54 protein-coding genes, 3 tRNA genes and 1 pseudogene (2 of these 58 cut by a window edge) are annotated in these 56,944 nt (G+C 56.4%); 32 read left to right on the top strand and 26 right to left on the bottom strand.

The window, feature by feature from the left end; all coding sequences use genetic code 11:
• The 3 genes in view from CPJ18_RS14935 to CPJ18_RS14925 are tightly spaced (at most 17 nt apart) and all read left to right on the top strand, a layout consistent with a single transcriptional unit that may run on beyond the window.
• Positions 1–627, top strand: the 3' portion of a protein-coding gene (locus tag CPJ18_RS14935; protein WP_103659211.1) for an adenosylcobinamide-GDP ribazoletransferase. The gene continues 156 nt to the left of window position 1, outside the view; 627 of the gene's 783 nt are visible here — the last part of the coding sequence; the start codon falls outside the window, past its left edge; its stop codon occupies positions 625–627.
• 17 nt (positions 628–644) lie between these two features.
• A complete protein-coding gene (locus tag CPJ18_RS14930; RefSeq protein WP_103659210.1) occupies positions 645–839 on the top strand; it encodes a DUF1289 domain-containing protein in 195 nt (64 codons plus the stop codon).
• Positions 836–1,543, top strand: a complete 708-nt coding sequence (locus CPJ18_RS14925; protein ID WP_103659209.1) for a TIGR02281 family clan AA aspartic protease — start codon at positions 836–838, stop codon at positions 1,541–1,543. The genes CPJ18_RS14930 and CPJ18_RS14925 overlap by 4 nt, the downstream gene beginning before the upstream one ends.
• An 8-nt stretch (positions 1,544–1,551) precedes the next feature.
• Here the strand turns inward: CPJ18_RS14925 and CPJ18_RS14920 are convergent, their stop codons facing one another.
• The 3 genes from CPJ18_RS14920 to CPJ18_RS14910 all read right to left on the bottom strand — a co-directional run bounded on the left by CPJ18_RS14920 (position 1,552) and on the right by CPJ18_RS14910 (position 7,087).
• Entirely contained in the window at positions 1,552–2,133 is a 582-nt protein-coding gene (locus CPJ18_RS14920) for a transglutaminase-like cysteine peptidase (protein ID WP_103659208.1), read from the bottom strand.
• A 456-nt stretch (positions 2,134–2,589) separates the two neighbouring features.
• Complete coding sequence (locus tag CPJ18_RS26840) at positions 2,590–3,552, bottom strand: hypothetical protein (RefSeq protein ID WP_167397907.1); 963 nt, start codon at positions 3,550–3,552, stop codon at positions 2,590–2,592.
• Positions 3,553–3,679: 127 nt separating this feature from the next.
• Positions 3,680–7,087 (bottom strand): YhdP family protein, encoded by a 3,408-nt coding sequence (locus CPJ18_RS14910; RefSeq protein WP_103659206.1) that lies wholly within the window; start codon positions 7,085–7,087, stop codon positions 3,680–3,682.
• 181 nt (positions 7,088–7,268) lie between these two features.
• On the opposite strand from CPJ18_RS14910, the gene bcp reads away from it, so the two are divergent.
• The 9 genes and pseudogenes from bcp to CPJ18_RS14865 all read left to right on the top strand — a co-directional run bounded on the left by bcp (position 7,269) and on the right by CPJ18_RS14865 (position 17,997).
• Positions 7,269–7,736: a thioredoxin-dependent thiol peroxidase gene (bcp, locus tag CPJ18_RS14905; protein ID WP_077106707.1), complete on the top strand. Its 468-nt coding sequence runs from the start codon at positions 7,269–7,271 to the stop codon at positions 7,734–7,736.
• Positions 7,737–7,823: 87 nt separating this feature from the next.
• The gene (locus CPJ18_RS14900) at positions 7,824–9,089 is read left to right on the top strand and encodes a M23 family metallopeptidase (protein ID WP_103659325.1); all 1,266 of its coding nucleotides are present in this window, start codon (positions 7,824–7,826) and stop codon (positions 9,087–9,089) included.
• 161 nt (positions 9,090–9,250) lie between these two features.
• Positions 9,251–10,822, top strand: coding sequence for a DEAD/DEAH box helicase (locus tag CPJ18_RS14895; protein WP_483416161.1), 1,572 nt, complete (start codon positions 9,251–9,253; stop codon positions 10,820–10,822).
• A complete protein-coding gene (locus tag CPJ18_RS14890; RefSeq protein ID WP_103659205.1) occupies positions 10,822–11,241 on the top strand; it encodes an NUDIX domain-containing protein in 420 nt (139 codons plus the stop codon). Before CPJ18_RS14895 ends, CPJ18_RS14890 begins: the two co-directional genes overlap by 1 nt.
• Before the next feature lie 125 nt (positions 11,242–11,366).
• Positions 11,367–12,440 (top strand): branched-chain amino acid ABC transporter substrate-binding protein, encoded by a 1,074-nt coding sequence (locus CPJ18_RS14885; RefSeq protein WP_103659204.1) that lies wholly within the window; start codon positions 11,367–11,369, stop codon positions 12,438–12,440.
• Between the two features lie 83 nt (positions 12,441–12,523).
• Positions 12,524–13,201 (top strand): ribulose-phosphate 3-epimerase, encoded by a 678-nt coding sequence (gene rpe / locus CPJ18_RS14880; protein ID WP_077120816.1) that lies wholly within the window; start codon positions 12,524–12,526, stop codon positions 13,199–13,201.
• Positions 13,202–13,325: 124 nt separating this feature from the next.
• On the top strand, positions 13,326–14,633 hold the full coding sequence (purB, locus tag CPJ18_RS14875; protein WP_103659203.1) for an adenylosuccinate lyase: 1,308 nt from the start codon (positions 13,326–13,328) through the stop codon (positions 14,631–14,633).
• 132 nt (positions 14,634–14,765) lie between these two features.
• Positions 14,766–15,338 (top strand): RBBP9/YdeN family alpha/beta hydrolase, encoded by a 573-nt coding sequence (locus CPJ18_RS14870; RefSeq protein WP_103659202.1) that lies wholly within the window; start codon positions 14,766–14,768, stop codon positions 15,336–15,338.
• A gap of 130 nt (positions 15,339–15,468) precedes the next feature.
• Positions 15,469–17,997 (top strand): annotated as a pseudogene (locus CPJ18_RS14865) (sensor domain-containing protein).
• Between the two features lie 51 nt (positions 17,998–18,048).
• On the opposite strand, the gene CPJ18_RS14855 reads toward CPJ18_RS14865, so the two are convergent.
• On the bottom strand, positions 18,049–18,393 hold the full coding sequence (locus tag CPJ18_RS14855; protein ID WP_077107540.1) for a DUF1476 domain-containing protein: 345 nt from the start codon (positions 18,391–18,393) through the stop codon (positions 18,049–18,051).
• 246 nt (positions 18,394–18,639) lie between these two features.
• Between CPJ18_RS14855 and purC the strand changes: the two genes are divergently transcribed.
• The 4 genes from purC to CPJ18_RS14835 are packed head-to-tail and all read left to right on the top strand — an operon-like array spanning position 18,640 to position 20,822.
• Complete coding sequence (purC, locus tag CPJ18_RS14850; RefSeq protein WP_067643505.1) at positions 18,640–19,404, top strand: phosphoribosylaminoimidazolesuccinocarboxamide synthase; 765 nt, start codon at positions 18,640–18,642, stop codon at positions 19,402–19,404.
• A gap of 17 nt (positions 19,405–19,421) precedes the next feature.
• Positions 19,422–19,664, top strand: coding sequence for a phosphoribosylformylglycinamidine synthase subunit PurS (gene purS / locus CPJ18_RS14845; protein WP_103659323.1), 243 nt, complete (start codon positions 19,422–19,424; stop codon positions 19,662–19,664).
• A 17-nt stretch (positions 19,665–19,681) separates the two neighbouring features.
• Complete coding sequence (gene purQ, locus CPJ18_RS14840) at positions 19,682–20,353, top strand: phosphoribosylformylglycinamidine synthase subunit PurQ (protein ID WP_077107543.1); 672 nt, start codon at positions 19,682–19,684, stop codon at positions 20,351–20,353.
• Positions 20,354–20,411: 58 nt separating this feature from the next.
• Positions 20,412–20,822, top strand: a complete 411-nt coding sequence (locus CPJ18_RS14835) for a hypothetical protein (RefSeq protein ID WP_103659199.1) — start codon at positions 20,412–20,414, stop codon at positions 20,820–20,822.
• Between the two features lie 11 nt (positions 20,823–20,833).
• On the opposite strand, the gene CPJ18_RS14830 is transcribed toward CPJ18_RS14835, so the two are convergent.
• Positions 20,834–21,130 carry a DUF1127 domain-containing protein gene (locus tag CPJ18_RS14830; protein WP_103659198.1) on the bottom strand — a complete coding sequence of 99 codons (297 nt, stop codon included), beginning with the start codon at positions 21,128–21,130 and terminating at the stop codon, positions 20,834–20,836.
• 92 nt (positions 21,131–21,222) lie between these two features.
• Between CPJ18_RS14830 and CPJ18_RS14825 the strand changes: the two genes are divergently transcribed.
• The 3 genes from CPJ18_RS14825 to CPJ18_RS14815 all read left to right on the top strand — a co-directional run bounded on the left by CPJ18_RS14825 (position 21,223) and on the right by CPJ18_RS14815 (position 25,247).
• Positions 21,223–22,641, top strand: a complete 1,419-nt coding sequence (locus CPJ18_RS14825; protein ID WP_103659197.1) for an aminotransferase-like domain-containing protein — start codon at positions 21,223–21,225, stop codon at positions 22,639–22,641.
• Between the two features lie 122 nt (positions 22,642–22,763).
• Positions 22,764–24,998: a phosphoribosylformylglycinamidine synthase subunit PurL gene (gene purL / locus CPJ18_RS14820; protein ID WP_103659196.1), complete on the top strand. Its 2,235-nt coding sequence runs from the start codon at positions 22,764–22,766 to the stop codon at positions 24,996–24,998.
• A 15-nt stretch (positions 24,999–25,013) separates the two neighbouring features.
• Entirely contained in the window at positions 25,014–25,247 is a 234-nt protein-coding gene (locus CPJ18_RS14815) for a BolA family protein (protein ID WP_062449602.1), read from the top strand.
• A 55-nt stretch (positions 25,248–25,302) separates the two neighbouring features.
• Here CPJ18_RS14815 and CPJ18_RS14810 read toward each other — a convergent pair whose 3' ends face one another.
• Complete coding sequence (locus tag CPJ18_RS14810; protein WP_103659195.1) at positions 25,303–26,451, bottom strand: hypothetical protein; 1,149 nt, start codon at positions 26,449–26,451, stop codon at positions 25,303–25,305.
• 103 nt (positions 26,452–26,554) lie between these two features.
• Here CPJ18_RS14810 and CPJ18_RS14805 point away from each other — a divergent pair, with 103 nt between their 5' ends.
• Positions 26,555–26,812, top strand: coding sequence for a hypothetical protein (locus CPJ18_RS14805; protein WP_077120794.1), 258 nt, complete (start codon positions 26,555–26,557; stop codon positions 26,810–26,812).
• 95 nt (positions 26,813–26,907) lie between these two features.
• Here CPJ18_RS14805 and CPJ18_RS14800 read toward each other — a convergent pair.
• Positions 26,908–26,992 (bottom strand) — tRNA-Leu (locus tag CPJ18_RS14800).
• Between the two features lie 189 nt (positions 26,993–27,181).
• Here CPJ18_RS14800 and lipB point away from each other — a divergent pair.
• Together lipB and CPJ18_RS14790 are read left to right on the top strand one after the other, a co-directional pair.
• Positions 27,182–27,910, top strand: a complete 729-nt coding sequence (gene lipB / locus CPJ18_RS14795) for a lipoyl(octanoyl) transferase LipB (RefSeq protein WP_103659194.1) — start codon at positions 27,182–27,184, stop codon at positions 27,908–27,910.
• Between the two features lie 108 nt (positions 27,911–28,018).
• The gene (locus tag CPJ18_RS14790; RefSeq protein ID WP_103659193.1) at positions 28,019–29,083 is read left to right on the top strand and encodes an NAD(P)-dependent alcohol dehydrogenase; all 1,065 of its coding nucleotides are present in this window, start codon (positions 28,019–28,021) and stop codon (positions 29,081–29,083) included.
• 163 nt (positions 29,084–29,246) lie between these two features.
• Here the strand turns inward: CPJ18_RS14790 and CPJ18_RS14785 are convergent, their stop codons facing one another.
• The gene (locus CPJ18_RS14785) at positions 29,247–29,459 is read right to left on the bottom strand and encodes a hypothetical protein (protein WP_077107553.1); all 213 of its coding nucleotides are present in this window, start codon (positions 29,457–29,459) and stop codon (positions 29,247–29,249) included.
• A gap of 131 nt (positions 29,460–29,590) precedes the next feature.
• Between CPJ18_RS14785 and CPJ18_RS26835 the strand changes: the two genes are divergently transcribed.
• Positions 29,591–29,965, top strand: a complete 375-nt coding sequence (locus tag CPJ18_RS26835) for a hypothetical protein (RefSeq protein ID WP_167397910.1) — start codon at positions 29,591–29,593, stop codon at positions 29,963–29,965.
• Between the two features lie 76 nt (positions 29,966–30,041).
• Here the strand turns inward: CPJ18_RS26835 and CPJ18_RS14775 are convergent, their stop codons facing one another.
• The 4 genes from CPJ18_RS14775 to CPJ18_RS14760 form a co-directional block, all read right to left on the bottom strand.
• Positions 30,042–30,701 (bottom strand): DUF2161 domain-containing phosphodiesterase, encoded by a 660-nt coding sequence (locus CPJ18_RS14775; protein WP_103659192.1) that lies wholly within the window; start codon positions 30,699–30,701, stop codon positions 30,042–30,044.
• 103 nt (positions 30,702–30,804) lie between these two features.
• On the bottom strand, positions 30,805–31,560 hold the full coding sequence (locus tag CPJ18_RS14770) for a bestrophin-like domain (RefSeq protein WP_153366974.1): 756 nt from the start codon (positions 31,558–31,560) through the stop codon (positions 30,805–30,807).
• Positions 31,561–31,703: 143 nt separating this feature from the next.
• Positions 31,704–34,109, bottom strand: coding sequence for a hybrid sensor histidine kinase/response regulator (locus CPJ18_RS14765; protein WP_103659190.1), 2,406 nt, complete (start codon positions 34,107–34,109; stop codon positions 31,704–31,706).
• 148 nt (positions 34,110–34,257) lie between these two features.
• Positions 34,258–34,584, bottom strand: coding sequence for a hypothetical protein (locus tag CPJ18_RS14760; RefSeq protein ID WP_103583925.1), 327 nt, complete (start codon positions 34,582–34,584; stop codon positions 34,258–34,260).
• A gap of 227 nt (positions 34,585–34,811) precedes the next feature.
• On the opposite strand from CPJ18_RS14760, the gene CPJ18_RS14755 reads away from it, so the two are divergent.
• A complete protein-coding gene (locus tag CPJ18_RS14755) occupies positions 34,812–35,192 on the top strand; it encodes a response regulator (RefSeq protein WP_103583924.1) in 381 nt (126 codons plus the stop codon).
• On the opposite strand, the gene CPJ18_RS14750 is transcribed toward CPJ18_RS14755, so the two are convergent.
• The 4 genes from CPJ18_RS14750 to CPJ18_RS14735 all read right to left on the bottom strand — a co-directional run bounded on the left by CPJ18_RS14750 (position 35,167) and on the right by CPJ18_RS14735 (position 37,487).
• On the bottom strand, positions 35,167–36,171 hold the full coding sequence (locus tag CPJ18_RS14750; protein WP_103659189.1) for a sensor histidine kinase: 1,005 nt from the start codon (positions 36,169–36,171) through the stop codon (positions 35,167–35,169). The two genes, CPJ18_RS14755 and CPJ18_RS14750, sit on opposite strands and share 26 nt — an antisense overlap.
• Positions 36,172–36,385: 214 nt before the next feature.
• Positions 36,386–36,595: a cold-shock protein gene (locus tag CPJ18_RS14745; protein WP_077107564.1), complete on the bottom strand. Its 210-nt coding sequence runs from the start codon at positions 36,593–36,595 to the stop codon at positions 36,386–36,388.
• Between the two features lie 402 nt (positions 36,596–36,997).
• Positions 36,998–37,073: transfer RNA gene (locus CPJ18_RS14740), tRNA-Lys, on the bottom strand.
• Positions 37,074–37,235: 162 nt separating this feature from the next.
• Positions 37,236–37,487, bottom strand: coding sequence for a GlsB/YeaQ/YmgE family stress response membrane protein (locus CPJ18_RS14735; RefSeq protein ID WP_077120778.1), 252 nt, complete (start codon positions 37,485–37,487; stop codon positions 37,236–37,238).
• A 144-nt stretch (positions 37,488–37,631) separates the two neighbouring features.
• Between CPJ18_RS14735 and CPJ18_RS14730 the strand changes: the two genes are divergently transcribed.
• The 3 genes from CPJ18_RS14730 to trmFO all read left to right on the top strand — a co-directional run bounded on the left by CPJ18_RS14730 (position 37,632) and on the right by trmFO (position 44,620).
• The gene (locus tag CPJ18_RS14730; RefSeq protein WP_167397909.1) at positions 37,632–40,193 is read left to right on the top strand and encodes a mechanosensitive ion channel family protein; all 2,562 of its coding nucleotides are present in this window, start codon (positions 37,632–37,634) and stop codon (positions 40,191–40,193) included.
• 166 nt (positions 40,194–40,359) lie between these two features.
• Positions 40,360–42,873: a GcvT family protein gene (locus CPJ18_RS14725; protein ID WP_103659187.1), complete on the top strand. Its 2,514-nt coding sequence runs from the start codon at positions 40,360–40,362 to the stop codon at positions 42,871–42,873.
• Positions 42,874–43,147: 274 nt separating this feature from the next.
• Positions 43,148–44,620: a methylenetetrahydrofolate--tRNA-(uracil(54)-C(5))-methyltransferase (FADH(2)-oxidizing) TrmFO gene (trmFO, locus tag CPJ18_RS14720; RefSeq protein ID WP_103659186.1), complete on the top strand. Its 1,473-nt coding sequence runs from the start codon at positions 43,148–43,150 to the stop codon at positions 44,618–44,620.
• On the opposite strand, the gene CPJ18_RS14715 is transcribed toward trmFO, so the two are convergent.
• From CPJ18_RS14715 to yajC, 5 genes are all read right to left on the bottom strand, one after another.
• On the bottom strand, positions 44,569–45,066 hold the full coding sequence (locus tag CPJ18_RS14715) for a hypothetical protein (RefSeq protein WP_244554428.1): 498 nt from the start codon (positions 45,064–45,066) through the stop codon (positions 44,569–44,571). The two genes, trmFO and CPJ18_RS14715, sit on opposite strands and share 52 nt — an antisense overlap.
• A 93-nt stretch (positions 45,067–45,159) precedes the next feature.
• Positions 45,160–46,008 (bottom strand): phytoene/squalene synthase family protein, encoded by an 849-nt coding sequence (locus CPJ18_RS14710; protein ID WP_103659185.1) that lies wholly within the window; start codon positions 46,006–46,008, stop codon positions 45,160–45,162.
• Positions 46,009–46,022: 14 nt separating this feature from the next.
• Entirely contained in the window at positions 46,023–46,415 is a 393-nt protein-coding gene (locus CPJ18_RS14705; protein WP_077120770.1) for an Mth938-like domain-containing protein, read from the bottom strand.
• On the bottom strand, positions 46,415–48,979 hold the full coding sequence (secDF, locus tag CPJ18_RS14700) for a protein translocase subunit SecDF (protein WP_077120768.1): 2,565 nt from the start codon (positions 48,977–48,979) through the stop codon (positions 46,415–46,417). The genes CPJ18_RS14705 and secDF overlap by 1 nt, the downstream gene beginning before the upstream one ends.
• Before the next feature lie 77 nt (positions 48,980–49,056).
• On the bottom strand, positions 49,057–49,413 hold the full coding sequence (gene yajC / locus CPJ18_RS14695) for a preprotein translocase subunit YajC (protein ID WP_077106806.1): 357 nt from the start codon (positions 49,411–49,413) through the stop codon (positions 49,057–49,059).
• 221 nt (positions 49,414–49,634) lie between these two features.
• On the opposite strand from yajC, the gene CPJ18_RS14690 reads away from it, so the two are divergent.
• A complete protein-coding gene (locus CPJ18_RS14690) occupies positions 49,635–50,507 on the top strand; it encodes an ATP-binding protein (RefSeq protein WP_103659322.1) in 873 nt (290 codons plus the stop codon).
• 185 nt (positions 50,508–50,692) lie between these two features.
• Positions 50,693–51,592, top strand: coding sequence for a TIGR04086 family membrane protein (locus tag CPJ18_RS14685; RefSeq protein WP_103659184.1), 900 nt, complete (start codon positions 50,693–50,695; stop codon positions 51,590–51,592).
• 71 nt (positions 51,593–51,663) lie between these two features.
• On the opposite strand, the gene CPJ18_RS14680 is transcribed toward CPJ18_RS14685, so the two are convergent.
• The 4 genes from CPJ18_RS14680 to CPJ18_RS14665 all read right to left on the bottom strand — a co-directional run bounded on the left by CPJ18_RS14680 (position 51,664) and on the right by CPJ18_RS14665 (position 53,568).
• Entirely contained in the window at positions 51,664–52,194 is a 531-nt protein-coding gene (locus tag CPJ18_RS14680; RefSeq protein WP_103659183.1) for a lipocalin family protein, read from the bottom strand.
• Positions 52,195–52,285: 91 nt separating this feature from the next.
• A complete protein-coding gene (locus tag CPJ18_RS14675) occupies positions 52,286–52,720 on the bottom strand; it encodes a VOC family protein (protein WP_245445413.1) in 435 nt (144 codons plus the stop codon).
• A gap of 85 nt (positions 52,721–52,805) precedes the next feature.
• The gene (locus CPJ18_RS14670; RefSeq protein WP_146258689.1) at positions 52,806–53,390 is read right to left on the bottom strand and encodes a nucleoside/nucleotide kinase family protein; all 585 of its coding nucleotides are present in this window, start codon (positions 53,388–53,390) and stop codon (positions 52,806–52,808) included.
• A 103-nt stretch (positions 53,391–53,493) separates the two neighbouring features.
• Positions 53,494–53,568 (bottom strand) — tRNA-Glu (locus tag CPJ18_RS14665).
• Between the two features lie 493 nt (positions 53,569–54,061).
• On the opposite strand from CPJ18_RS14665, the gene CPJ18_RS14660 reads away from it, so the two are divergent.
• Positions 54,062–54,919 (top strand): GGDEF domain-containing protein, encoded by an 858-nt coding sequence (locus CPJ18_RS14660; protein ID WP_167397908.1) that lies wholly within the window; start codon positions 54,062–54,064, stop codon positions 54,917–54,919.
• Positions 54,920–55,049: 130 nt separating this feature from the next.
• Entirely contained in the window at positions 55,050–55,547 is a 498-nt protein-coding gene (gene gpt, locus CPJ18_RS14655) for a xanthine phosphoribosyltransferase (RefSeq protein ID WP_077106790.1), read from the top strand.
• A gap of 2 nt (positions 55,548–55,549) precedes the next feature.
• Here the strand turns inward: gpt and CPJ18_RS14650 are convergent, their stop codons facing one another.
• Entirely contained in the window at positions 55,550–56,305 is a 756-nt protein-coding gene (locus CPJ18_RS14650; RefSeq protein ID WP_103659321.1) for an ArsR/SmtB family transcription factor, read from the bottom strand.
• 123 nt (positions 56,306–56,428) lie between these two features.
• Here CPJ18_RS14650 and CPJ18_RS14645 point away from each other — a divergent pair, with 123 nt between their 5' ends.
• A protein-coding gene (locus tag CPJ18_RS14645; RefSeq protein WP_103659179.1) for a DMT family transporter crosses the window boundary here: on the top strand, positions 56,429–56,944 show its 5' portion. Its footprint extends 384 nt past the window's final position; 516 of the gene's 900 nt are visible here — the first part of the coding sequence; its start codon is at positions 56,429–56,431; the stop codon falls past the right edge of the window.

The following is a 56,944-nucleotide window of genomic DNA, read 5'->3' as shown; positions in this document are numbered from 1 at the left end:
GCATGTCTCGCAGCCCTGTTTGCCAACATGCATGCAGACCCGCTGATGTCGGCTGCTATCGTGCTGGGCGTTGCGACCCTGATAACCGGCGCGCTACATGAAGATGGCCTCGCCGACACGGCAGACGGCTTTGGTGGCGGCAGAACCAAGGAACGTACGCTCGACATCATGAAGGACAGCCGGATCGGCACCTATGGTGCCATTGCACTCGTCCTGTCTTTTCTCATCAGGGCAACAGCCATTGCCGTCCTGTTTCGTGAGATATCGCCGTCCGGCGTAGCCGCTGCCCTGATTGCCACGGCGTGTTTCAGTCGCGGGCTGATGGTCTGGCACTGGCAGGCACTGCCACCGGCCAGAGAAGGCGGCGTAGCGGCATCTGCGGGACAGCCGGGTGAACGCGAACGCAAGGGCGCATTGACATACGGCTTCACCATCGCAGTTTTTCTCAGCCTGCCGTTCTTTTCCCCATATCTTCTTGTGGTGGCGCTCGCCGCATCATTTGCAGCGACCTATCTGTTCAACCGCCTATGCGCCCGCAAGATTGATGGCCATACCGGCGACACCATCGGCGCGACACAGCAAATCACAGAGATCGTGATGCTGGTAGGACTTGCTCTCATTGCGTGAAATGTCGATATAAAGTCATGGAAACACCCTGTATCGACGTGTGCTCGCTCGACCCTCAAAATGGCCTGTGTATCGGCTGCTATCGGACCATAGACGAGATCATGGCATGGTCACGCTATACGGATGCAGAGCGTCACAAAATCATGGGCGAACTTGCAGGCCGGTCGGACCGGCAGCATTTAGAAACCACTCAGGAGACGGCGAACGTATGAACCGGCTGATTTTCGTTTTTCTCGTGCTGGGCATCGGCCTTGTGCTGCTCATCATCAATAACGACAGCGGCCAGACATTCGGCATCGGCAATGAGCAATTCGCACGAGCGGTTTATCTCGTACCGATCGCAGCACTTTTATCAGTTGGCATATTGGCCGGCAATCGCGGTGGTCTGGGAACGGCTTTGCGTCAACTCGCCATCTGGCTCGTCATCATTCTCAGCCTCGTCGCCATCTATCTTTATCGTTATGATTTCCAGCGCGTTGGTGAAAGGGTTCTGGCGGGATTGATCCCCGGGCGCGCCGTCGTCGTGACGACCCGCAACGGCGAACAGGAAGTCATTCTCAACAAGTCCATGAGCGGCCATTTCGAGACAAATGCGCAGGTCAATGGCGGTACCGTGCACATGCTGGTCGATACCGGCGCAAGCTCGGTCGTGTTGGCAAGAGCGGATGCCGAAGCGGTCGGCATCAACGCGGACAATCTGTCCTACACGGTCACGGTCATGACCGCCAATGGCCGCACGTCGGCTGCACCTGTCCGTCTGTCGGAGATTGCCATTGGCCCGATCGTGCGTCGCAATGTGCAGGCACTGGTCGCGCAGGATGGTCAACTGGACCAGAGCCTGCTGGGCATGACGTTCCTCTCCACCCTCGGCTCGCTCCAAATGCAGACCGATGAGCTGAGACTACGCGACCAATAAAACCCCGATCAGATTTCGCTGAACTGTTTGGCGCGCGGACCCGAGAGAATGACTTCCCAGGCGGCCTTGTTGCTGAAATTCTGACGCGCCAGGAAGGTGTAGCCGGTGCGATCCCACGATTTGATCGAACTGGTCATATTGTCGAGGATATAATCGCCATCTGAAAGCCGCACCATCAAGACCGCATGGTTGTTGCCGCCACGATCGAGCACGACGGACATGGCCATTTTGCTGGCGGGGAAACCTGCATCCAGCAACGCCTTGGTCTTGGCCATGGCATAGTCTTCGCAGTCACCGCGCCCATCCTTGGGCAGGGTCCAGTAATTGCTGCGCCCATAGACGACGCTGTCTTCCGCTGGACGGATAGCAGCGTTGACCTGACGATTGACCTTGGTCACAAGCGCAAGCGCATCGCTGTCGCTCATTTTAACACCGGCTTTGGCGCTGCATAACCAGCCGTAGCGTTGACAGGCCGAGGAAAAGCCCTCTGGTGCCGCGATGGAGCGGGTTGCCTGGAGCTGGCCTGCGGAAACATTAGAGCAAAGCGTTGCCGCGCCCAGAAGAGCGAAAGCTACAACAGAAATCTTCATGATAATGCCAGTTCCTTCAAGGTAGCCTGGTGATCCAAGGGTACGGCTCTCTGTCGGCCGCCCGATTCACGCAATAACAAGTAGGCATTCACACTGAAGGTGACCCGACGTCACGCCGTACTCTAACTAAAAGCACCTTAAAAACATGCCTAAGCTCACCTCTTTGCATGATTAGCCTAAAATATCAAAAAAAAATTAATGTACCCCGTTGTGATGCGCGCCAAATCGGGGAAAATCCAGAACGCAATAAACATTCCAGACCGAAGTAAGGATCTCAAGCCGAACTACAAAATGATCGAAAATTAGAAAAAAAAACTCAATTTCAGATAATACTTTCGATAAATACCACCGAAAACCTAGCCCATTATAGCTAAAGTCAAGGTATTAGTACGAAATAATCACAGTATATCATCAGGTTGTGGATAATATTTCGTTAATATAGCCTCCAGAGTGCGGTCATAAACTGCCAATCAATGGAGGAATCCCATGAGCAGTAAGATAACAACTGTGTTCTCGTGTATTGCAATCTTGCTGTCCAGCACCACACTGGTAACGGCACAAACGCGTCCACAAAGATGCGACCGGGTTAGGCCCGGAACTCTGGAAGCGGCCCTTTGCAGGCCAACGGCAACCATTCCAACAATCGCTGACAATCAGGGCGACAACGACAGAAACAACGGAAGCCCTGTCAGCGGTAATCCAGGTAGCGGCAGCAACCCCGGCGGTGGAAATCCTGGCGGCGGTGGCAACCCGGGAGGTGGTGGTAACCACGGCGGTGGTGGCAATCATGGTGGCGGCGGTAACCACGGAGGTGGCGGCAATCACGGCGGTGGTGGCAATCACGGCGGTGGTGGCAATCACGGTGGCGGTGGCAACCACGGCGGTGGCGGCAATCACGGTGGCGGCGGCAATCACGGTGGTGGTGGTAATCACGGTGGTGGTGGTAATCACGGTGGTGGTGGTAATCACGGCGGCGGCGGAGACCACGGCGGCTGGGGCGGCGGCGGTAATGGCAACGGCGGCGGAAATGGCAACGGCGGAAGCCATAGCGGCGGCCATAATGGTGGCGGCCAAGGCGGCTGGGGTGGCGGTGGCCATGACGGCGGCAATGGTAACGGCAGCGGAAATGGCAACGGCGGTGGCAATGGTAACGGCGGAAGCCATAGCGGCGGCAATAACGGTGGCGGCCAAGGCGGCTGGGGTGGCGGTGGCCATGATGGCGGCAATGGTAACGGCAGCGGCGGAAGCCACGGCGGTGGCGAACATAGCGGCAACCAAGGTCATGACAGTGGAAACGGCAATGGCAGCGGTAATGGCAATGGTAGCGGCAACGGCAACGGTGGTGGCAATGGGAATGGTGGCGACCACGCCGGCTGGGGCGGCGGCGGCCATGGCAACGGCGGTGGTCATGGTGGCCACGGCGACGTTAATCCAGCCTAAATGCCTCGAAAACGAAAACTGGCAGCCTACGCTGCCAGTTTTCCAAAAGATCGAAAAGGCTGGATGATTTGACTATACTGATTTGGGCCGCCTTGAGCGGTCCATTTTATTGAAACTCGAATATCTGGCGGAACACGCCCGGCGCGATCAGTGACAATGGGTTGATTGCCAGACGCGGTGCATCGGTCTGGCCCGTAAGCTTGAACGTTATGCCCAGCAAGCCTCGATCTCGGCCATTGCCAAGGAAGATGCCGATAAACGGCAACTCACCGAAAAGGCGGTTCAAACCGTAGGCTGGCATGAACGTCCCCGTCATGTCCATATTGCCGTTCTGGTCCTTCACGATACCCTGGAATGTTGCACCGATCTGCTCGCCTCTGACAACACCATTTTCCAACGCCAACGTGCCGTTGACATAGACCACGCGCGCAAAACCACGCTGGAATTTTTCAGAGCTGACATCGATGTTTCTGCGGACGGCAGTATTGAGGCTTCGACCGTCCTGCCCCGTCGGTGTCGCCACGATATCCTGAAGCTTGGCTTCATTGAGTACGGCGAAATTGCGCAAATCGAGAGAACCGCTCCAATCGTTGCCATTGGCAGTCGTCAGCGCCAAATTCATCAGGCCGCCACGAACGCGCGAGTACAGATTGGTAAAGCGGGCGAAGGAGCCTGCGTCGCTGCTGGTGAGATTGATAGTACCGCCATCGCCGCGATTGATGGTTTGCGCCACCAGAGCCTGTCCCCGACTGGTGACGGCTTTCAGATCGATCGTCCGCAGCTTGCCATCGCGCAGATTGATGTCCGCATTGACGTTGCTCATCACCTCGTCATTGAAGCCGTAAATTTTGTCGAGCTGCGTCTTGATGGAGAACGAGCCAAAATCGCTGTTGCCGGATGGTGATGGTGACGACGCTCCACCGTTCTTCGCCGACGAACTGCGCAGCCGTGCAATAAGTGGCCTCAAGTCGGCAGACTTGCCGCTTGCGGTGACCGAATAGTTCTTTCGCGATGACGAGATGGCGACGGCAAAGTCATCCTGCGGTGACAGCTGGAAGCGCGTGAAATTTGCCGATGTCAGGCCAGACTTATCAAACGCAAGATCACCGGCAGCACCAAAACCATCGCCTTTCAGGGAGAAGTTGCTGACCGAGGTGCGTCCATCCACTGTCTCCATCACGAAAGAGGCGTTGGCAGGAATGCCTGCGCCCTTGGTCCAGCCGATACCGGGTAACACTATGGAAGCATCGGATAAATCCAGCTTGACGGTCTGGCGGCGCATGTCGCTGCTGTTGATCTCAAGCACGGTTGTGCCACCCAAAAGCTTGGTCAACTCCGGGGCCAGCTTTGCGATCTGGCCCGGCTCAAGCGTTGCCTTGAGCGCTAGCTGCCGGGCAACCGTGCTGGCCTTGCGGGTCGGCTGCACAAGGTCGAGGTCCATCGGGACATCGTCGACACGCGCCTTGCCTTTCAAGCGCAACGCATCGTTATCGATGGAAAGCGGACCGTTGATCGACTTGATTTCGCGGCCAGCAAACGGCCTCGTCAACGATACATCAGCGAGGTCCAGTCGCGCCGTCCAGACCGGTGGCGGTGGCTGCTGGCTGGCGAGCAGGCCAATCGTCAGTTTGGTATTTGCTTTGACCTGCCCGGTGAAATCGCCCGGTTTGAATTCGGTATCTTTCAGCGCGTTGATCGGCTGGAACGTCGCCAGTTCCGCCACCGCATCCGCTGCTCCTGCAACGTTGAGATCGAGATCCGCCATCAGCGGCTTTTGGTAGACCGACTTGATCGAGAATTTGCTGTTATCCAATGCAAGTGTGCGGCCCGATGGGAAGAACGAAGTCGCCTTGACGATATTGACGTCGATTTTTTCACCGACCAGCTCAAAATGCGCGGAAGCATCCCGCAAAGGCGGTATGTCGCCAGCGACGTTCAAGCGAGTGTTGTCCACATCGAACTTGATCTGCAATTCGCCAGCGGAAAGCTCCAGCGGGCAGCCGGGACCGCACATCCGTCCCTGTGGAATGAAAACCGCAATGGAGCCGTTTTTGACCGTGCCGCCGAACAGATTGGCGACGACCCAGGGACGTGCCTTGCGCGCCATCCAGAACGGCCACAATTGCTTGACCGCCGCCGCCTCCATCTTGGCGATCTGTCCACCAAAACTGATTTCCGGAGAGCCCTGCCCGAAGAAATGCACCTTGAGTGAACCAGCCATGTCGCCAAGGTCACTTTTCACGTAAAGTCCGGGAACATCGAGCTGGCGCGTGGTCTTGTCGAATGATCCGTCAGCTTGGAGATTGAAGGTGACCGGCGGCTCCCCCCCGCCTTCGGCGACTGCCGTTGCCTGCTCCATGCGAATACCGAGATCGAAGCCGGCTGGGCTATCCTTGATCTGTCCTCGGATCGGCAAAATGGTTTGCCCCAGCGTCAGCCGGGAATTTTCGATGGCAATGACGCTGTTATCGAAGTCGTACCGGGCATTGATCTGCCCGTTGGAGACGGGTTGCGCATCGCCACCAATATAGAGTTTGCCATCGCCGATGCCGAGCGACACCGAGAGCGCAGGCTTTGCCTCGCCCCCACCCCTGCTACCGATGATGTTGATGCCGGCTTTGACGTTGAGGCCCTGGTGCATGAGGCCTTCAGGATCGTGCTGTTCCACAAGCGGCCCGATATCGAATCCATCGAGCCTTCCATTGAAACGATCGATACTGCCATCGGCACCCTGCGCGGCAAGCGAAAGGGTCGCGACCTCTCCGTTGAAGGCGACATTGCCATCCAGCGTGTAGCCACCTGCGTCATCCGGCACCAGAGAAAGCTCACGAAGCGAAATCGTCCGCAACCGGCCGTCTTCTCTTGGCGGCAGGCGAATGGCGATATCCGACAGATCGATTTCCTGCGTCCCACTGCGTACGAATGCCTGCGCGAAGCCGTCCAACTGCGTGAAGGCAACATTCAAATAGGCGGGAATGTCATCGACGCGGAGTTTTGCCAGATTAACCCCCTGCCCCTTAGGCAGAAGCGCCGTATCCAGCTCCATACCGCTGGCTTCGAGGCTTCGAACCGAGACGCGGCCTGTTAACAGTGCCAGTGGGTCGAGCGCCATACCGATGGCACGAGCGCGGCTGAGATGCTGGCCGGTATCCTGCTCGATGATATCGACATTCTGCGCCACCAGCGCCAACTGAAAACCGGATGCAAACCGCACGGAGGTCGAACCGATCCGGGCCTCGTAGTGTGGGCCGAGTGCTTTTTCGAGCGCCTGTCTGGCCTGGCCAGAAAGCGCACCGTCAATGGAGCCCGTCTCGATGGAAAGAATAATGCCGCCGATGGAAATAAAGGCCAGAACCACCAAGGCCACGAACACTTTCAAAAGCGAACGCATCATGGAACGGGGCATCGGACAATGCACGATGATGGGATCTTCCGCCTGGGCAGAGGGCATCGCATGCAGCGGCGTAATATCGCGCTTGCTGAAGCTCACCTTTTCGCCACGAATTTCCGCCATCCGCCTGTGCTTCCTCCCGGAATTGCCACGGCCCTGAAAACCACCATCAGTGCCTATTCGGAGTGACGGTCTCAACCAATCACACCGTCTGACTCGCCACAAGACTGGACGAAGCTCTTATTCGGTATATATCGAATACTGGCCCATTTACTCAACAATTCGGCGAAAGAAAGGTCACCCCATGACAGATTTGAATGTTGGCGATAAGGCTCCGGATTTCACGCTGCCCCGAAACGGCGACGGCGATGTCACCCTTTCGGGCCTGAATGGCAAGGCCGTGGTGCTTTACTTCTATCCGAAGGACGACACATCCGGCTGCACCGCTCAGGCCATTGATTTCAGCGCGATGGGTGCGGAGTTTGAGGCAGCCAATGCCGTGGTGATTGGCATCTCGCCCGATTCGGTCAAAAGCCATGACAAGTTCGCCGCCAAACACGCCCTCACCGTCATGCTGGCATCCGATGAGGAACGGCAGGTTCTGGAGGCCTACGGTGTCTGGAAAGAAAAAAGCATGTATGGCAAAAAATATATGGGTGTAGAGCGCACCACGTATCTTGTTTCACCGGATGGCAAAATTGCGCAAATCTGGAACAAGGTTAAAGTTCCCGGCCACGCACAGCTCGTTCTCGACGCGATCAAAGCTCTCTAAGACGCATCCAGTCCGACAAAGTCAAAACTTCGTTAACCTTAACAAATTACTATCCAGCCGAACGAGATGTCGGCTGGAGGATGGATTTTGACGGAAGCGGGTAAAAGCCTGGCATTTGGCAAAAAACGCCAGCAGCACGTCCTCATTTTGGCGAGTGGCGAAAAGGTTCGCCACATCACCATTCGCCCATGGCTTGGTGTGACTGCCTTTTGCATGGCCGGATTGCTCAGCGTCGGCTATATCGGCTCCACGGCCTATCTTATTCTTCGCGACGATCTGGTTGGCGCGACCATTGCCCGGCAGTCTCGCATTCAGCGCGAATATGAAGACCGAATCGCCGCCCTTCGCGCGCAGGTGGACCGCGTTACCTCCAAACAATTACTGGATCAGCAGGTGGTGGAGCGCAAGGTCGAGAAGCTGCTGGCGCAGCAAAAAGACCTCACCTCCCGTCATGGCCGCATGAGCGACCTTCTGGAACGCGCCGAAAAATCGGGCGTGTCAGGCACTGTCGATGAGCCCCGTCCGGTCAACGCCTATTCACCGGACAAAAGAGCCAGCCTCTCAGGCGCGTCGAAAGCAATCGACAGCGTCCTGGCATCGCCCTCCACTGGGCTCAAGGGCAGCATCGGCTACACCTCAAAGAGCGAAAAACTGTCGGAGCGCAGCCTATTGAGGATGGTTGCCTCTCTCAGCAAAGTCGAAAACGAGCAGTTGCTCCGAATCGCTTCACTCACATCAGGCGCTGAAACAAAAGCCGACGCCATGGCTGACATCATTCGCAGGACCGGCATCAAGATTGACGACTCAGCCTCCCAAAACGTCGGGGGCCCCTTCGTGGAGCCGATGAAGGCCAGCGCTGCGACCTTCGAAGAGCAGCTCAGCAATCTCGACACTGCACTCAGTCGGCTCGAAACCGTGCGTGGAGCCGCTGTTTCACTTCCATTTGGTAATCCTGCCCCCGGTAGCGACGTTTCCAGCCGATTCGGAAACCGCATCGACCCGTTCCTCGGTCGTCTTGCCTTGCATGCCGGCATAGATTTCGTCGCCCAAACCGGCGCAGAGGTGCACACCACAGGCGCTGGAACCGTGACCAGCGCCGGTTTTTCAGGCGGTTACGGCAACATGGTCGAGGTCGACCATGGCAAAGGCATCACCACCCGTTACGGTCATCTGTCACAGATTCTCGTGAAGGAAGGCGACAAAGTCGCCCTGGGTGAGGTGATCGGCAAGGCCGGAAGCACAGGCCGCTCAACCGGTCCACACGTGCATTATGAGGTCCGCTTGAACGACAACCCGGTCGATCCGACTCGTTTCCTTGTTGCTGGAACCGAGCTGAAAACCTATCTTCAATAGAACAGCCGGCGTGACACCAACGTGGCTATTGTTGCCGATACAATCGCTGGCCTCACCGTAATCAGTGCGGCAACCTGTATTATTTTGGGATAAATCCCTGTTTCCTTGACTTTCTGGCTAATTCGGCCTATTTCGCCGCTACAGTCTGCGGCGTCGCCGTTATGACAGCTAAGTGTTCTTTTCGAACCAACACGGAAACAGTTTTTCCTTTGACAACATTCTCTGATCTTGGCCTGAGCCAAAAAGTTCTTTCTGCTATCGAAAGTGCCGGCTACACGACACCGACACCTATTCAAGAAGGTGCGATTCCGCCAGCGCTGGAACGACGCGATATCTGCGGCATCGCGCAAACGGGTACCGGCAAAACGGCATCCTTCGTGCTGCCGATGCTGACACTTCTGGAAAAAGGCCGTGCGCGCGCTAGAATGCCGCGAACCCTTATTCTTGAGCCGACGCGCGAACTCGCAGCACAGGTTGCCGAGAATTTCGAGAAATACGGCAAGAACCACAAGCTCAACGTTGCGCTTCTCATCGGTGGCGTGTCCTTCGATGAACAGGACCGTAAGCTGGAGCGCGGCGCAGACGTTCTGATCTGCACCCCCGGCCGCCTGCTGGACCATTGCGAACGCGGCAAGCTGTTGATGACCGGCGTCGAAATCCTTGTCATCGACGAAGCCGACCGCATGCTCGACATGGGTTTCATCCCGGATATCGAACGCATTGCGAAAATGATTCCCTTTACCCGTCAGACGCTGTTCTTCTCGGCCACCATGCCGACGGAAATTCAGAAGCTGGCTGACCGCTTCCTGCAGAACCCGGTTCGCATCGAAGTCGCCAAGCCATCCTCTACGGCAAAGACGGTGACGCAGCGTATCGTTGCCACGCACGACAAGGATTATGAGAAGCGCGCCATTCTTCGCGATCTCATCAATGCACAGACCGACCTGAAAAACGCGATCATCTTCTGCAATCGCAAGAAGGATGTCGCGGATCTGTTCCGCTCGCTTGAGCGTCATGGTTTTTCGGTTGGCGCTCTGCACGGTGACATGGACCAGAACTCGCGCACAAAGATGCTCGCGGGTTTCAAGGATAACCAGATTACCCTGCTCGTCGCGTCCGACGTTGCCGCGCGCGGTCTCGACATTCCCGATGTCAGCCACGTCTTCAACTTCGACGTTCCGATCCATGCGGAGGACTATGTCCACCGTATCGGTCGTACAGGTCGTGCGGGTCGTTCCGGCGCTGCGTTCACGCTCGTCAACCGCCGCGACACGAAATATCTCGACGCCATCGAAAAGCTGATCAACGAAAAGATCGAATGGCTGAGCGGTGATTTGACCGCACTGCCAGCACCGATGGAAAGCTTTGCTTCCGAGCGCCCGCGCCGTGGCAAGGAAAAAGAGCAACGCGGTCGCGGCCGTGACAGAAACCGTCGCGATGCTGCTCCCCAGGGAGATGTTCAGGCCGCAGCTCCGCAGCCTGTCATCGAAGAAAAAATCATTCAGCCAGCCGCCATCGTAGAAATCGCGGCCAATGGAGGCGACAAGTTGAAGGCAGAACGCAAGCAAGAAAGAGCACCTCGCAATTTCGAGCGGAACCACAACGCGACACCGCCTGCGAACGACGATAATCGTCGTCGCCACTACCGCGACTATGATGATGGTCCGACGCCAGTTGGTTTCGGTGACGACATTCCCGCGTTCATGTTGATCGTGGCAAGCGCTAAAGCCTGATCATGAAGCCTGGTATTAATACTCCAGGCGTAGGCTCCGGCCTTGTCATCGAGCGCGATGGCAAGGTGCTACTCTACAAGCGGGTCAAACCGCCGGAGGCAGGACATTGGAGCATCGTCGGCGGCAAGGTGGACCATATGGAACCTGCCGCTGCTGCTGCCAAACGTGAGGCCGAAGAGGAAACCGGTCTTACCATCGGCAACGTCCGTTTTCTTTGCCTCAGCGAACAGATCATACCCGCGGATGGGCAGCACTGGTTGTCGCTCATTTACGTGGCCGATGATATCAAAGGCGAACCAAGCCTGACCGAACCAGACAAATTGTCGGATATGGGCTGGTTCGACCTCGAAGCTCCTCCTCACCCCCTATCGCTTTTTGCCCAAGATGCTTTTCGGCACTTGCGCCAACATCGCTTGTGACGGCCTATATCGCTGAAAATACGCGAAAAATTATCGTGATGCGCGTTTTCAAGGCCATTTCCTCTTTTGCAAACCGTCTGGTGTCGATACACATCGCAGCATAGGAAGAGGAAAACCGCCGCACGATGCATTTATTTCGCCTGCTCACCATTGCCGCCAGTCTGGCCTTAGCCGGCACCGCAAGTGCTGCGACAATCGGCGTCGTCGCGCCGCAAAGCGGTGCCTACGAGATGCTGGGCTCTCAGGTTCGCCAGGGCGTCAAGATTGCAGCGGCGAAAGCGGGCCTCGACGTCATGGAGATTCACGAGAGCTGTGAAGAAGGAAGCGGCGGGGCGATTGCTGATGGGCTGATTGCGGCCAAGGTCAGCATCGTGGTCGGCTTTCTGTGCACTGAAACATTGAGCGACGCGCTACCGACACTAAAAGACGCGGCCATTCCGGCGATAACGCTTTCAAGCCGTGCCTCCGGCCTCATGGAGGATGCTCTGAAACGCGGCTGGCCGCTTTTCCGGCTTGCACCATCCGATACGGGCGAGCCGGATGCGGCGATTGAGACAATGCTGCGAGACTGGAAGGGCCATTCCTTCGGCCTCATCGACGACGGCACGATCTATAGCCGCGAACTGGTGGATCGCATCCGGGCCAAGTTGGAAGAATCCGGTCTCAAGCCAACGTTTACGGATACGTTGCGCCCGTCGCAGGAGCAACAGGTCGCGCTGGTGAGACGATTGAGCCGCACCGGCGTCACCCATGTCTTCATTGGTGCGGAACGCAATGATGTCGCCATCATCGCCCGGGATGCGGCGGCAGAAAAAACGCCTCTGACCATTTTGTCGGGTGACACGATGAGAGCGGCCAACACGCCCGTTGCCTTGCAGGCAGGCGTACTCGCCATTACCACCCCTGATTATGCCACCCTTCCTTCGGCAGTAGATGCGGTCAAAGACCTGCGCGCTGCCAAGATCGAGCCGGAAGGTTATGCCCTGCCCGCCTATGCCGTAACGCAGATTGCGGCGAAGCTTGTCGAACTGAGCCAATCAGAGGGCAAGCCAGCGCCAGCCGTACTGGTTGGCACCGCATTCGAAACCGCCATTGGCCAGATTACTTTTAACGACAGGCACGAGCTTCAAACCAATCCCTATCGCCTACAGCAGTGGAATGGTACCGCCTTCGTTCCTGTGGACCGTGCCGAACGCTAGGACCAATAGAAGGCTCGGCGATTGTTGATCCTGCGCGTCGGTGATAAAGGCGTGCAAAACCTTTGTTCTAGGAGCTTTTGCAGATGTCTCTTCCCGTGCGGATCGCCCCATCCATACTCGCCGCCAATTTTGCAAAACTTGGACAGGAAGTGGCCGATGTCACGGCCGCCGGTGCCGACTGGATCCACCTTGATGTCATGGACGGCCATTTTGTCCCCAACATCTCCTTCGGTCCTGATGTCATCAAGGCGCTTCGCCCGCACAGCCAGGCTTTCTTCGACTGCCACCTGATGATCGCACCTGCCGATCCCTATCTCGAAGCCTTTGCCAAGGCTGGATGCGACGGCATCACGGTTCACGCAGAAGCTGGCCCACATCTTCATCGCTCGCTGCAAACCATCCGCTCGCTCGGCAAGAAGGTCGGCGTCACGCTGAACCCGGCGACGCCGCTGTCGGTTCTGGAAAACGTGCTCGATGATGTCGATCTCATTCTTATCATGAGCGTGAACCCCGGCTTCGGTGGCCAAAAATTCATTCCTGCCATGCTGGACAAGATCCGCGCCGCCAAGTCTCTGATCGGTGATAGGCCGATCGAACTCGAAGTCGATGGCGGCATTACCATTGCAACAGCGGGAAGCGCGATTGCCGCCGGTGCTAACGTACTGGTTGCTGGTTCCGCGATCTTCAAGGGTGACGGTGTCGAAGACTATCGCACGATGGTCAGCGCCGTTCGCGCATCCGCAGAACAGGGCCGCGCGTAAAGCAGGTCATCAAGTGGCGGCCCTGCCCTCCGCCACTTACTCCCTCGGCCTTCGAATGCGTTGAGATTGCCGGAACACTTTGCTAAAGGAGCAGAAATATTCCTTCCTAGAGAAAGTCATTGCCATGATCCCTCGTTATTCCCGACCGGAAATGGTCGCAATCTGGTCGCCGGAAACCAAGTTCCGCATCTGGTTCGAAATCGAGGCGCATGCCTGTGACGCGCTGGCAGAGATCGGCGTTATTCCGAAGGAAGCCGCCAAGACCATCTGGGAAAAGGGTGGTGCTGCCCAGTTCGACGTCGCGCGTATCGATGAGATCGAAGCCGTTACCAAGCATGACGTCATCGCCTTCCTCACCCACTTGGCGGAATTCGTCGGTCCAGACAGCCGCTTCATTCACCAGGGCATGACCTCGTCCGACGTCCTCGACACGACGCTCAACATCCAACTCGTGCGTGCCGCCGATCTCCTGATCGCCGATATGGACCGCGTTCTCGCAGCGCTGAAGACCCGCGCCTTCGAGCACAAGGACACAGTCCGCATCGGCCGCAGCCACGGCATCCATGCCGAGCCGACGACGATGGGCCTGACCTTCGCGCGCTTCTATGCCGAGATGGACCGCAACCGCGCGCGTCTCGTGAATGCTCGCGCTGAAATCGCGACCGGTGCCATTTCCGGCGCGGTAGGCACGTTTGCCAATATCGATCCATCTGTCGAAGAACACGTCTGCAAGGCGCTTGGCCTGTCACCAGAGCCTGTCTCGACGCAGGTCATTCCCCGTGACCGCCACGCCATGTTCTTCGCGACGCTCGGCGTCATCGCGTCTTCCATTGAAAACGTCGCCATCGAAATCCGCCACATGCAGCGCACCGAAGTTCTGGAGGCCGAAGAGTTCTTCTCTCCGGGCCAGAAGGGCTCGTCGGCCATGCCGCACAAGCGCAACCCGGTGCTGACCGAAAACCTCACCGGTCTTGCGCGTCTGGTGCGCATGTCTGTCGTTCCGGCCATGGAAAACGTCGCCCTGTGGCACGAGCGCGATATCAGCCACTCCTCCGTGGAACGCGCCATCGGTCCCGACACGACCATTACGCTCGATTTCGCGCTGAACCGTCTGGCGGGCGTTGTCGAGAAGCTGGTGATCTATCCAGACAACATGCTCAAGAACATGAACAAGTTCCGCGGCCTCGTGCACTCGCAGCGCGTTCTTCTGGCTCTGACGCAGGCTGGTGTCTCGCGTGAGGATTCCTACCGTCTCGTCCAGCGCAACGCCATGCGTGTTTGGGAAGAAGGCAAAGACTTCCTTGAGGAGCTTCTGGCCGATGAAGAAGTCCGCGCTGCCTTGCCTGAAGAAAAAATCCGCGAGAAGTTCGATCTAGGCTATCACACCAAGCATGTGGACACGATTTTCACCCGCGTTTTCGGCAACGCTTGAGGTTAGGAGGGCAAGACCCTTTCCTACACTCCGTCATCCCGCACTTGATGCGGGATGACGGAGTTGGTGATATCTGTCATCTTCCTACCAGTTGACCTTGATTTCACTCACCACCACACCGAGATACGCCGCATGAAAGCATCTGAAGCAGATATCCTTATCGTTCCCGGCTACACCAATTCCGGACCTGAACACTGGCAAAGTCGCTGGCAGGAAAAACTGTCGACAGCTCGCCGTGTCGAACAGGCGGAGTGGTCGAAGCCAGTCAAAGATGATTGGGTGGCAAAGCTCGTTGAAGAGGTGAACGCCTGCACACGTCCAGTCGTGCTGGTGGCCCATTCGCTGGGTGTCCCGACGGTCATTCACGCCCTACCGCAGATCAAAGACAAGATCGCCGGTGCCATGCTGGTGTCTCCACCGGATGTTGCAAACCCCTCGATAAAGCCAAAGCATCTGATGACCTTTGGCCCGTATCCGCGAGACCCTCTGCCGTTCCCCACGATCACCATCGCCAGCCAGAATGATCCATTCGGCACTTATGAGCATGCTGGTGATATTGCCAATGCGTGGGGTTCTACATTGATCGATGCTGGCATGTCCGGCCACATCAACAAGGAGTCCGGTCACGGCCCTTGGCCAGAGGGCACCATGGTGTTTGCCCAGTTTCTCAGCAAGCTGAAAAGGCCCGAAGGCTTCCCTGATTAATTTCATTAGGAATATTGATTTTAATTAGAGGTTGGAATCATCCAGAGATCTCTTTTAATGAGCGCTTAAGTCTGTAACAGTAATGTGAGGATCACGCGCGCCCGTTTGTGCGCGATTTTAATCGATTAACATATGGCAGGATCACGTGAAGCAGGACCTGTTGCCGACGGATTTTCTTGACGCTCTGCCAGTTCCCGCCCTTCACATCAACAAGAGCGGTGAGATTTTCTATGTCTCACCAAACCTGATCTTCGCGACGCCTGATATACCTGTTCATCTTCTGGACTTCATCCATCCGGATGATCACAGCAGCGTTATGGCAGCTCTCGGAAGCTTGGAAGATGGGTCACCTGTAACGTTGGAGGCCCGGCTGAACGGCGCTGAAGCGGCAGATTGCCATGCTATATTGTCCTTCAGCAACATCGGCTCTGCTCCACACTCCACGGTGCTGGTGCAGTTCACTGATATAAGCGATCAGCGCGCGCGCGAAAAAGAAATCGCATTCCGCGAAAGCCGCTGGAACAACGCACTCGTCAACTCACTGTCTGGCGTCTGGGACCAGAATTTCGTAACCGGCGAAATGTACGGCTCCGATACATGGCGCGCCATGCGCGGTTTGACGCCTGACGAGCCGATCGAAACCGACTTCGACAAGTGGGTGGCGCTGCTTCATCCTGATGATCGCGAGCATACGCTGTATTGCATCGAACGACAGAATGCGGGTGATCCGGCCTACGTCTCCTTCCAGTACCGGGAACGTCACAAACTAGGCCACTGGGTCTGGATCGAATGTCGTGGCGCGTGCGTGGAGCGCGACGAGAATGGCAGGCCTGTTCGCATCGTCGGCACGGATATGGACGTGTCTGAACGCAAGGCCGCCGAACATCAGATGGAGCGCATTTCGCGTCACTTGAAAGTGGCGCTCGAAGCGTCCCAGGTCGGTGTGTTCGAAGTCGATTTCGAGGCTGGTGAAACCACCTGGGATGACCGCATGTACGAAATGTACAGGGTCGATAGAAGCATGCCGGTCAAAATCGGCGGCCTGTGGGAATCGCGCGTTCACCCGGATGATCTCGGCCGGGTCGGTGATAACGTCTCGGACAAGATCGCAAAGCTTCAGCCGTTTTCGGAAGACTATCGGATCATATTACCGGGTGGCGCGCTGCGCTATATCCGCGCTCGCTCCCTGCCCTTCATCGATATCGATGGCAGCAAGAAAATGATCGGCGTGAACTGGGACGTCACGGCGGACGTGCAATTGCGTCAGGAACTGGAGCGTGAGAAGGCGCTGGCCGAAGCACGCAACATCGATCTGGAAGCAGCGAGGGTCAGCATCGAACACAATGCGATGCATGATTATCTGACGGACTTACCGAATCGCCGTTGTCTGGACGACATGCTGGCCAAGCGCACCGCAAAGGGCAGCGAAAGCCAGATTGGCATCGCAATCCTGCATATCGATCTCGATCGCTTCAAGCAGATCAATGACACGTTGGGCCACCACACCGGCGACGAGATGCTGAAACATGTGGCCGACATGCTGCGGGCCAATCTGAAACCGGATGACTTTGCTGCACGCATTGGCGGGGATGAGTTCATATTTCTCTCGCCCTTCAACGGCAACACGAGCACCATCGCGGCGGTGGCCAATAAGCTGATCGAAGAGCTTCGCAAACCCGTTCTCCATGAAGGACATGAATGCCGATTTGGTGCCAGCATCGGCATTGCCTGCGGCATCGGACCGGATCTGGATTACAAGCAGGTTCTGCTGAATGCGGATATCGCGCTTTACAACGCCAAAAAGCGTGGCCGCAACCGATGCGAATTTTTCTCTTCCGACACGCAGGACTGGCTCATCAACACGAAACGTGTTTCCGATGAAATATTGACGGCGCTGGAGCGTGACGAGTTCGTTCCCTACTATCAACTGCAGTTCGATGCAAAGACACTGAACATTTAAGGTGCGGAAACGCTGGCACGATGGAACCACCCGGTCGAAGGTATTTTAACGCCAGACAAGTTTCTCGCAATTGCGGAGGACCTCGATGCTGTTGCGGCGATAGATGGCATCATTCTTGAAAAGGCACTAGCCGACTTCAGACGATGGCAGGCAGCAGGCATTCCCATACCCAAGGTGTCGGTCAATGTTTCGGCACGGCGTCTGCACGACCCGGGGCTGACAACAACACTGGACGGGCTTCACATCCAGCCTGGAACCTTGTCCTTCGAATTGCTCGAATCCATCTTCCTCGATGACAGCGACGAGATTGCCATTCGCAACATGCAGACGTTGCGTCAACTCGGCATCGACATCGAAATCGATGACTTCGGTACTGGCCACGCCTCGATCATTGGCCTCCTCAAAGTCAACCCGAGCACGTTGAAGGTGGATCGCGAGCTTGTGCGTCTGGCACCACAATCGACCGAGCAGCGCAAATTGCTCAGCTCCATTATCGATATCGGTCATTCCTTGGGCATCAAGGTGGTCGCGGAGGGAGTAGAGACAGCGGAGCACATCCGCATCTTGCAGGATATGGGCTGCGATTCGCTTCAGGGCTACGCTTTGTGTCGGCCGCTACCCGCGCACCAGATCCAAAGTTTCGTGGCCGCCGAAGCGTGGCGGTCTGCGCCGTCCAAAATTCAACGAGCGGCAGGATAAAAGCCGCCAATCTTCAGCTTCGTGAGAAAGCCGGAGTTTGGCGGCCAACAATCAAGCGACGGCTTTCATGGCAAAGTCGTTCTGGCCCTGGCGCATGGCCTGAGCTGCAGAATGCAGCAGCTCGCTCATGCGGCTTTGGATTTCGTCATTGGCCACAGCAACGCCAGCCGCTTCGAAATCCGCCTGCAATTTCGAAAATACGGCATCTTCCTCAGCCGCACTGATGGAACAGCCCGCCAGCTCATTCGCGTAGGTCGTTGCATCTTCTTTATTCATCAGCGCCGCAGCCCACAAACCAACGAGTTTGTTGCGCATGGCATGAAGACGAAATGTCACATATTCGTCGTTGAAGTAAATATTTTCGAGCGCTTTACCACGTTCTTTCAATGCAAACATAATTTCACCCCGGTTTTTATTAGATTATTATTTTCGTCCTCTTCGTAGGGACATGTCTGTTGTAAAATAAAACTGTTGAAAAAGCGTAATCATGCCTTAGGGCCTTCGCAGGAGTCACATGCAAGGTTAAGAATTGATGTGAACGTGACCCAGACTCATTGTGGAATTGCTTCTTTTCCGTTATGGGACCGCTTCAACTGACGAAACAAACGCCGCCCACCGGCACCAACCAAGAGATTTGTTAATATGAACCGTCGCCGCCGTATTTACGAAGGCAAGGCCAAGATCCTTTATGAAGGTCCAGAGCCAGGAACTCTCATCCAGTTCTTCAAGGACGACGCAACCGCCTTCAACAAGAAGAAACACGAAGTCATCGACGGCAAGGGTGTGCTGAACAACCGCATCTGCGAATACGTGTTCACCCACCTGAACAAGATCGGCATCCCCACACACTTCATCCGCCGCCTCAACATGCGCGAGCAGTTGATCAAGGAAGTGGAGATGATCCCGCTAGAGATCGTCGTACGCAACGTCGCCGCTGGCTCGCTGTCCAAGCGTCTTGGCATCGATGAAGGCGTCGTGCTGCCGCGCTCGATCATCGAATTCTATTATAAGTCGGACGCTCTCGAAGACCCGATGGTTTCCGAAGAGCACATCACGGCATTTGGCTGGGCGAACCCGGCTGAACTCGATGACATCATGGCGCTTGCCATTCGCGTCAACGACTTCCTCTCCGGCCTGTTCCTCGGCGTCGGCATCCAGCTTGTCGATTTCAAGATCGAATGCGGCCGCCTTTTCGAAGGCGATATGATGCGCATCGTTCTGGCCGACGAGATTTCCCCTGATAGCTGCCGCTTGTGGGACATCGAAACGCAGGAAAAGATGGACAAGGACCGTTTTCGCCGCGATATGGGTGGACTTGTGGAAGCCTATTCGGAAGTTGCGCGCCGTCTTGGCATTATCAACGAAAATGAACCAATCCGCGGCACCGGCCCGGTTCTGGTCAAGTGACATCAGGAGAGCATCAGGTGATCAAGGCACGGGTGACTGTTACGCTGAAGAACGGCGTTCTCGATCCGCAGGGTAAGGCAATCGAAGGCGCGCTCGGCAGCCTCGGTTTCGAAGGCGTCGGCCAGGTCCGTCAGGGCAAGGTCTTCGATCTGGAGCTGAACGCAACCGACCAGGCGAAAGCCGAAGCCGACCTGAAGGCGATGTGCGAAAAGCTCCTCGCCAACACCGTGATCGAAAACTACTCTATCGCTATCCTCTGACGCTCAGGAGCCGTTCCATGAAATCCGCAGTCGTCCAGCTTCCGGGCCTCAATCGCGACCGTGACATGATCGCGGCTTTGACACGGATTTCCGGCAAGGCTCCTGTCACCATCTGGCAGACCGAAACAGAGATTCCCGATGTCGATCTGATCGTCATTCCCGGCGGCTTTTCCTATGGCGATTACCTGCGTTGCGGTGCCATTGCCGCCCGCATGCCGGTCATGCAGGCCATCCGCGAGAAGGCTGAAAAAGGCGTCAAGGTTCTCGGCGTCTGCAACGGCTTTCAGATTCTGGTCGAAGCAGGCATGCTGCCGGGCGCTTTGATGCGCAATGCATCGCTCAAATTCGTCTGCCGCGAAGTAAAGCTTGAGGTCGTCAACAACGACACAGAATTCACCCGCGCCTACGACAAGGGCCAGATCATCCGCTCCCCTGTTGCCCACCACGATGGCAACTACTTCCTGGAGCAGGAAGAACTGAAGTCGATCGAAGACAAGGGACAGGTCGTGTTCCGTTATGCCGAAGGCACAAACCCGAATGGGTCGCTGAACGACATTGCAGGCATTATCAACACCAAAGGCAATGTTTTGGGGATGATGCCACACCCGGAAAACCTCATCGAAGCCGCCCACGGTGGTAATGATGGACGTGCGCTGTTTGCATCCGCGCTGGGCGTCATCGCAGCGTAAATATTAACAAAGCCGGGTTACACCGGCTTTGTTGTATTCCCTTTCATGGATTGAAGCGATGAACTGCCTGCCCCTTCGTAAAGCACTGAACATTGCAGGCCTTGGCCTCGTCGCGCTCTCGCTTGCCGCTTGCCAGTCCGAAAGAAAACCAGCCGCGTCATCCTCCGCATCACAGGCGGCCTTGCCAGTCATGGAACGCGTAGCGCTGGGTGCCAACGCCTGCTGGTTCAAGTCGGGCGACCCAGCCTTCAAGGCCTATCGCCTTGCCCCGGAACTGAATTCCTTCTCCGGTCGTCCCCGCATTCTGCTCGTGCCGCGCAACAGCCCGGAATCACGCCCGATGCTCGTCGTTCAGGCGGAAGGCAACCCGGCCAAGGTGGATGCTTTCGGCCCTGCCATGAACGAACCACATGCGGCACGCATCACCACGGACGTGAAGCGTTGGGTGAATGGCGGCAAGGGCTGCTGATCCAGGCAATCTCAGAACGAGCGCGGCAGTGAAAACAGCCGCGCCTTGGAAAACTCACGCATCGCATCCTGCCGCGTAATTCCAATGTCTTCCAACTCATCCGTGGTGAGATCACGCAGCGCCAGACGGCTGTCGCGCTTGCGCTGCCATTGGCCGAAAGCACCCAACAGCCGCTCGATGAGGTTACGCGGCGGCGCTTGAAACGGCGCAGGGCTCACCATCTCGCCATCACGGAAAACGCGCTCCCGCGTATAGCTATCTGGGTACATTGTATCGATTGTCGAGAGATATTGATCCAGCTTGCGCATATTGCACCCCCTTCGGGATTTCCATGAAACCATTCAATTGGTGCAATCAATACAATTGACATATAGACGAGTACAATGCATAAATTGTCACCATGACAAGTTGGCTTCCAAATTTATCGCAAGGCACCGGCCCCATTTACGTGCGGCTTGCCGACCACATTGAAACCGCCATCTCCGAAGGCACATTGCAGCCGGGCACCAAGCTGCCGCCGCAGAGAAACCTTGCTTTCGATCTGGGTGTGACAATCGGCACGATCAGTCGCGCCTATGCACTGATCCACGAGCGCGGGCTCGTCAGCGGCGAAGTCGGACGTGGCACCTATGTGAATGCAAGCAAGACACCCAGCCCCACCGTGAAACTGGAGCAGGCGGGGGTGCCACTGGGCGGTACGCGCGTCGCCTCCGATACTCCCAACCGATTTCGACTGAACACGACCGCTGCCCCAGACATCGGCCAGAACGCGCTGATCGACAGGCACATCTCAGAGATCGTCAAGGAGTGCTCGCTTCAGATCGTCGATTATGCACGCTCGCTTCCGCAAGATTGGGCGCAAGCCGGTGTTCGCTGGCTATCCCAAAGTGACTGGTCGCCATTGGTAGACAATATCGTGCCCACGCTGGGTGCCCATGCGGCCATCATGGGTGTTATCACCGCCATGACCTCGCCGGGAGATCGAATCGTTTTCGAACCCGTCACCTACTCCCAGATTGCCAGAGCCGCGATTCTGGCTGGACGCCGCGCGTCTCTGGTGGAGAGTGACGAACAGGGCATCGTCCCCGAAGACTTCGAGCGGGTCTGCGCGCAGCAGCATCCGAAGATGGTTTTTCTCATGCCAACCGGCCAGAACCCGACTTGCGCCGTGCTTCCCGAGGATCGTCGCCGCGCCATTGCTGATATCGCTCGCCGGTACAATGTCTGGATTATCGAGGATAACCTTTACGGAGCAATGGTCAGCGACCAGCCGCCAATGATTGCGCAATTCGCACCTGACCTCACCTTCGTCGTTGGCGGCCTGTCCAAATCCGTTTCGGCTGGCGTACGTGGCGGCTGGGTTGCCTGCCCCTCGAATTTCGCCTCGCGCATCCGCATTTCCCACGCCATGATGACCGGTGGTCTGCCTTTCCTTTTGGCGGAACTGTGCGCCCGCATGGTCAACAGCGGAGATGCGCATGATATTCGCAGAGACGTCACCGCAGAAATCAATGCCCGCGAGCAGATGGCCCGAAAAGCCTTTGCAAATTTTGAATTCAATTCGATGCGGGATATTCCTTTCCTGTGGCTGAAGCTGCCGGAGCCGTGGCTATCTGGCACCTTCCGCAGTGCGGCCATGAAGGAAGGTATCCTCATCGATGACGAAGATGAGTTCAAAGCCGGGCGCTCGGAAAAAGTCTTCCACCGCGTGCGCATCAGTTTTTCCGCGCCGAGAACCCGCGAAGAGCTTACCGAAGCTTTCGGCATTCTACGACAGCTGCTGGACAACGGCTCCGCCGGGTATGAAGGCGTGGCCTGATAGCAAAAACTGGGATTAAGGCTGACTTTGCAGGGGTCGCAGGACATTTTCCTGTCGCACGTTACCGTCTCTTGCGGTAAAGAACCGGAAACTCCCGTACCGGCTCGAACCTCGTGAGACCTATGACACTTCCAAATCATATCCAGATCACCCCGGAACTCATTGCATCCCATGGGCTCAAGCCCGATGAATACCAGCGCATCCTCGACCTTATCGGACGCGAACCGAGCTTTACCGAGCTTGGCATTTTCTCTGCCATGTGGAACGAGCATTGCTCCTACAAGTCTTCCAAGAAGTGGCTGAAGACCCTGCCGACGACAGGCCCGCGCGTCATTCAGGGCCCTGGCGAAAACGCAGGCGTGGTCGATATTGATGATGGCGATGTCGTCGTCTTCAAAATGGAAAGCCACAACCACCCATCCTACATCGAGCCCTATCAGGGTGCTGCCACCGGCGTCGGCGGAATCTTACGTGACGTTTTCACCATGGGCGCACGTCCTATCGCCGCCATGAATGCCCTTCGTTTCGGCGCGCCTGATCATCCGAAGACTCGCCACCTCGTGGCCGGCGTCGTGGCCGGTGTCGGCGGTTACGGCAATTCCTTCGGCGTTCCCACGGTTGGCGGCGAAGTCGAGTTCGACGCTCGCTATAACGGCAATATCCTCGTCAACGCATTTGCAGCCGGTCTTGCAAAATCCGACGCCATCTTCCTGTCGGAAGCCAAGGGCGTTGGCCTGCCGGTCGTCTATCTCGGCGCAAAGACGGGTCGTGATGGCGTTGGTGGTGCCACCATGGCCTCAGCCGAATTTGACGAATCCATTGAGGAAAAGCGCCCCACCGTTCAGGTCGGCGACCCCTTTACCGAAAAGTGCCTGCTGGAAGCCTGCCTTGAACTGATGAAGACGGGTGCGGTCATCGCCATTCAGGATATGGGTGCCGCCGGCCTCACCTGCTCTGCCGTCGAAATGGGAGCCAAGGGCGATCTCGGCATCGAACTGAACCTGGATCAGGTTCCGGTTCGCGAAGAGCGCATGACCGCTTACGAAATGATGCTGTCGGAAAGCCAGGAGCGCATGCTCATGGTTCTGGAGCCTTCCAAGGAAGAGGTCGCCAAGGCGATCTTCGTCAAATGGGGTCTGGATTTCGCCATCGTCGGCAAGACGACAGATGACCTGCGCTTCCGCGTTCTGCACAATGGCGAAGAAGTCGCCAACCTGCCGATCAAGGAACTGGGCGACGAAGCCCCGGAATATGACCGTCCGTGGACGCCTGCCAAGGTGTCTGCACCTTTGGCCGAAAGCGACGTGCCGGACGCCGATATTGCCGATGCTCTGCTGAAGCTGGTCGGTTCCGCCAACAACTCCTCGCGCCGCTGGGTTTACGAGCAGTATGACACGCTGATCCAGGGCAACTCCTTGCAGCTTCCCGGCGGTGACGCCGGTGTCGTCCGTGTCGAAGGCCACGACAAGAAGGCGCTTGCCTTCTCGTCCGACGTGACACCACGTTACGTCGAAGCCGACGCTTTCGAAGGCGGCAAGCAGGCCGTGGCCGAATGCTGGCGCAACATCACGGCCACAGGCGCTCTGCCGCTGGCCGCGACCGACAACCTCAATTTCGGCAACCCCGAAAAGCCTGAAATCATGAGCCAGCTCGTTCATGCCATCAAGGGCATCGGCGAAGCCTGCCTTGCTCTGGAATTCCCGATCGTTTCCGGCAACGTCTCGCTCTACAACGAGACCAACGGTCAGGCGATCCTGCCCACGCCAACCATCGGCGGCGTTGGCTTGATGGCCGATTGGGGCAAGATGACCCGTATTCGCTTTGCAGCTAGCGATGAGGTCATTCTTCTCGCAGGTGCACCTGATGGTCTCGGCTCCCACATCGCCCAGTCGGTCTACATGCGCGATGTCCACGGCCGCACCGATGGCCCTGCCCCGCATGTGGATCTGGCCCATGAAAAGAAGACCGGCGATTTCGTCCGCGCCATCATCACCGATGGTCTGACTAGTGCGGTCCACGATTGCTCGTCAGGCGGCTTGGCACTTGCCGTGGCCGAAATGGCGATGGCATCCGACATTGGCGCGACAGTGGATGCGGTCGAAGGCCACAATCCGGTGCTGACATTCTATGGCGAAGATCAGGGCCGTTATGTCCTGACGGTCAGCCAGGCGAACCTTGAAACCGTCAATGCACGTGCAGCAGCGGAAGGCGTTTCGCTGGTCGCCATCGGCAAGACCGGCGGCTCATCCGTAAAGCTGGGTACGGCTCGTGGCCTCGAGATTAATGAATTGCGCTCGGCCCATGAATCATGGTTCCCTCAGTTCATGGATGGCGAGTTTCTCGCCGCTGCAGAATAATCGAGGAGACACACCATGCCCATGAAGCCCGGCGACATTGAGGACATGATTAAGGCCGGAATTCCCGGAGCAAAAGTAACCATTCGTGATCTCGCCGGCGACGGCGATCACTATGCGGCAGAAGTCGTGGCAGAAGCCTTCAAGGGCAAAAGCCGCGTACAGCAGCACCAGATGGTCTATGATGCCCTGAAGGGCAATATGGGCGGCGTCCTGCATGCCCTTGCGCTTCAGACGTCAGCGCCGGAATAATCAAACGCCCGCATTCAAGATCAAAGGCCTGCGCGAAACCCTCGCGCGGGCCTTTTTACATTTCCGGCGGCTTCTCGGAGCGCAGATCGGCGAAGGATGCGGCAGGCAACGGCCCCGCTGTCAGCAGCGTGAAATCAAAACCGGATTTGCGGTCTGAACCCAGCACATATTGCCTGTGCATGCGCAGGAAGTTGCTCCGGTTTTTCTGGTAGCGCTCATCTGAAAGCGAATGCTTGAACCGGATCGGTACGATCTTCGGCTGACTGGCATCGCCATGTCCCGTCAGCTTTGCGGTGTGGCATTTGTAGAGATGGATAGGGTCGGTCAGGCACTGGATGTCGAACCAGTTCACATCCCCATGTCGCGCCATCACGCCAATGCTCTGGCGCAGCCGCGACGCGCTTGATAGCAGCGCGCATTGAAGGGCAGCGCCACCCAGCGTAACGAACGACACACTTCGACCATCGAATGCATCGGCCTTCAGCTCCAGCACCTTGCCAGCAACAGCCAGCGCCAGACTTGCGCCCATGCTGTGCGACACGAACAGAACCTCGTCTGACCCCTGCTCCAGCGCCACCAGCACGGCCCGCGCCTTATCCTCGATCCAGTCGCGCGCCATGCGCTCATCGCGGCCGACGGCCAGCGCAAAACGCCAGTCAGCGAAAAGATGCAGCGTGTGAAAACGCTCCGAAAACGGCATCACGCCCTTCGTAAAGAAGAGATATCCAAGCGGAAAAGTGAGAAGACAGAATAGTGCCGAGACACCGACCATCAGAGGCAGCGCCGCAATCAACGCCGCGACGGCAATCCCAAATGCAATCAGCAGAAACGGGAACAGAAAAAACAAGCCGAAACGCCATGCATGTCGAAAGTAAGCAAAGGCTCCTCCCTCGCTAATGATTCCCGCACCCGCTTTGAAACCCAGGCCGATCTGCTTCCAGACGGAAGCGGCCCGCAACTGCGAAATCAGCGTATTATGGTCATGGATGAAAATGGTGGATTGAGTCGTATGGCCATCATGCTTGCCTTCCACATCCATGCGGCTCCCCGCATTCGTCTGGCTGACGCCGCCCACCGTATAATCGATACCGAATGTCTTTCCGGATTGCGCGGCACTGCGCTCATAACGGCGCTGATGCGCAGCCGCATCCAAGGGATCAAAACCGGGAAAATAAAAAACGAGTCGCGACGAAACCTTCGCCATGATGAAGCAATCCTAAAACGGGCAACCACTAAAAGGATCGCTTGAAGTTGGGCCACGCACCTATATTATAAATGATGACATTTTATAGGCATGAGAGGCGCAGTTGTCGAAAATCGTTGACCAGTTGATCAGTGGCGTCGTGAAGGGCGCAATGTCCGAAATCCTCAAGAAGACCGGTGTGCGGCAAACGCGGCGCACCAAGCGTCGGACAAAAGCGGGTACATCAGTTGCAGGAGGTATTTTAGGCGGCATTCTCGAAGCCGCGCTTGGCAAGAAAACCACCCGCACTACCAAAGCTCGTCCGGCGAAGAAACAGGTCAGCAAACGCCGCACCGCTGCTGCAAGAAGTCGCCAGCGTTAAAGGCTTCAGCCGGCCAACAACGCTTGCGTTTTCACTTTAACAAAAGCATCGAATATGCTGGTAAAAAAGAAAAAACCCGCCGAAGCGGGTTTCTTTGGTGCGGTCGAGAAGACTCGAACTTCCACGGGTTGCCCCACAGCGACCTCAACGCTGCGCGTCTACCAATTCCGCCACGACCGCATCGTGGTAGAGCCGACTTGCGCCGACGAAGGTGCATGTACCAAAAGCACTTTGGGTGCACAAGAGCGTCATGACAGATTTTTGAAATTAAAAATCAGACACATCGCTCCTATATGCAAGAAGCCCGCAAATGCCGGGCTTGCGGCCCAGAAATCATTCTGCGAGAAGGCTGTGGAAAGGACTAAACTCATGCTCACACGCACCGATCTGCAGACAAAAATGCTTGCTCTTCCCAGTTCTCCTCCGGTGCGCTGGCGAATCTCGGACGAACTCGTGCCCTATGAGCAAGCGGTTGCCGAGATGGAGCGCGAAGTTGCCGCGATTTCTGCCGGTGAGGCCAATGAGCTTGTCTGGCTTCTGGAGCATCCTTCGCTTTATACCGCTGGCACCAGTGCGGACGTTGCCGATCTGATCGAGCCCGACCGTTTTCCCGTCTTCTCGACGGGTCGTGGCGGTGAGTATACGTATCACGGTCCCGGCCAGCGTGTTGTCTACGTAATGCTCGATCTCAAACGACGCAGCCAGGATGTGAGAGCCTATGTGGCGTCACTGGAGAATGTCATCATCAGCACGCTCGACAAAATGAATGTGCGTGGCGAGCGGCGGGAAGATCGCGTCGGCGTCTGGGTGCGGCGACCGGAGAGACCGCTGCTGCCTGACGGCACCGTCAGCGAGGACAAGATCGCAGCCCTCGGCATTCGTCTTCGCAAGTGGGTTAGCTTTCACGGCTTATCGATCAATGTCGATCCGGATCTAACGCATTTCACCGGCATCGTGCCGTGCGGCATCACACAATATGGCGTAACAAGTCTTGTGGATCTCGGATTGCCGGTTATGATCGAAGATGTTGATGTTCTGTTGCGCGAGGCCTTCGAAGAGGTATTCGGCCCGACGGAAAATGAAGTGGCCAAGGGCTAGAGCCTCCGGCAACCTTCTGCATCGACAGGCGTTTCCCAGACGCCGTAAACCGGATGCATATCCCTTGGTTTACTCGAAATCCTAAAACCAGAAAGATGGTGACATCACATGTTCACAACTTCAGCCTATGCCTGCGATGATGGTTCCTCGCCGTTGAAACTCGCCTCCATCAAGCGGCGTGATCCAGGCCCGCGCGATGTGGAAATAGAAATCGAATTCTGTGGCGTCTGCCACTCGGATATCCACACAGCCCGCGGCGAATGGGCCGGTTCGCTTTACCCATGCGTACCGGGTCACGAGATTGTCGGTCGCGTTGGCCGTATCGGCTCCGACGTTACGAAGTTCAAGACCGGCGACCGCGTCGGTGTGGGCTGCATCGTGGATAGCTGCCGCGATTGCGCAAGCTGTGCCGAAGGCCTCGAACAATATTGCGAAAACGGCATGACCGGCACCTACAACTCGCCGGACAAGGCCATGGGCGGCGACGCCCATACGCTTGGCGGTTATTCATCGCATGTGGTCGTAGACGACCGCTATGTGCTGAACATCCCCGAAGGTCTTGATGCCGCAGCGGCGGCACCACTGCTCTGCGCTGGTATCACCACCTATTCGCCACTGCGCCACTGGAATGCCGGTCCTGGCACACGTGTTGGCGTCGTAGGCCTTGGTGGCCTCGGCCATATGGCGGTCAAGATTGCCAGCGCGATGGGGGCCACGGTGGTCATGATCACGACATCTCCCGGCAAGGCAGATGATGCAAAGAGACTTGGCGCGCATGAAGTTATCGTTTCCAAGGACCCGGAACAGATGAAGAAGGGCGCTGCCAGCCTCGACCTCATTATCGATGCGGTTGCCGCAGACCACGATATCGACGCCTATCTCGCGCTTCTGAAGCGCGATGGTGCACTTGTACAGGTCGGCGCGCCTGAGAAGCCGTTGTCCGTTCACGCCTTCAGCCTCATTCCAGGCCGCAAGACCTTTGCCGGTTCCATGATCGGCGGCATTGCTGAAACTCAGGAGATGCTGGATTTCTGCGCCGAAAATGGCATCACTGCTGATATCGAGATGATCAATATCGATCAGATCAACGAAGCCTATGAGCGCATGATCAAGAGCGATGTGCGCTACCGCTTCGTTATCGATATGAATAGCCTGCCAAAACAGGCAGCGTGATCCGTCATCGGATCAATCGCTATACTGCAAAAACAAACCCGCCGAGTGATCGGCGGGTTTTGTGTTTTCAGGATAAAATATCTATTGAAACCAATTTAAGGACGGCGTTTTGTCGGCGTGGAGCTCGTATCGACACTTAGCCGAAGAGTGACCGCCTTCGCCGTCAGGACAGCAAACGATCATCGGTAAAGGTCGCTTCCGACACTTGGCCGCTTACCAGCGCAACAATTGCCAGTACGGCATGTTGGCGGTCCCATCCAGCACCTTCAGCCTTTTCAAGAAGGCCGTTGATCGATGGCTCCAAAGCAAATTGGCATTCGACCTGATAATCCATGGTGTCGACCGAAAGCGACGGAGAATTGATCAAAGCGCGCATTAAGCACTCCATTCTATCGCATGCTCCTGAGTTAAGGTCAGGACAAGCGTACTTCACACACTCGAAAAGCCAACCGTCGTGAAACGGCAAGCGTTGAATCGAATCCCCCAGCGGGATGCAAGGTCGGCTATATGAATGGTAGTGTCAAGTTCAGCCGACGCGGTGAAACAGTGGAAAACCCCATTCCTAACACGAATCTGGTCGAACTTCAAAACCTGACCGGGAAAGCATTTCATTTTACACTACTTCCAGCAGTCCCGACGCGGTTTTCGCCGCCAGATCAGCATTGCCATAACGAACAGAGAAAACAGGATAAACCATGCCAGCGGAAAGGCCATGAACAGCGCGGCGTAACCGCAACTTTCTTCCAGGCAGGAGCGCAATGGCCCGGCTTCCGCCATGATGGTCACCGTAAAAGCAGCGACAAGACCACTGCCCGCAACACCTGCGACCAGAATCAATATGTTGGTGACAGCTCTCATCCGCCTAGTTATGGCGTAGAATGAGACGACTTTGGGGACGCGACGAAAAACGTCCATATAAGGAGATATTACGGTGTGCGGCGGTTCGCATCGTACCGCGTCATAAAATCTCCGTCTGAGGCCACCGGATGAGCGCATCTCGACCGGCATCCGTCAAGCCATAGACGCCTTTTTCCAACCGCTCGAACCACCCATAGACGTTCGACAACAGTATCTTTCCGGCTTCAGGAACAGATGCCCTGACATCACGGACGCGTAACGGTCCCGCGACCAGAACTGCGGCGCAGCCCAACGCCTGCTGACGATAGGCCGTCATCACAGGCTTGCGTGTACTGCCGCCAAGCGCGGGATCACCGCGTCTTTTCTGGTGTTCGCGCACAAGTCTTGAGCGTCGCTTCGGGTTGGTCCGCGGCATGGGTGATATCGAGGCGACGATGATGCTAACGCCGCCACGGTCGGATATGCCGAGCATGCCTATGCCAAGCCGACGGCATAAATCTCGATAGCGTTTATCCGCTTCGCGTCCCCTGCCCTTGGCCGATATTTTCGCAGCGATCCACACCTCGTCCGCTATTGCAGCCCTGTCGACAGCCTGAAGAATGACCTCCAGATTGAAGGTCATTTTCAGCTCGCAGATCACGACGACTGGCGGTTCATCACCGTTGATGCCAACAAGGTCGCATCCGCTGACCTCTCCTTTGACCGAATATCCTGCGGTCTCCAGAAAAGCTTTTACGGGCAGATAGAGGGACGTTTCCATGCGGCTAACGATCGGAATCAGGAATCATTCGATGAGTATATAGCCGTAGACGAAGAGGTTGACACGCGCTGACATCACCCAGTCGTCGATATGTACGCCATCGTCATGATCGCACCTCGGCCAAGGCCCGCCTCAGCGGTTCGTCGGAAACCTGAATAAATCCCCGGAACGGAATGTCCATGTCCAGTACGAGATAAAAGGCGGACGCAAGCAGCCCTGCGGCGATGACAAAACTTGTGACGACGATGGCGTTTCTGGGTGCCCGGTAACCAAAGCTTCCGAAGATGAGAACCAACCACGCTACCAATATGCCAACCAGCGGCATTGGGATGACACCCTCGGATTGCTCGATGATCGTCCAGCGCTGCTCTACGATACGCTGAAACTGCCGCCGGATATCTGATGCTAGGTCCTGATGATACTGCTCTACCGGTTGAATAGTCATGAGGACATCGGACAGGCGATCCAAGGCTGCTCCTGCGGGGTCCGAGACACCTTTCAAACTATCGTCGGCCCGTGTCGGATGTTCGATTGCCTGCTGGATATAATCCGTCAGCGACTGCCGGGCCTCTCTTGCACCAATGCCGTAGCTCCGGAGCGAGTGATCGAGCAAAATCAGATTGGTGGCGTAGGAATGTGAATTTGCGTTCACCGTTTCGAACGTATTCTTCGATGAGTTGATCATCAGGCCGAAAACCAGCGATGTCATGACGACGAAGATATTGGCGACCAGGCGGATCACCGCGTTGGTTTCATCATCCTTGTGATGGGCAGACAGGCGTGGAGAAATTACCATGGCACCAAGCGATGCTGCCAAGAGGCACGCGAAGACTGCCAGAGCCAACCAGAATTCAGTCATCACCGATTCCAGGTTCCAAGGCGCAATCTCGATGTCCCAAGAACTGTGTAAAGATGCACATGTGGCATTCCTTCCAACACAAAATCTGATTTGCGTAAGCAGTCCCGTCTAGGTGACGTCGGTCACGGCAAAGAGGCCAACCTTTAGGAGCGAGCACCGACCAGATGCTTTATCTTCTCAGAGAACACATCCATTTGGAAAGGTTTCGTCAGAACATGCATGCCATGATCGAGATCACCGTGATTGAGAACGGCGCTCTCGGCATAACCCGTGATAAAAAGCACCGCCAGCTCTGGCCGTGAGACGCGGGCGGCTTCAGCCAGTTGACGGCCATTGATCCCGTTGGGCAAGCCTACGTCGGTCACGAGCAGATCGATCACACGATCGGAGTTGAGAATTTCCAAGGCGGATCGACCATCGTCAGCTTCCAGAACCGTATAACCAAGCTCTTGAAGCTGTTCAGCCGCGATCATCCGTACCAGTGGTTCATCATCAACGACCAGGATCGTTTCGCGTCCGCTCGATTGCGCTGATAGCGACTGCGGAGTGCCGTGGCTGTCCTCGACAGGAAGGTCGGTGCCGTGACGCGGCAGGTAGATAGCGATCGTGGTTCCCCTGCCGATCTCGGAGTCTATATGAACCGCACCATCGGATTGCCCGGCAAATCCATGCACCATCGACAGTCCAAGCCCCGTTCCCTGCCCTATGGGCTTCGTCGTGTAGAACGGGTCGAATGCTCGAGACATCACCTCGTGAGACATACCCGTGCCAGTGTCCCTTACGCACAGCGACACATACGGGCCAGCCTTGAGGCCTCGCTCTTTGGCCAGGCGTTCGTCCAGCCACAGGTTCTCGGTCTCGATGATGATCTTGCCGCCTTCCGGCATGGCATCGCGGGCATTGATGCACAGGTTGAGCAAGGCATTTTCAAGCTGCCCGGCATCAACGAAGGTTGTCCAAAGCCCATCCGCAGCGTCGGTCTCGACTTCTATGCTCGGCCCGATACTGCGATGGACAAGTTCAAGCATGCCATGAACGAGGCTGTTCAGATTGGTGGGTTTGGGATCAAGCGTCTGACGGCGCGAGAATGCGAGAAGTCTCTGTGTCAGCGCAGCGGCACGCTTGGTGGCGCCGCTTGCTCCAACGAGGTATCGATCCAGCTCGCCTACGCGTCCTTGAGACAGACGCGTCGACATCATCTCCAGACTTCCGCTGATACCCGCCAGTATGTTGTTGAAATCATGGGCCAGTCCACCAGTCAGTTGGCCGATTGCCTCGATCTTTTGCGCCTGCCGCAACTGCTCCTGTGCATCAGCAAGCTCTGCTTCGCGAGCCTTGTATTCGGAAAGATCCCGACCGACGGCGATGAAGTTTACGTTGTCTGCTTCAGGTGACACGGTCCAGTCGATGGGTGTCCAGACCCCGGTTTTGGTCAATATACGGTTCTCGAACCTCGTCGGCTGACCCGTTACTGCCATTTTCGAGAGTGCCGCCGTCGTGCGCGGCACATCGTCTGGATGAATGATGTCGGCATAGGGGTTGGTCAGAAGCTCGTGTTCAGTCCAGCCCAGAACGGCGGTCCAAGCAGGATTGACCGCCGACATTTCTCCAGCATAATTAGCGCGAGCCAACATGTCCTGCGAAAGACGCCACAGTTGATCGCGCTCGGCAAGCGCCGTTTTCTCATCGGTGATGTCACGAATGATGCAGTAGATCTTGCCGTTATCAGGGACACAAACCCACGAAAACCAACGATGTCCACCGTCTTTCGTCCGGTAACGGTTTTCGACCTCGACCACCGCCTCGCCACCGACAAGCGTATCGAGAGCCGCCTTGGCATCGGGAATGTCGTCAGGATGCAACAGGTCGGTATAGAGAAAGCCGCGCATCTCGTGCGCACTGTATCCAAGCGTCTTGCCCCAGGCAGGATTGGTAGCCAGGAAACGGCCGTCCAAGCTGACGACAGCGAGCATGTCGGGATTAATGTTCCAGCTCGTGCCCTGCTCGATAACCCGTTCCAGGACTTGACGCTCGAGGTCTTCGTTCAGTTCCTGAAGCTGCTTTGCGGCCTTCACGCGTTCGGATGTATCTCTAACAATGGCAAATACGCCAACTGTCACGCCTTCGTCGTCAACCACGGGTGAATAGTCGAGGTCCAGCCACATATCTTCTGGCACGCCATTTCTAAAAAGCGTGAATTCCTGATCTTTATAGGACAGCGTTACACCGGCCATAGCCGTGTTCATCACGTTGTCGTTGAACTCGAACGCCTCAGGCCAACCTTCACGGAGCTTGGCTCCCAACAATGCCGGATGGCGCTTACCCGCAACCACCCTATAGGCGTCGTTGTAGATCATCACACCGTCTTCGCCCCACAGTGTCGCTATCGCAACTGGAGACCGCAGCATCATCGCCACCGTCGTCCTGACCGTGGGACTCCAATGCTCGATCGGTCCCAGCGCAGTCGCAGACCAATCGAATCGACGGATGAGATCGGCCGTCTCGCCTGTATCTGGCAAATAGGACGGCCGATTAGAACCAGCATGCATTCAGAACTCCATACGAAAAAGCCACCCTTGAGCTTTTAACGGTGTTTTCCTTTTCCCTGCAACGGGTGTTTCTAATAAAGAGATGCGTGCTCTCGGATTTGCCCTACCGCGACATCACGGGGCCAACGCTGTGAAATGAGCAAATCGCTCAATCGAACAGGCCGAGCTTTCCGGCCGCTGCATTTGCCTCATCCATCGAAGCGTCGAGCGTTGCTTTCAGGATGCGCAGTTCCGCCGTTAGCCGGGGACTTAGCTGAAGCTTTTGCCAATCGACAAGTTTTTGCTGCCATTCAGCGATTTCGACAATGAGCTTGCGAGACGTCGTCGACGTTTCCGGGTTGACCAACTTGGCGGCACGCTCTGCGTTTTCAGAGAGTTCCACAAGTTCGACAGTGTGGACGATCCACTCAGGCAGCGCGAGGCGCAGCGTTGAGATTTCAGACACGATCGGCTCATCGGCGATATAATCGGTCATGGAATTCCTAATTTTTTGGGGGGTGACGTTTTCAATCATCAAGTAACGTCTTGCGTAGAGACAACAAGGCGCGACGGTGTTTGTTCCATATGCACCAGAATTGCCTGTCGCCTCGACGTTTCAGCAACGGTCGACCCGTCAAAACCAAGCCTTGCACCGAGGTAAGCTGTTTTCGCGCGGAACGTTTGATACTCTCAGGTGTTGATCATGAATTCCGGGAGAGTGTGATGCGCAAAGTGCTTGTGGTGGACGACGAAGCGTTAATCCGAATGACAGTCATAGACGCATTGGAGGATGCGGGTTTCACCGTTATCGAAGCCGGAACAGCCGATGAAGCGCTCGATATCATCGAGGAACAGGCAATCCATTTTCTATTTACCGATATTCAAATGCCCGGCACGAACTCAGGTGTCGATCTCGCTCACGAGGTAGCAACCCGTTTTCCAGATGCAGGGATCATCGTTGCTTCAGGCCGGGTCAGATCGGATGACATAGATCTACCGCCTTCAGCCGAATTCCTCTCGAAGCCCTATGATCTTGACCATATCGTCAAGCGCTTCAAAACTCTGACGACCAGCGACCCTACGACGACAACCGAGCGCCGCTGATACGCAAGGTAACCAAGAGACCTTCCTTGGACCAGTCGTGCTCTAGGGTTCCGCCCAGATTGCCTGCCAATGTTCTGTGAAGCAGCTTGCTGCCATATCCGCCGTCACCAGTGGGTTTTTCCACCTCTGGTCCGCCGCGCTCTGTCCACCGGATTTCGATAGTATCTCCTTTGATTGTACCTGAGACGTCGAGCACGCCTTCGGGTACGGACAAAGATCCGTATTTCATCGCGTTCGTTGCCAGCTCGTGGATGACCAGCGCCAGGCCTGTGGCCGCGTTTTCTCCAACGCCAAGGCGCGGTACGGCAACCCTGATCCGTCCCGCAAATGCTCCACCATGGTCATAAGGAGCCAGGAGCACGGTGAAAATGTCTCCAAGAAGCGCTGCATTGCCGTTTCCATGCGGCAGAGGTCTGACAAGGTCATGCGCACGTCCAAGCGCCGCCAGTCGACTGGTCAGCTGCTCGGTCATCTCCTCCAGAGAGCTCGATGAACGTGAGGTGATCTTGGTCAGTCCCGAGGCAATCGCCAGAAGGTTTTTGACGCGGTGGCTCATCTCGCCGGCCAAGAGCTCGTGGCTTTCCTCGGCATTTTTTCGTAAAGTGACATCGAGAAAGATGCCCGACATCTTACGATCTTTGATCCCCTCATCATTTCCCTGTCCGCGTGCTGATATCCAGCGAACATCCGCGCCAACCAGAATACGGAAGTCGATTTCATAGGGACCGACAACGGCTCTCGTCGCGGTGAAGGCCTCCCTCACCCGATCCCGGTCGGCAGGGTGAATTTTCTCCGACAGGCGCTCGAAGGTAAGCGGCTCACCTTTGCTAACGCTCCAAAGCTCGTAGCCATGGCCGTCCATTAAAAGTTCGTCGGTGTCTACCTGCCAGGACCAAAGCCCCACCCCAGCTGCCGCCAAGGCCCCGCGGAGTTCCTCGGACGACCATTTGGAATGATTGAAGCTGTGGTCCTTCGTCATGATCAGGCTCTCTCACGCGTTTTCACGGTCGGCTTGCTCGAAGCGATCAGCTCTCGTTCCCTTTTCGCCATTCTCTCCGTATGCGGGAGCGAAAATGGCCAAAAGCGACTTCGAGATGCTTAAAATGAAAAAGGCCGGACAAATGTCCGGCCTTTTCAAAAACTAGCTTCCAACAATGCCAGTACATCCGTGGTCAAAGTAGAAGCTGTTCAAATTAGGCAGCCTGGAGGTTGCAGGCCGACATCTTGCCGGACTTGTTGTCGCGCTCGAGGTCGTAGCCGATCTTCTGACCTTCCACGATTTCGCGCATTCCAGCGCGCTCGACAGCAGAAATGTGCACGAATGCATCTTCGCCGCCGTTGTCAGGCTGAATGAAGCCGAAGCCCTTAGTGGAATTAAACCATTTTACTGTGCCTGTGGTCATAATGAACCCTTTCAAAGCATAAGTGTGGGATCGCGAAGCGATAAGCTTCACGACGATGATAGCGATAGTTTTGAAATGAAAGTTCGTTCTGGCGCGGTGCCAATCGCGCGGTAACCAAAGTTCAGCAAGCAAAAGATCGATAAACCCTTAATAGAGGTCACTATCGCATGTGTCAACTTTTAGTTTTACCCGTGAGTAAACATATCGATCTCTGGTTCTCAGGGTCGGGGCAACCTTGTAGATCGCAGGCTCGCTCAAGCGACCGCGTACACATCATGTGTTTAGAAAAAAGCAGGTGTAACTTCAGGGGGTAAGCATATGACTTGTCGCACAACCAAAACAGTTTCACGCTTTGATCGTTGTCTGATCAAAGCGTCACAACATACTGATTATGAGAAAGAATGGTGGGTGATGTAGGGCTCGAACCTACGACCCGCTGATTAAGAGTCAGCTGCTCTACCAACTGAGCTAATCACCCGCCGCCCGCCGTCTGGCGGTGTGACTGGGCGTATAAAGAGGAACATTCTGATTGTCCAGCGTGGAAATGAAATTTCTTCGATTTTTACGTCGGAAAAATGACAGCCACGCTGGAAAAGCCTTGAGGCCCCGGCTTTTTACGACCGGATCATTTTTTACCCTATCAACGCCTGAAAGCCCTTGCGATGGCAATCAGTATACATGCGCCGATGAAGCCTGCGATAAGATATCCGATCCAGCCCGTGAGGACCACGCCGAATACCGCCAGAATCGCGTTGGCGACGATCGCACCCACGATTCCCAGAATGATGTTCATGAAAACACCCATATTGCTCTTCATGAACTGTTCGGCGAGCCAACCGGCTATGCCACCAATGATGATTGCGGCGATCCAGCCAATACCTGCAGATTCCATGATTTCCTCCTAGGTTGCTACACAATCATATTTGGCGATTCTAATGTTTTCTTCAAGGTGGTGTCGTGCGCTGACCACCTTGAAACCTTTTATTCGCGAGCTAACGTCGCGCAGCGATTCGGAAAGATCAGAAGGGCATTCACAATGACATCATCAATACGGCAGTACCGGCTCTTGCCGATCCTGTTTGCTTTTGTGGCCCTTTGGATAGCTCCGGCACAGATGGCTCTGGCACAGATGCCAGACCAGATCAGCGAAGATGCGGCCCTACCCGTTGCGCAGAGAGCAGAAGCCCGGCTTGTAAAAGATAAGGCCAGCTTGGCCGATATCACCCAACAGATCGACAACAAGGACAATGACGACACCAAGCTGGTCGATCTGAAAGGCAAAGCAGACGATCTCGCGGGCAACGCCGCCGCCACCGTTGGTCACCTTCGCACGAGACTTGACGAAATCAGCACTCGCATCACCTCGCTGGGGGAGCCACCCAAAGAAGGTCAGCCACCGGAAGCCAGTGTCGTCACCGACGAGCGCACGAAACTGAATGCGGAAAAGTCCCAGATCAACGCGGTGCTGGGTGATGCGGAAAACGTATCTGCCAACGCCGCCCGCCTTTCCAACACCATCACCAACCTTCGCCGACAGCTGTTTGCCGCCACGCTGTTCAAGCGCACGGAAATCTCGCTGCCGGTTCTGGCGGAGGCAGGCAAGGAATTCGGCGGCGAGATTGCCTCGCTCAGCAGTTCGATGACCGGTTGGGCGATATTCGTCTGGAATTACAAACGCGTGTCGATGTTCGGTGCCGTTACGCTTTCCGTCATGGCCGCGCTGCTGTTCATGGTCGGCGGGTACAAACTGCTGGGACACAGGATGGAACGGCGCGCCTTTTCGGGTGAGCCATCCTATTTGCGGCGTTTGTCGGTGGCGTTCTGGTCTACACTGGTCCAGTCCATGTCCGTCTTCCTGTTCATGTCGGCGTCGGCATTTCTTCTCGATAATTTCGGTGTTTTGCGACCGGACATCGCTCCGATCTTTTTCGTCGCGATGTATATCGTCGCCTTCGTTTATTTCGTGTCGCGACTGACATACGCGATCTTTTCGCCGACACAGCCGGAATGGCGTCTCCTCAACGTGTCCACGCGTGGTGCGCACATCATCTCGTCGGCCATGCTCGTCATGTCGCTTGTCAACGGTCTCGACTATCTCTTCAGCACCATCAGTGAAACTCTGAACTCTCCGTTGATCCTGACAGTCGCAAAAAGCTTCGTCGCATCCATCATCATCGGCATCATTCTGTTTGCTCTGTCATTCGTAAAGCCGCTGGCCAGCACGGATATCGACGGGGATGGACGTGATCAACGCATGCCGCGCTGGCTTTCTGCGCTGCTGCGTTTCGGTGGACTGTTGTTGATTGGCGCGTGCCTTACCGGTTATGTCGGTCTGGCTCGGTTTCTGGCCACCCAAATCGTCTCGACCGGCGCTGTCATAGCCACCATGTATATCGGCATTCTCTCGGGCCGCGCCATTTCCAAACAGGGTGTCTTTGCAGAAACACTGGTGGGCCGCTACCTCGGCAGACGTTTCGGGCTTGGCCCCGTGCCGTTGGACCAAGCCGGTCTGGCTGCAGGGCTTGGGATTTACTGCGCAGCACTGGCGTTCGGCGTGCCCCTCGTTCTGTTTTCCTGGGGCTTCCAGCCTGGCGACATCGAAAGCTGGGCCTATCGCCTGCTGACCGGCTTCTCGATCGGCAAGACATCCATATCGCTCATCAGCATCATCACCGGTATTTTCGTTTTCGTCGTCGGCTATGCCATTACACGCTGGTTCCAGAAATGGCTGGACAGAAACGTCATGGCACGCGGCCAGGTGGATGCCGGCGTGCGCAACTCTGTTGGAACCGGCATCGGCTATCTCGGCGTCGTCGTTGCGGCCATCTTCGGCATTTCGTCCGCCGGACTTGATCTTTCAAGCCTCGCGCTCGTTGCTTCCGCCTTGTCGGTGGGTATCGGTTTCGGCTTGCAGAACATCGTGTCGAACTTCGTCTCCGGCCTCATTCTTCTGGTCGAACGCCCCTTCAAGGTGGGCGACTGGGTGGTGACGGGTACTGTCGAAGGCACAGTCAAGCGGCTGTCCGTGCGCGCGACCGAGATCGAAACCTTCCGAGGCCAATCGATCATCGTTCCCAACTCGGAATTCATCAATTCCTCCGTCGGCAACTGGACCCACAGAAACCGCATCCAGCGGGCCGAAATTCCTGTCTCCGTTTCCTATGAGACGGATCCGCAGCGCGTGATGGATATTCTGCTGGAACTGGTGAAAAAGCAGACGCCGGTTCTGCGCAACCCTGAACCGCATGTAGAATTCCTGCGCTTCGGTGATTTCTCGCTGGATTTCGAGCTGCGTTTTCATCTGGCCGATCTATCGCACGGCCTCACGGTCAAAAACAGTTTGCGCATGGCCATTCTCACAAGGTTCCGTGAAGAGGGCATCGAAATTGCTACGCCGCAACGCAACGTCAACATCCATGTGGATGGTCAGGCCAACCCAAAGCTTTTGTCCGCCATCATGTCGGAAGAAGGTGAGAAGGCGATCGTGTCGAAAGCAACTTCGACGGCAAGAGAACCATCGGCAAATGAAGCCGCAGAAACGGATGGGCAAAGCCAAGACAAGCCAGCTGCGAAGTCCGCTGGAGGCAAGCGGAATTAGCACCGTCCCGCAATTGAAAAACGTCAAAAGGCTCGCCGTCGCGGCGAGCCTTTTGCATGTCGTAATCAGGCGTTTGAGCAACGGTGCGACATTGCATAGTCTGGCCCAAACTGGTTCGATAAAGCCCGCATAAAGCGGGCAAAAATGCCTTAAGGGGACTTGCATCATGAAGACACATGCGCGGGCGGTGGTGATCGGTGGCGGCGTCGTCGGTGTTTCGACGCTCTATCATCTGGCCAGGAAGGGCTGGAGCGATGCTGTTCTGATCGAGCGCAAGGAGTTGACATCCGGGTCCACCTGGCATGCCGCAGGCCTGCTGCCCCTGTTCAACATGAGCTATTCCGTTGGCCAGATCCACAAATATTCGGTGAAGTTCTACGAGGAGCTTCAGGAAGAAACCGGCATGAATGTCGGCTTCTCCAAGGTCTCCAATATTCGTCTCGCCCGCACCAAGGATCGCTGGGACGAATACATGTATTACGCCGGCATTGCCGAAACCATCGGCGTCAACGTCAAGATGCTGACACCGGAAGAGGTCAAAGAGGTCTGGCCGCTGTGCGAGACCGATGGTCTGCTCGGCGCGATCCAGCACCCTGACGATGGCTACATCCAGCCAGCAGACCTCACGCAGGCGCTTGCCAAGGGCGCGCGCGACCGTGGGGCTACCATCTATCGCAACACGTCAGTCACCGCGCTGGAGCAGCTTGATGATGGTCACTGGAAGGTGACGACGGATAAGGGCGAGATCATTGCCGAGCACGTCATTTCCTGTACCGGCAACTTCGCCCGCAAGACCGGTGAAATGGTGGGCATTAACATTCCCGTCATTCCGGTCGAGCACCAATATATCGTCACCGAACCGCACCCGGCCATTCTGGAACGTCGCAAACAGGGCCTGCCGGAGATGGGTGTTCTGCGCGAATCCGATAGCGCCTGGTATATGCGCGAAGAAGCAGGCGGCCTCATTCTTGGTCCCTACGAGGTCGGCGCACCCGTCTGTTATGTCGATGGTCCCTCGGACCAGAGCGAATACGAGCTGTTCCAGGAAGAGCTCGACCGGCTGATGCCGCATATCGAAGCGGCTATTGCCCGCGTTCCTGCCTTTGGCGAAGTCGGCATCAAGAAAGTTTATAACGGCGCCATCGCCTACACACCCGACGGTAACCCGATTATCGGCCCTGCCCCCGGCCTCAAGAATTTCTGGCTAAACGAAGGTCACTCTTTCGGCATCACCGCCGCTGGTGGCGCTGGCTGGCAGCTGGCGGAATGGATTGTCGATGGCGAACCGACGCTCGACCTGATGGGTGTCGATCCGCGCCGCTTCGGCCCCTACGCGACAGAAGGCTACCTCATCGCAAAGAACGAAGAAGCATATGCCAACGTTTTCACCATGCACTATCCGGATGAAGAACGCTCCGCCGCCCGCCCCCTTAAGACGACACCGATCTATGATCGCTTGAAGAAGCTCGGCGGTGTCTTCGGCTCCGTCTATGGCTGGGAGCGCGCCAATTGGTTCGTGCCGGAAGGTTACTCATTGAAGCCTGAGGAGCTCGGCGTCGGGGCTGACGTCATCACCAACCACAACCACGCGCCTGCTCTGGATGATGGCCGCATCGTCGAAAAATGGTCGTTCCGCCGTTCGAATTATTTCGAGCATGTCGGCAATGAGGTGAAACACGTCCACGAAAATGTCGGCGTGCTGGATATGTCGGCCTTCGCCAAGATGGAAGTCGCCGGCCCCGGCGCACGCACATGGCTGGACTCGATCCTCGCCAACGCCATTCCCAAGAAACGTGGACGCATCGCGCTGACGCACCTTCTGACAAAGGATGGCGGCGTGAAGGCGGAGTTCACGGTCTATGAATGGGCACCGGGCCGTTTCTACCTCGTCTCCGCCGGTGGTCTGGAAACCCATGACCATGACGTCTTGAGACGCCTTGCGCCGACCGATGGCTCCGTCGTGTTGCAGCCGATTACGCAGAAATACGGCGTACTGGCGCTGGCCGGCCCCAAGTCCCGTGAGGTGTTGAAAAAGCTGACCCGCACAAGCCTCGACAACAAGGATTTCCCGTGGCTGACCGCCAAGGAAATCTCGGTTGGCGTGGCAACGGCCCATGCACTGCGCGTCAACTTCGTCGGCGAGCTTGGCTGGGAACTGCATCACCCAATCGAAATGCAGACCTATATCTTCGACCGCCTGATGGAAGCCGGTGCCGAATTCGGCATCAAGCCTTTCGGCATTCGTGCGATGGTCTCCATGTCGCTGGAAAAATCCTACCGCAACATGGGCCGCGAACTCTCCGTCGAATATAACGCCTACACGTCAGGCCTCGACCGCTTCATCAAGCCGGAAAAACAGTTCATCGGCCGTGATGCCGTGGTGGCTGGCAAGGAACAGGGCCTGAAGTGGATTTTCTCGACACTCGTGGTGACAGGAAATACAACGGTCGATACGCGCGGCTCGGAAGCGATATACGACGCCACAGGCGAGGTCGTCGGTCGCGCCACCTCCGGCGGCTTCGGCTGGCGTATTGGCAAGTCGCTGGCACTTGCGATGCTATCGCCAGATCACTCAGCCATCGGCACGAAGCTCAAGATCAAGATTCTCGGCGATCTCTATGATGCGGAAGTCGTCGGCGAAAGCCCGTTCGACCCTGACAACGTGGTGCTGCGGGCTTAGGTCTGTTGCACCTCGCCTAAGTCCGTCATCCTCGGGCTTGACCCGAGGATCTGAAGAACCCCAACATTCAACGTGGATAGACCCTCGGGACAAGCCCGAGGGTGACGGCCTTATCGTTCCGTGCTCCCACTACCATCACCGAAAAAGTTTGGCCTCCACCCTCTCCCGTGGTAGTGCATCCGCAAAATTGCCTCCTGAAAAGGACCGGCTTTCAAACCACACAAACATGTCCGCCTGAATGCACTCCAGTGCTGCGTGGCGGTGCGAGTGCGCGATGCAAGACAAGACCTATTCTCCCATTCACGTCATCGGCGGTGGCCTGGCCGGTTCAGAGGCCGCTTGGCAGATTGCCCAGGCTGGCATTCCCGTTATTTTGCATGAGATGCGCGGCGTGCGCGGCACGGATGCGCATCAGGGCGATTCGCTGGCGGAACTCGTTTGTTCAAATTCCTTCCGATCCGACGACGCGACAGCCAATGCCGTTGGCGTCATCCATGCGGAAATGCGGCTTGCGGGTTCGCTGATCATGGCATGCGCCGACAAACACAAGGTGCCGGCCGGTAGCGCACTTGCCGTGGACCGCGATGGCTTTGCCGAAGCGGTGACGGCGGCACTCGAAGCGCATCCGCTGGTGACTGTAGTCCGAGAGGAAATTTCCGGCCTGCCGCCGAAGGAGTGGGACAACACAATCATCGCGACTGGACCGCTGACCTCACCCGCTCTTGCTGCATCCATTCAGGCCGAGACCGGCGAGGATGCGCTGGCCTTTTTCGACGCTATCGCTCCCATCGTCCACCGTGACAGCATCAATATGGATATCTGCTGGTACCAGTCGCGCTACGACAAGGTCGGCCCTAGCGGTAACGGCAAAGACTATATCAACTGCCCGCTCGATCAGGAGCAGTACAACGCCTTCATCGACGCACTTGTGGCCGGTGATACGGTGGGCTTCAAGGAATGGGAAGGCACGCCTTATTTTGATGGCTGCCTGCCTATCGAGATCATGGCGGAGCGCGGACGCGAAACGTTGCGCCATGGCCCGATGAAGCCCATGGGCCTGACCAATTCTCATAACCCAACCGTCAAGGCCTATGCCGTCGTCCAGCTTCGGCAGGACAATGCGCTTGGCACGCTCTACAATATGGTCGGGTTCCAGACGAAGCTGAAATACGGCACACAGGCGGATATTTTCCGCATGATTCCGGGATTGGAAAATGCCGAATTTGCGCGACTCGGTGGCCTGCATCGCAATACCTATATCGATTCGCCGCGCCTGCTGGATCCGTCTCTGAGACTGAAATCGCGCCCATCCGTACGGTTCGCCGGTCAGATCACCGGCTGCGAAGGCTATGTGGAGAGCGCATCGATCGGTCTTCTGACGGGGCGTTTCGCCAGTGCGGAGCGCAAGGGTGAGCAGGTCAACCTGCCTCCGGCCACGACCGCGCTGGGCGCACTGCTGAGCCACATCACAGGCGGCCACCTGTCAACCGACGAAGAACCGGGCAAGCGCTCCTTCCAGCCAATGAACGTCAATTTTGGATTGTTCCCCGATCTGGAACCCGGCTCCATCGTCAAGCCGGAAGGCGTCAAGCGCTTCCGCGGTAAAGACAAGACCATCATGAAACGCCAGTTGATGGCCGTGCGCGCGCTGACGGATTGCGCCGCCTGGCTTGGTGTTCCAGCGCCTGTCTTCGCTCAGGTGGAGGCAGATGGAGACGGCGTCGAATCGGGCGTTTCGGCTGCCTGACGAGTGGGCGCGGCTGGATCAATTTCGGCAGCTTCCAGATAGCTGCCGAGCAGCCATAGCGAGACTTCCGCGGCTTCTCCCACCGTTTTGAACCGGTAGGCACCGCTGTATTTTGGTGTGTCTATAAAGGTCACCACGAAGCCGTCACCGGTCTCCAGATGCTCCACCTGAATACGCTCCGGATCAAGCAGCATGCAGGCGTGGTGCTTGCCCATGTTGCGCATGAACCCGGCCTTGTTGTCATGCAAACGCACGAACACGGCATTTCCATCAATGGTCATGTGCAGACTACGAATTGCTTCTGTGGGAAAGGCCCGTGCGAAATCAAGGATCGCCTGCCCCGTATCGTGACGATCGTCCTCGTCGGGATCCCGCCTCATGCGCAACAGGTAATAGCCAAGCATGCCGACAGGAAAGAGAATGACGATCCAGATTGCGGGGTTCATAGACGTCGCTCCGTGCGGCTGTTCTTGATGGGACGTGACACTCTCATAAGTGCCGGTTCTTAACCACCAAGCCTTGCGCGAATATTGAGCCTGTCAAAACCGTCGCAGGAATGAGGATTTCCCGAGCAGCCACTGGCGGCGAAGCTGAGAGGGCTGGATATCCTGCTCAAACAGATCAGCCCCTGCCCGCCTCGCATCTCCAATCACACGACCGGCCAGAGACACCGGAATGAACGCCGGAAAAACGGCTCTCGGTATCTCTCCCTGCCGGGCTTTCTTCAAATGATCCAGCGCATGCACACAGAATATCTCGATGGCAACAGCGATCCGCGCCGTATCCTTACCTTCCAGAAAACTCTCCCGGTCCAGACCGGCCGCGGCGAGCATATCGAGTGGAATATAAACCTGCCCTCGCCGCCTGTGCAGCGGCATCAACAGCAGCATACCAGCCATGGCCTGCGCCACACCCGCATGGCCCGCGGCTGACGCACTGGTCACCGCATCTGCGGGAGACAGCACTATGCTGGCGAGTTGGATCAGCGCTGACGCCGTTTCCCCGGCATAGCCTTCCAAAGCATTGCGATCTTCAAAAACGTCATCGTAAAGGTCGAAAATCCGCGCCTCGATCATATCGATCAAGGTCTTGCGCGGAAGATTATGTGTGTCGATCGCGTTTAAAAGCGCTGCAGCAACGGGATTTGCCAGACTTTCGCCATGCGGCGTGCCTTCGAGGAGATCACGCCACCACTGCATCCGCACTTCACCGGGAAGCGGCTCGCGGACAAGATCACGAATTCGGGCGATTTCAGCATTGAACGCGTAAAGTGCCGCGAGTGCCGGGCGTTTGTCTTCCGGCGAAAGAAGGCATGCGAGATAGCGATCGCGATCCAGATCACGCAACATGGTCAGGCACGTATCCTTGTCCGCCATCTGTTCCGCCATGACTATTCGCTCTTTCAGCCTTCGACGGCAATCAGTGCTGCCGCAACGGCGCGGGATTCCGAAAGCATGATGTTGTAGGTCCGCACTGCCGCACCGGTGCTCATCGAATCGGCGGAAATACCGGCTTCCTTCAAAGCTGCTCTCAGCTCTTTTGGAATAACGCGCATGGAATCGCCAGTGCCGATCAACAGAAACTCAATGTCACCGGCTTGCTCGATAACCTTGGAGATGTCTTCGACGGCCAGCTTTGTTGCGTCGTCAACGCTCCAGCCGTGAATGCCGGAGGGCAGACAAAGAAGCGAACCGCGATGCGACATGTCGGCAAAACGAAACCCGTAATTGCCATAGGCATCGATGGGTGCCCGGCCGGGAAAATGGGCCGGGCGTATTTCTATACCACTTGCCATCAGACGGCGGGCTTGCCGCCGATAGCGTCACGCTTGGCATCGGCCTTATCGTCTTCGGCATCATTGCCACCTGGACGCAGCTTGAAGGCGATCAGCACCGGCGCTGCGATGTAGACCGACGAGAAGACGCCGATACCAACACCGAATAGCATGGCGAAGGTGAAGGAACGAATGACCTCTCCGCCGAACAGGTAGAGCGACAGCAGCGCCAGCATAACGGTCAGACCCGTCAGGATCGTACGCGACAGGGTCTGGTTCAGCGAAACGTCGATGATCATCGACAACGGCATCTTTTTGTAACGCCGTAGGTTTTCACGAATACGGTCATAGATGACGACGGTATCGTTCAACGAATAACCGATGATCGTCAGGATCGCCGCGATACTGGTGAGGTTGAACTCTATGCCCAGGAAGACGAACAGGCCGATGGTGAACACCACATCGTGGACCATCGAAATGATCGCACCCAGCGCGAACTGCCATTCGAAGCGAATCCAGATGTAGCCCATGATGGCAACCATGGCCAGAACGATACCAATCGTGGAGGTGAAGGTCAGATCACCGGAAACGGCGGGGCCGACCACTTCCACGCGGCGGAAATCGTACTTGTCCTCAAGCTCGCCACGCACCAGCGTAATGGCAGACTGTTCGGCATTCTCGCCGCCTTCCTGCGCCTGAATGCGGATCAACACGTCCTGTGGTGTTCCAAAGCCCTGCGCCTGGATTTCGCCGAGGTTGAGCTGGCTTAGACGGTCACGAATATCTGCAATATCGGCATCGCCCTGCTTTGCCTTCACTTCGATGACCGAGCCGCCCTGGAAATCGATGCCGAGGTTCAGACCCTTGGTGACGAAACCGCCGATACATCCCAGCATCACCACACCGGTGAAGATGAAAACGTAGCGACGATAACGCATGAAGGGGAAGTCTTTACCGTCGAATATGGCGGTGCGGATACCATTCGGAAGGTGCTTCGGACGGCTACGGCGAACCCATACGCCAAACAGCCAGGCTGTCAGCGTGTAAGCCGTGAAGACGGTGGTGACGATACCGACGGCAAGCGTTACGGCGAAGCCCTTGACCGGGCCGGTGCCCATATAGAACAGCACGCTGGCGACGATCAACGTCGTCAGGTTGGCGTCGATGATTGTTGCAAAGGCGCGTGTAAAGCCGTTCTCCAGCGATGAGATCAACGGTTTCCCGCTCCTCACCTCTTCACGGATACGCTCATAGATCAGAACGTTGGAATCCACGGCCATACCGATCGTCAGAACGATACCGGCAATACCCGGCAATGTCAGCGTCGACCCGATGATACTGAGCACAGCCAGCAGCATGACGATGTTGACGATCAGCGCGATGTTCGCCAGCAGGCCGAAGAAGCCGTAGAAAACGAACATGAAGATCACGACGCCAATGGCACCGATGGCGCTGGCCATCAGACCGGCATTGATCGAGTCGCTACCAAGGCTTGGACCGACTGTGCGTTCTTCGACCACGGTCAAAGTGGCAGGAAGCGCACCGGCACGCAGCAGGACCGCGAGGTCGTTTGCGCCCTGAACGGAGAAGTTACCGGAAATCTGGCCGGAACCACCAATGATCGGCTCGCGGATCACGGGTGCGGAAATAACCTGATTGTCGAGGATGATCGCAAATGGCTTGCCGACATTCTGCTGCGTTGCCTGGGCAAAACGCTGTGCGCCACGGCTATCGAAACGGAAAGTGACGACGGGTTCGTTGTTCTGCTGGTTAAAGCTTGCCTGCGAATCGACGAGGTTGTCGCCGGAAACGAGCGCACGGCGTTCCACCAGATAGGGAACCGGTGGATCGTCCTGCGAATACAGAACCTCGGACGTTGCAGGTGGGCGACCATTCAGCGCTTCCTGCACCGGCATGGACGTATCGACCATGCGGAAGGACAGCTTCGCGGTCTGGTTCAAAAGCGACTTCAGACGCTGCGGGTCCTGCAAGCCTGGAACCTGCACGATGATGCGGTCCGAACCCTGACGCTGGATCAAGGGCTCGGTGGTGCCGACTTCATCGACGCGGCGACGAACGACTTCGATGGACTGCGAGACGGCAGAAGACAGGCGATAGTTGATGCCGTCATCCGTCAGGTTGAGACGAAGCAGGCTGTCGCCCGCATCGCTCATGGTCACTTCCGTAATGGAGGTGCCAACCAGGGTACCGGATGAAACCGGCAGCGTCAGATCGCGAAGTGCTGTCTTTGCAGCCTCGTACTGAGCAGGATCGGTAATGCGGACCTGAACCTGCTGGCCATTGCCTGCAAGGCCCGAATATTTGATGTTGGCATCACGCAGCTGGGTGCGCACATCGCCGACGATCGTTTCAAGACGTTCCTTTACGATATCGGAACGCTCGATCTTGAGCATGATGTGGGAACCGCCCTGAAGGTCGAGACCTAGCGTTACCTTATTATCCTTGTACCAGTTCGGCATGCCTTCCAGCTGCTTGTCGGTAAACAGGTTTGGAGAAGCGATAACGACGCTTATAAGCACGGCAAGCCAGATAAAGGCTGTTTTCCAGCGGGAAAAATGAAGCATTTAGGTCTCGGTCAGGGTTGGGTGTCAGAACCCAGGCTGCGTTTGCCGCAACCTGCTTTTTATTATGGAAGCGGCTATTACTTAGCGGCTGCCGGGGCTTCGGTCTTCACCGGCTCACCCTTGACGCGCACTTCTGCAATATAGGTACGCGATGCACGAACCTTGACGCCATCGGCGATTTCGACTTCCAGCTCAGTGTCGTCGATGACCTTGGTCACCTTGCCAACGATGCCGCCGCCGAGAACGACCTGGTCACCACGGCGAATGGCCGTCAGCGTTTCCTGACGCTTCTTCAACTGTGCGCGCTGCGGACGGATCAGGAAGAAGTACCAGACCACCATCAACGGGGCGAACAGGAACAGCATCTCTAGGCCAGACCCGAATGCAGACGGTGTGCCCGTCGCGTCCTGGGCAAAAGCTTGGCTGATAAACATAAAAAACTCCTCAGATTTCGGGCGCAGTCTTAGCCACTGGCCGGCTTTCAAGCCGCCGGAATATAGTTGCGCTTCCTTAGAATGCAACAGACAGACGCCGTGCGCCGTACCGTTTCCACGCCTCATAACCTTTCAAGGCAACAAACACCATGCTAACCCGCAGAAAATCTAGTTTTATGCCGCATCACGCGCGCCACGGATTGTTTGCAGGAGACTTTATGATGTCGTCGGAAGAAACGAATACACTTCTGCTTACTGAAGTAAGACGCCTGGCCGATGCTCTGGAGCGACTGGCCGGCCCGCCGCCTGCCGTAAATGATTGGAATAGTGCGGATTGTTTCGTCTGGGTGCCCGCCAATGCCTGGCTTCAGCCTGTCGCCCGCCCCAACCGTATCGCGCTGCAGCTCATTCGCGGTGTCGATCATGTCCGCGACATTCTGCACGAAAACACTGCGCGTTTTGCCGAAGGCTTTGCGGCTAATAACGTGTTGTTGTGGGGTGCACGCGGCATGGGCAAATCATCGCTGGTCAAAGCCGTTCACGAAGACGTGCGGACTTCGAGTGGCATCTCGCTGAAGCTCGTGGAGGTCCACCGCGAAGATATCCACACACTCCCCGCCCTTATGGATATCATGAAGTCTTCGGATCATCGCATCATCGTCTTTTGCGACGACCTGTCCTTCGACCATGATGATACGGCCTACAAGTCACTCAAGGCTGCGCTGGATGGCGGCATAGAGGGACGTCCAGACAATGTGCTGTTCTACGCAACATCCAACCGTCGCCATCTATTGCCACGCCACATGATGGAGAACGAGCAGTCCACCGCCATCAATCCATCCGAAGCGGTCGAGGAAAAGGTCTCGCTGTCGGATCGTTTCGGTCTGTGGCTCGGCTTCCACAAATGCAGCCAGGAAGACTATCTGACGATGATTGATGGTTATGCCGACTATTTCGACCTTGGCCTTGCTCGTGAGACACTTCATCATGAGGCTTTAGCATGGGCTACAACCCGTGGTGGCCGGTCTGGCCGTGTGGCGTGGCAGTATATTCAGGATATCGCGGGAAAAATGCGTAAAACGATTACCCACTGAGCTCATCGGCAGATATTATTCTTTCGCGACGCAATAAAAACCCCAATTGGTTGAAAATATTCAGCTATAATGATCATTATCTTTTGTAAAAACAATTGGAATTTCCTGTTTGGTGGCGGAACAAACCGATAACCCGCTCGTTTCAGCCGCAGACGCGTAATAGCGTTGTGTAACAGGAGAGCGAAATGACTGATCAGACCGTGTATACAGCATCCCAAACAGGCATTCGTGCTCCTGTATTAAGGGAATCGACTACGAATATTTCTTGGGGCAGCATATTTGCCGGTGTCGCAATCGCGCTTGCCTTGCACCTCATCCTCAACCTTCTCGGCCTTGCAATCGGTGCCGGCGTTATAGACCCCGCACAGAACGATACGCCAACTGCGACATCGCTCTCCATTGGCTCCATCGTATGGATGATCGTCAGCGGCATTATCGCAGCCTTCATCGGCGCTTACGTTGCAAGCCGTCTCTCTGGCCGCGCCGCTCGTACCACTGGCGCACTGCATGGTTTGACATCTTGGGCCGTAACGACGCTAGTCGTATTTTATCTGCTGACCACATCCGTCGGCGCGCTTGTCGGCGGTGCTTTCTCCGGCGTAACAAGCGTGTTCTCTGGTGCAGGCTCGACCATCGCAACTGCCGCGACCACAGCTGCACCATCGCTCGCAACAGCTTCCGATCCTGTTTCGTCCATCGAACAGAGCATTCGTCAGGCAAGTGGCGGCAACGATCCGCAGGCTCTGCGTGATGCGGCAGTCAGCGCTGTTCGTGCTGCCTTGACGGGCGATCAGGCTCAGGCTGAAGATGCACGCAACCGTGCTGCCGACGCTCTGGCCCGCGCTCAGGGTATCCCTGTCGATCAGGCTCGCCAGCAGGTTACCAACTATGAAAACCAGTACAAGCAGGCCGTCGAGCAGGCCAAGGTCCGCGCTACTGAAGCCGCACAGGCGACAGCCACTGCTGTTTCCGCCGGCTCCTATGTGGCCTTTGGCGCATTGCTGCTTGGTGCTGTCGCAGCTCTCTTCGGTGGCAACATCGGTGCTGCTCACACCCAGAGACGCCGTGAAACCGTTATCGAATAATCGCTGACATCGTTCTAAAAGAAATGCCCGCGGATAACGCGGGCATTTTTGTTTGGGCAATTTGCAAGACGTTAGAACTTCGGAAACTCAAGCTTGCTTGCATCATACCCGAGTTCTTTCGCCTTTTTCACCATCACTGCCAACTTGCTCTTGGACGGCACGCTGCGTGCATAAATCCAGAGATTTTTCATGTCGGGATTTGCGCTGATGAACCAGCTGCGGTCTGGAGACTTGTACAGAACCCAATAATTGAAGGTGATCAGCAGTGGATAGCGGACCCTTAGCTTGGCCTTTGTCGTTTTCGAGTCGGTCAAAGTGCCGATACCCTCGATAGTCTTGAGCTTCCCTTGCGGAGAACCCTCGCGACACCCGTCCTGCACCAGAACTTGATTGGGTGCATTACCGGGTTTGTAGACCGTGAAACCTGCTACGCAGCCATCCGTCAGCCACATGGGCGTTCTGCCGATTTCCAGCCATTTGCCTTGATAATGCGAACGATCGGTTTGCGCCACGGCTGGCTCTGCCTTGGCTTCGCCAATGAGAGAAGCACTAAGGCAAGAGAATGCTACGGCGGCGGTAAGGGATTGAATGATACGGTTCATCGCGAGCTCCACGGGGGTCAGGATTCGAAGACAACGCCACACGCGTATCGCGGTTGCACCCGACATCATCAATCCACCGTGACCTGCCGGCTTACACACGCCCGTCTGGATATTCAGCTGGTCCCTTGATTTCCAGCATGTTGCCGAACGGGTCGTATATATAGAAGGAGTGCCCCATTCCGCGCGCGCCGCCATGCATCGCCTCACGATGAATGGTAACGCCGTGGCTTTCCAGATGCGCGCGCAACGCGTCATGCTCGAAAGGCCCTGTTGCGATGCAGATATGGTCGACATTTCGCCCGCCTGCTACAGGGGGTGCCGCCTTCTGCCCGCCGGGATGCGTTATGTCCCACAGCACAATGAGCGAAGCGCCGCACCACACTTGCTCCATGCCAAGCGCTGGATAGGTGTAGCCGGGGCGGCAGCCCATCACTTCATGATAAAAACGCAGCGCCTTGTCCATGTCATCAACCAACAGAACGACGTGATCAATCCCGACAAGGGAAAATGGTATGCTTGATGTCACTGATATCTCCTCCAAGATGTCAGACGTACAATCGCGTTATGGCGCGCGGGGTCAACTGCGAAACTCAATCGATAAACAACGACGCTCAGCTATCTGAACGCAATGCATCGAGCAATCGCGAACGAAGGGCATGACTCTCGCTGTCGGAATCGATGTCGATTTTTCTGAGATTAAGACGGCTGACCTCCCCCGCGATGAAGCCGTTGAACGCAAGCGCCCTTCTCACAAACTTCTCGATGAGGAACTGGCTGTCGCCGTCGCGGGATGAATATCCACTTTCCGATTTGATTCTGCGCTCGATGAGGTCATCGGATGCAACCAGCCAGACCGCCTGAACATCGCTCGACAGAAGCGGGGCGATCCTAGCGGGCAGCAAGGCCGAGCCTTCCACTACGAGACCGGCCTCATTTTCTATCAATGGCAAAACATGTGCACCCCACATCGAATCATAGTGGTGGAGTACCGATTGCATCAGAGCATCCACCTCAAGATCGCGATAATGCTCAACCACATGCGGCGGCGGCATGTCAGGCACATCCCGCCATGGACGTCCGGGGTGTCTGGCGAGACTATCGGTGGACAGGAAACGCCAATCCAGCTGCGTGGCGACGGTTTCGGCCAGTGTCGATTTGCCGGCGTGGGATGTGCCGCCAATCAAAACAATCCGCACGACCATAGCTCCCCACATTCAAACTGCGCATGATCCAGAAACGGAACAGCGACCAGCATCAATGTGCGAAGTACGATAAAAATGAGGATTTTTTTAGGAGAAGTGGTACGCCCTAGGGGAGTCGAACCCCTCTTTTCAGAATGAAAATCTGACGTCCTAACCGATAGACGAAGGGCGCGTACACTTGTGGTGTGGCGCTCTTATAGTCAGAGGTTTTCGATACCGCAAGCGGGAAAGTGCGCCTTTTGACAAAAAAATGACGGACTGTCTTACAGCCCTTGGAAAACAAGGATTATCCATTCAAAACAGAGGCTTATTTTTCCCGGCAACGCCGTTTCGTGCGCTTGGAACTCGTTAATTCCCGGTTGGTCGATCAATCGTCATGTCCGAGCAACGGCGTTTCATGACACCCAGACTGCTTGTTCGCAGCCTTGCGCGCCAGCAATTTGAGAGGTCGCGTTATAAAGGACGCGGGTACCGCTTATGGTAGTTCCCATCGATCAAAAATCAGCCTTAAATGCCGAATTCGACATCTTGGATTGAAATTGCGTGTTCAAATGACGAAGTAATGCCCTTCTCGCCATCGAATTGCTTTCTTTCGACGCAGATTTCTAATTAAGAATTATCGAGACTACGGAAGGTTGACCATGCGATCAGAGAAACGACAGATAATGCCGACACTTCGACGGTCTCTGATTGCGAAAATTTTTCTGGTTTCATTTTTAAGTGTCCACGTTCCGCTGATTGCTCTGATCATTCACCTGCTGAGCGGTTTCGACACCGGGCCTGTGCCTGTGTTTTCCTTGATATTGGGTGCAACGCTTATCGGCACCGCGATATGTCTATTCGCCATCTGGCGCTTCATCCGGCCGCTGCACCATCTGGCCGAAGCTCTGATGAAATATCCGCAGGATAAAAGCGTTCTGAAACTTCCCTCCAGCGGTGCCGATGAAATCGCCATCGTTACCGATGCGGCCAAATCCATGCTTTGGCAGGTGGAAGAGCTTACTAAGAAGCTCAAGCACCAAGCCACGACGGATTTTCTGACCGGCCTTGGCAATCGTCGCTGGCTGACGGAACAGTTGCCGGCGGCGCAATCTCAGGCCGAACGGGCGAATGAACCTCTGTCTCTCGTCCTGTTCGATCTGGACCGATTCAAGCAGATCAACGATGATTACGGTCACGATGTCGGCGACAATGTCTTGATGATCGTGGGCGAGATCGTGAAGGATTCCCTCAGACCCTATGATCTTGCATCGCGTATCGGTGGAGAGGAGTTCTGCATCCTGTTGCCGCGCACCTCTGGCGAAGATGCTATCAACATCGCCGAACGCCTGCGCGTCGCTTTCGAGGCCAGCTATCTCGATCCTCTACCGAAGGGCCGCATCACCTGCAGTTTCGGTGTGGTGCAAGCCGCGACCGATGAACGTTTGCAGCAATTGCTGCGCAGAGCAGATACCGCGCTCTACAGAGCCAAAGACGCGGGACGCAACACGGTGATCGGCGTATTTGCAGATAAAAGCATCTAGATCAGCCGGCGACATTCTCCCCAGTGGCGTTAGAAACCGTTTTAGAACTGCGTGATCCGCTTGCTTTTCACGCATTCTTGCCGCTATTAGCCAAAGCCATCGACAATTTTGACCAGATGGCAGACACCTCATGTCCCTTCCAGATAAAGCTTTTCCCGTTTCATGGGATCAATTTCACCGTGATGCCCGCGCCCTTGCATGGCGCTTGGCAGGCTTGGACCAGGAGTTCAGCGCCATTGTCTGCATCACTCGCGGCGGCCTTGTGCCAGCGGCGATCATTTCGCGCGAACTGAATATCCGCCTCATCGATACGGTCTGCATCGCCACGCGCCATGATTACGTCAACCAGGGCGACACGATGCTTCTCAAGGGCATTTCGCCCGAGCTGATGGAAAAAGATGGCGAAGGCATCCTCGTGATCGACGACCTGACGGACACCGGCAAGACTGCCATCGAAGTGCGTGAAATGTTGCCCAAGGCACATTTTGCCTGCGTCTATGCCAAGCCGAAGGGCGTACCGACAGTCGATACGTTCATTACAGAAGTCAGCCAGGATACGTGGATCTACTTCCCATGGGATCTGGGCTTCACCTATCAGGAGCCAATCGCGAAAGGCTCCCGCGGATAAACTCACAAATGACGGCTCTCGCAGCCGTCATTTTTTGTTTCGGCGGGCGACGACAATCGCCACTCCAACGGCAATCCGAATGTGGTGCGAAAACCCACCTCGCCCGCTGGCGTGACGCGCAAAGCCCGCGTTTCCGAAATGCGGGCAACCCAGCCCAGCGCGGTGAAACGGTCGAGCAACCCCGCGCCCAGCTTTCCAGCCAGATGCATCCGCCGTTCGCTCCAGTCCAGACAGGCCCGGCAAAGCGGCCGTTTCGAAACGTTGTCGGGTTTGAGGTCGACGCCGAAGTCACAGAAGAACTTTTGGCCTTCCTCCGTTACCAACGCGGCACCGTCGGACAAGGCGACGTAGGACTTCTCACACAGGGCGTCCGCAACGCTCACGGCAAGTTTGCCCGCCATATGGTCATAACAGGTTCGGGCCGTGCGTAGCGCCTCATCTTTCGGGCCGACGGGCCGGTAACGTTTAGGCCCTGCAGATGCGACGGCCATCAGCGCATCGATGGCCTGCGCCACTTCTTGCGATGCCAGACGGTAATAACGGTGCCGCCCCTGTTTTTCGAGCGTCACCAGTTGGGCGTCTGCCAGCAGGGACAGATGGCCGCTCGTGGTTTGCGCGGTTACACCGGCGTGGCGCGCCAATTCGCCCGCCGTCAGGGCTTGCCCGCCCATCAGTGCCGAGAGCATATTGGCGCGGGCTGCGTCGCCAAGGAGGCTGGCAACTTCGGCGATTGCAATACCGGAAGCAAAATTTGTCATGAAGCCAACATAACAGCGCGGTTTCGCTTTGTCAGTCACACACATTTCGGTCACGGCCGAAGCATCTTTGCCGCTTTTGCGGCTACCACCGCTCGTAGACACCTGCGAGCCCAAGGACAGAACATGCCCGCCGACAAAAACATGACAAAAGAATTCGCGCTTCTTCTTACCCTCGCCACACTGTGGGGTGCCGCCTACACCTTTATAAAACTGGGCGTGGCCACCATACCGCCAATCACCTTGATTGCGGCAAGAACGCTGCTTGCTGCAACCGTACTTCTCATCGTCCTGCGCATTCGTGGGCTACGCTTGCCACGCGATCCCGCCATATGGCGACGCTTTTTCATTCAGGCCGGTCTCAACACCGCCGTTCCCTTCACGCTGATTGCCTGGGCAGAAACCACCACTGATGCCGGGCTTGCTGTCATCCTCAACTCCACCACGCCGGTCTTTGCCTTTTTGCTGACGGCACTTCTCGTTCGTCATGAACCCGTCAATGGGCGAAAGATATTGGGGATTGCCGCAGGCTTCAGCGGCATCGTGTTGATCGTCGGTGTGCAGGCGTTCAATGGCGTGGGCAAGGAACTGCTGGCGCAGCTCGCCGTCGTTGCCGCCAGCGTGTGTTATGCCGGTGCCGTC

This window comes from Agrobacterium rosae, assembly GCF_002915175.1.
GTDB lineage: Bacteria > Pseudomonadota > Alphaproteobacteria > Rhizobiales > Rhizobiaceae > Agrobacterium > Agrobacterium rosae.
Note: the sequence above shows the minus strand (reverse complement) of the source record. Positions and strands in the feature narration are given on the sequence as shown.

Excerpts from the sequence above, each read along its gene's own strand:
- CPJ18_RS14930 (WP_103659210.1), top strand. The coding sequence starts at position 645 with ATGGAAACACCCTGTATCGACGTGTGCTCGCTCGACCCTCAAAATGGC.
- CPJ18_RS14925 (WP_103659209.1), top strand. The coding sequence starts at position 836 with ATGAACCGGCTGATTTTCGTTTTTCTCGTGCTGGGCATCGGCCTTGTG.
- CPJ18_RS14920 (WP_103659208.1), bottom strand. The coding sequence starts at position 2,133 with ATGAAGATTTCTGTTGTAGCTTTCGCTCTTCTGGGCGCGGCAACGCTT.
- CPJ18_RS14910 (WP_103659206.1), bottom strand. The coding sequence starts at position 7,087 with ATGGCGGAAATTCGTGGCGAAAAGGTGAGCTTCAGCAAGCGCGATATT.
- bcp (WP_077106707.1), top strand. The coding sequence starts at position 7,269 with ATGACAGATTTGAATGTTGGCGATAAGGCTCCGGATTTCACGCTGCCC.
- CPJ18_RS14895 (WP_483416161.1), top strand. The coding sequence starts at position 9,251 with ATGACAGCTAAGTGTTCTTTTCGAACCAACACGGAAACAGTTTTTCCT.
- CPJ18_RS14885 (WP_103659204.1), top strand. The coding sequence starts at position 11,367 with ATGCATTTATTTCGCCTGCTCACCATTGCCGCCAGTCTGGCCTTAGCC.
- rpe (WP_077120816.1), top strand. The coding sequence starts at position 12,524 with ATGTCTCTTCCCGTGCGGATCGCCCCATCCATACTCGCCGCCAATTTT.
- purB (WP_103659203.1), top strand. The coding sequence starts at position 13,326 with ATGATCCCTCGTTATTCCCGACCGGAAATGGTCGCAATCTGGTCGCCG.
- CPJ18_RS14870 (WP_103659202.1), top strand. The coding sequence starts at position 14,766 with ATGAAAGCATCTGAAGCAGATATCCTTATCGTTCCCGGCTACACCAAT.
- CPJ18_RS14855 (WP_077107540.1), bottom strand. The coding sequence starts at position 18,393 with ATGTTTGCATTGAAAGAACGTGGTAAAGCGCTCGAAAATATTTACTTC.
- purC (WP_067643505.1), top strand. The coding sequence starts at position 18,640 with ATGAACCGTCGCCGCCGTATTTACGAAGGCAAGGCCAAGATCCTTTAT.
- purQ (WP_077107543.1), top strand. The coding sequence starts at position 19,682 with ATGAAATCCGCAGTCGTCCAGCTTCCGGGCCTCAATCGCGACCGTGAC.
- CPJ18_RS14835 (WP_103659199.1), top strand. The coding sequence starts at position 20,412 with ATGAACTGCCTGCCCCTTCGTAAAGCACTGAACATTGCAGGCCTTGGC.
- CPJ18_RS14830 (WP_103659198.1), bottom strand. The coding sequence starts at position 21,130 with ATGCGCAAGCTGGATCAATATCTCTCGACAATCGATACAATGTACCCA.
- CPJ18_RS14825 (WP_103659197.1), top strand. The coding sequence starts at position 21,223 with ATGACAAGTTGGCTTCCAAATTTATCGCAAGGCACCGGCCCCATTTAC.
- purL (WP_103659196.1), top strand. The coding sequence starts at position 22,764 with ATGACACTTCCAAATCATATCCAGATCACCCCGGAACTCATTGCATCC.
- CPJ18_RS14815 (WP_062449602.1), top strand. The coding sequence starts at position 25,014 with ATGCCCATGAAGCCCGGCGACATTGAGGACATGATTAAGGCCGGAATT.
- CPJ18_RS14810 (WP_103659195.1), bottom strand. The coding sequence starts at position 26,451 with ATGGCGAAGGTTTCGTCGCGACTCGTTTTTTATTTTCCCGGTTTTGAT.
- lipB (WP_103659194.1), top strand. The coding sequence starts at position 27,182 with ATGCTCACACGCACCGATCTGCAGACAAAAATGCTTGCTCTTCCCAGT.
- CPJ18_RS14790 (WP_103659193.1), top strand. The coding sequence starts at position 28,019 with ATGTTCACAACTTCAGCCTATGCCTGCGATGATGGTTCCTCGCCGTTG.
- CPJ18_RS14785 (WP_077107553.1), bottom strand. The coding sequence starts at position 29,459 with ATGCGCGCTTTGATCAATTCTCCGTCGCTTTCGGTCGACACCATGGAT.
- CPJ18_RS26835 (WP_167397910.1), top strand. The coding sequence starts at position 29,591 with ATGAATGGTAGTGTCAAGTTCAGCCGACGCGGTGAAACAGTGGAAAAC.
- CPJ18_RS14775 (WP_103659192.1), bottom strand. The coding sequence starts at position 30,701 with ATGGAAACGTCCCTCTATCTGCCCGTAAAAGCTTTTCTGGAGACCGCA.
- CPJ18_RS14770 (WP_153366974.1), bottom strand. The coding sequence starts at position 31,560 with ATGACTGAATTCTGGTTGGCTCTGGCAGTCTTCGCGTGCCTCTTGGCA.
- CPJ18_RS14765 (WP_103659190.1), bottom strand. The coding sequence starts at position 34,109 with ATGCATGCTGGTTCTAATCGGCCGTCCTATTTGCCAGATACAGGCGAG.
- CPJ18_RS14760 (WP_103583925.1), bottom strand. The coding sequence starts at position 34,584 with ATGACCGATTATATCGCCGATGAGCCGATCGTGTCTGAAATCTCAACG.
- CPJ18_RS14755 (WP_103583924.1), top strand. The coding sequence starts at position 34,812 with ATGCGCAAAGTGCTTGTGGTGGACGACGAAGCGTTAATCCGAATGACA.
- CPJ18_RS14750 (WP_103659189.1), bottom strand. The coding sequence starts at position 36,171 with ATGACGAAGGACCACAGCTTCAATCATTCCAAATGGTCGTCCGAGGAA.
- CPJ18_RS14745 (WP_077107564.1), bottom strand. The coding sequence starts at position 36,595 with ATGACCACAGGCACAGTAAAATGGTTTAATTCCACTAAGGGCTTCGGC.
- CPJ18_RS14735 (WP_077120778.1), bottom strand. The coding sequence starts at position 37,487 with ATGGAATCTGCAGGTATTGGCTGGATCGCCGCAATCATCATTGGTGGC.
- CPJ18_RS14730 (WP_167397909.1), top strand. The coding sequence starts at position 37,632 with ATGACATCATCAATACGGCAGTACCGGCTCTTGCCGATCCTGTTTGCT.
- CPJ18_RS14725 (WP_103659187.1), top strand. The coding sequence starts at position 40,360 with ATGAAGACACATGCGCGGGCGGTGGTGATCGGTGGCGGCGTCGTCGGT.
- trmFO (WP_103659186.1), top strand. The coding sequence starts at position 43,148 with ATGCAAGACAAGACCTATTCTCCCATTCACGTCATCGGCGGTGGCCTG.
- CPJ18_RS14715 (WP_244554428.1), bottom strand. The coding sequence starts at position 45,066 with ATGAACCCCGCAATCTGGATCGTCATTCTCTTTCCTGTCGGCATGCTT.
- CPJ18_RS14710 (WP_103659185.1), bottom strand. The coding sequence starts at position 46,008 with ATGGCGGAACAGATGGCGGACAAGGATACGTGCCTGACCATGTTGCGT.
- CPJ18_RS14705 (WP_077120770.1), bottom strand. The coding sequence starts at position 46,415 with ATGGCAAGTGGTATAGAAATACGCCCGGCCCATTTTCCCGGCCGGGCA.
- secDF (WP_077120768.1), bottom strand. The coding sequence starts at position 48,979 with ATGCTTCATTTTTCCCGCTGGAAAACAGCCTTTATCTGGCTTGCCGTG.
- yajC (WP_077106806.1), bottom strand. The coding sequence starts at position 49,413 with ATGTTTATCAGCCAAGCTTTTGCCCAGGACGCGACGGGCACACCGTCT.
- CPJ18_RS14690 (WP_103659322.1), top strand. The coding sequence starts at position 49,635 with ATGTCGTCGGAAGAAACGAATACACTTCTGCTTACTGAAGTAAGACGC.
- CPJ18_RS14685 (WP_103659184.1), top strand. The coding sequence starts at position 50,693 with ATGACTGATCAGACCGTGTATACAGCATCCCAAACAGGCATTCGTGCT.
- CPJ18_RS14680 (WP_103659183.1), bottom strand. The coding sequence starts at position 52,194 with ATGAACCGTATCATTCAATCCCTTACCGCCGCCGTAGCATTCTCTTGC.
- CPJ18_RS14660 (WP_167397908.1), top strand. The coding sequence starts at position 54,062 with ATGCCGACACTTCGACGGTCTCTGATTGCGAAAATTTTTCTGGTTTCA.
- gpt (WP_077106790.1), top strand. The coding sequence starts at position 55,050 with ATGTCCCTTCCAGATAAAGCTTTTCCCGTTTCATGGGATCAATTTCAC.
- CPJ18_RS14650 (WP_103659321.1), bottom strand. The coding sequence starts at position 56,305 with ATGACAAATTTTGCTTCCGGTATTGCAATCGCCGAAGTTGCCAGCCTC.